Consider the following 55,112-nt stretch of genomic DNA (forward strand, 5'->3'; position numbering starts at 1 on the left):
TCGAAGCCAAGGTCGTAATCGAGCAATGGCGGCGCCACTACAATGCCATTCGACCGCATTCGAGCTTAGCCTATCTAACACCCAACGAGTTCAAGCAGCGGTATTGTTCAATTGAAGCAGCCAAGGCCGTTCTTCAAGATTGAAACGGTCCGGAGAAATCAGGCAGGTCACTCCAAGATGAAGCTTACGACTGTGGGAATTGACATTGCAAAGAACGTGATGCAACTCCATTACATCGACGCAGACACGGCCGAAGTTGTGAACAAGCCAGTGAAACGAGCGGCGTTTCTGGAGCACTTCGCGAATCTGGCCCCGTGTCTGATTGGGATGGAAGCCTGTGGAGGCTCCCAGCACTGGGCACGCAGGCTTATGGCAATGGATCATCAGGTCAAACTGATGCCTGGGCAGTTCGTCAAGGCGTTCGTAATAGGTAACAAAAATGATGCAGCTGATGCAAAAGCCATTTGGTTAGCGGTGCAGCATGCGAGTAAGTCAGTCGTGGTAAAGACTGAAGCCCAACAGGCCGTGCTTGGGCTACACCGGATGCGCGAGCAGTTGGTGAAGTTTCGCACGATGCAGACCAACAGCCTGCGCGGCTTGCTAACCGAATACGGTGAAGTGATGGCCACGGGCCGAGCAGCGCTGGATAAAACGATTCCAGCCGTACTCGGACGGTTGTGTGACCGTCTGCCGTCTATCCTGATCGATTCGCTGCGGGAGCAATGGATCGGTCTGGCGGAATTGGATAAACAGATTGCCCAGATCGAACGGCGTCTACAGACATGGATGAAAGAGGACAAGGCATGCAAGGCTATCGCTTCAATACCGGGTGTCGGCCTGCTGACAGCAACAGCGACTGTCGCGACCATGGGTGACGCGAAGTCGTTCAAATCCGGCCGGGAGTTCGCTGCCTGGATTGGGCTAGTACCAAGGCAGAAAGGCACGGGCGGCAAGATCCAGTTAATGGGAATCAGCAAGCGAGGCGATATGTATCTACGCAAGCTTCTAATTCACGGTGCCCGAAGCGTGCTGTGTCGCTCGAAGGACCCAGGTGCATGGGTGCGGGAAATCAAAAAACGGCGACCGATGAATGTGGTAGTCGTGGCACAGGCAAACAGGATGGCTCGGATAATCTGGGCCATCCTCGCTCACGACAGGCAGTACGAAAGGGACTACGTAAGCGTAAAACCGGTTTAACAACTCGGCTCTGAGTAGAGGAAACATCAACTTTTACAGGATGACACGTCAACAGGTTGCGCTGGCAATCGTATGTAATGACAAAACAGGTCGGACCGGGACTCGCCAAACCTGATTCGTTTTCGGAGCTTCGAGCTCGCGGGAGAAATAAGGTACGAGTCAGCGGATTTCATTGTGGGCCGCAGCGAATTCGGCTGCAAAAAGCCCGGATATAAAGCTGTAACCCATCCTGTCGAAGTCAAAACACACGAAAAACCGTCGCAAACGGGAGGCGTTCATATAAAGACGACGCTGGTTGATGCCCTGAGGGCGGAGGCGCGCGTGAAGTCAATTTCAATCTAACGGCCGCTTCAGATTGACCTGAATAATGTCGATCCGACAAAACTGATTTGGTCGTATCAGGGTTAGTACTGAGCTGCGACTGGCCTACACTGTTCTCCACGAGGAACCAGTGGAGAGACATCCTCCCGCCTGCAACGTTCCAGCGAATCGGAATACGGAGAGTCATCATGTCAAGTCGATTGTTCCCGCCCGAGCGCGGCTACAACCCGGCAAGCGACCGCGCGACCTACCCCGCCAACATCCAGGCTGCCCAGGCTCGCGCGAACGCGCAGCAAGGCGTCGCGGAATCGTCTTTCGGCGGTGCGGGGGAAGGCGCGTCGGCATCGGGTCGCGCGGCTGGCATCGTCAATACAGGCATCTACGATCGCCCGTAAGTCGACAGGCGGTTGCCGCCAGCGAAGCCCGGCTCGCGCGCCGGGCTTTTTCGCTCTCCGCAACGTCGCCCTAACGCCCTTCCAGTACGGTCGCGCCAGTGACCTCGCTGTAAGCCACGGATTTCACGACGATTTCGGATTCCGCTTTTTCATCGGACGGTCCGACGCACTACAATTTGTGTCTGCGTTGCCACACATTTCGTTTTTGCCGCCGCCCATGCCTATCTCGTCGTTGCGCCTCGCCGTTGTCTCCCTCGCTCTTCTCGCCCTCGCTGCCTGCGGCGGTCGCGCCGCCACCGCCCCGAGCTATCAGCAGGAGTTGTTCAGTTCTGGCGTGAGTCCCTACGCGCATAACTTCGACGCCACTGTGAAGGAAACCTGCGAAGCCGCCCGCCGCGCGCTGCTGTCGCAAGGCTTCCTCACGACGATGGCTCAGCCCGATACCGTCGACGCCACCAAGAATTTTCAGCCGAACGCCGACACGCACGCCGTGGTGTCTTTTCACGTGGTCTGCACGCCCGGCGAGAACACCGCGAACCAGAGCATTGCCTACGTCAACGCCGTGCAGGACGGCTACGCGCTCAAGAAAAGCGACACGTCGGCGAGTGTCGGCCTGAGCGTACTCGGCTCGCTTTCGCTGCCGATCCGCTCCAATAGCGACGCAATGGTCAAGATTTCGAGTGAAACGGTGCCGGCGGGGAAGTTCTACGACCGTTTCTTCAACCTGATGGGCCACTATCTGAAGACGGTGCCGCGCAGTTCGCCCGTCGCGGCCGACCAAGTCGAGAGCAAGCCGCTCGCACCCTCGCTGGTGCTGACTTCGCCCGAGCTCACGCCGACGCCAATCGTCGTGCAGGCGCCCGCCGCGGCCGCCACGGCGATTCAGGCATCGGATGCCGCAGCCGAAACCAAGCGCCAGGCGCAGGCAGCGGCGACCGCCACCCCCGTCGCGGCATCGGCGGCCGAGGCGGCATCCGCGGTCGCGCGTTGAGCGGCGGCATCCATCGAACGATAACGAAACCCGCAAGCACAAACGAAAACGGGCCCCGGCGACAAACCGGAGCCCGCTCGACATTTCCCGGCGGCTGCCCGCCGGAATACGCCGCTTATTTCCCGCCGTTCTGCGCGCTCAGCGAGAGCTTGTTCGACACCGACGTTACGCCCGACACGCCCTTCGCGACTTCTTCCGCCTGCGCGATCTGCGCGCCTTCCGGCACCGTGCCCGTCAGCGTGACCGCACCGCTGCGCGCACGGACGTACACATTCGACACGTCGAAGCCTTGCGCTTTCGACAACGCGCGGCGCACGGCATAGCCGAGCGAGCGGTCGGTCTTCTTGGTCGCGGATTTTTGCGCCTTGGTCGGTGCGCTGGCTTCGGTGCTCGTGGTGGCCGCCGCATCGCTCGACTGGGCATAGGCGCTCGACGCCACCGCCACACAGACCACGACGCCCAGAGCCTTCAACAGATCGACAACTTTCATGGTTTCTCCTTTTGTTTCGCTTGTTGACTTCGCACAGTTGCTACTTCGCTCGTTTGCACATCAAACCGGATCGCATCGCCCGGGAAGAGGCGACGGCATCGGGCGATCGTGGCCGCGCGAATCGTCGATGCCGATCGGCTGACGGTTGCACGGCGAAGAAGCCGCGATGCTGTGATGCCGTGCTGCGAGAGGCTGGCGAAGAAACGAATTCGGCCGATCGGTCGGGCTCGATGGCCCTCGGCTCGTCTATGAATGTCCAGCCGCACGGCGCATGCTCGATGCGCATCTGCGCCAGCGATGCGGCGCATGTCCTGACAGCCCAACTATCGGGTTTCGGACGGGTGATTCTCATCGTACGGCGGCGAACGTCAATTTAGCCCAGCGCGGCCGTTAGCGCAAAGCTTTTAACGACGCGGCGCGCGCCGGCAGCGGCCGCACGCAACAAGGTGGACAAAGCGCCGGGCGCGTCCACACGCGTGACACATTCGGCTGACCCGCGATGCACGAAACGCCCGTGTCGCTCCTTCGGGTAAGCTCTCGGCACAAATCGACTCGAAGCACTGATATGACCCAGCCCGACGCGCACAAGGAACCCGCAGCGTCCGACGCCACTTCCAGCTCCCGCCGCAAACCGCAACCGAAGATCGTTGCGCGCTTCGTCGCGATCTCCTGGCGCGACCTGGCGATGACTTTCGGCCCGATCGTCCTCGTGAGCATCGTCGCGCTGTACTTCGCCGTGCGCCTGATTCAGCCCGCGCCGCCGAGCGCGCTGACCATCGCCGCCGGTCCCAAGGGCAGTTCGTTCTGGAACAGTGCGCAGAAGTACAAGGCGATCCTCGCGCGCAACCGCGTCACGCTCAACGTGATCGAAACCCAAGGCTCGTTCGACAACCTCACGCGGCTCTCCGATCCGAAATCCGGCATCGATGTGGCTTTCGTGCAGGGCGGCATGACGAAGCCGGGCGCCACGCACGACGATCTCGAGTCGCTCGGCAGCGTGTCGTATGTGCCGCTTGCGGTGTTTTATCGCGGTGCGCCGGTATCGCGATTATCGGAACTGAAAGGCAAGCGCCTCGCGATCGGCGCGGAGGGCAGCGGCACGCGGCTGCTCGCGCTGACGCTGCTGAAGGCGAACGGCATTCAGCCGGGCGGCGATACGCCGCTGCTGCCGCTCGCCGGCGACACGGCCGCCAAGGCGCTGGAAGACGGCCAGATCGACGCCGTCTTCCTCACCGGCGATTCCGCCCAGCCGCCGACGATGGCCAAGCTCCTGCGCACGTCCGGCATCCGCTTCATGGATTTCTCCCAGGCCGATGCCTACGCGCGCCGCTTCCCGTACCTGACCGAAATCGAACTGCCGATGGGCGCGTTCGATCTCGCAGCCAACCTGCCGCCGCATCCGGTTCACATGGTCGCACCGACCGCCGAACTGGTTGCGCGCGACAGTCTGCATCCCGCGCTGTCGGACCTGCTGATCGAGGCCGCACGCGAGGTCCACAGCCGCGCGGGCTTGCTGCAACGGGCGAACGAGTTTCCCGCGCCGCTCGTCCACGAATTCCGCATCAGCGACAACGCCGAGCGTTATTACAAGTCGGGCAAGAGTTTCCTGTATCGCACGCTGCCGTTCTGGGTCGCGAGCCTCGCGGACCGCGTGCTGGTCGTGCTGGTGCCGCTGATCGTCGTGCTGATTCCGGCGCTGCGGCTCGTGCCGGGTCTCTACCGGTGGCGCGTCAAATCGCGCATCTATCGCTGGTATGGCGCGCTGATTGCAATCGAACGGGAAGCGATCAGCGGCCCCGACACCGCGCAGCGCGACGCCCTGCTCGACCGCATCGACGCGATCGAATCGGCGGTCAACCGGATGAAGATGCCGCTCGCGTTCGCCGATCAGTTCTATGTGCTGCGGGAACACATCGGCTTCGTGCGGGCACGGCTCGCGCACGCAGCCATCGCCGCGAGCGATGCGGATGCGGATGCCGATGCGGACCCGCCGCGCGAGCGCCTCGCCGCGTCGAGGGCTGCGTCGCGTGCAGACACGGAGCAAGGCAGCACGTAATATCGAATCATTCGGCCGTGGAAAGTGCACGCGGCCGGAAGGACACGCGGCGCTTTTTTGGCCACGAAGAATGCAGGACACGACGCCCGCGCCTGACGAAGCTGGCCGAAGCTCGCGACACCCGCACGATCGGACGATGAGCGGCGATGAGCGGCAACAGGCGACGAGGCCAGCGCCAGGCGCGCAAAAAGCAAGGAGAAACGACATGAGTGCCCCGCATTCGACCGCTGACGGTCGGCCGTACTTTTTCTTCGATTTCATCTCGCCGTTCTCTTACCTGCTTCTCGAGCAACACGAGAAGTGGCCCGACATGCCGTTTGAGTTCGTGCCCGTGCAGTTGCTCACGCTGCTCGACCGCTGGAAGCAGCCGCACGCCGCGACCATTCCGTCGAAGCGCGTCTTCACGTACCGGCACGCGCTCTTTCGCGCCGAACAATTGGGCATTCCGTTCCGGATGCCGCCCGCGCATCCGTTCGATCCGGCCAAGGCGCTGCGGCTCGCGGTGCTCGCGGACGGCGATATCACCGTCGTGCGCAACATCTTCCGCTTCATCTGGCGCGAAGGCCGCGATCCGTCGACGCCGGAAGGCTTTCACGCGCTGTGCGCGCACGTCGGCATGCCGGAGGCGGAATCGTGCATCGACGATGAAGACCTCAAGGCGAAGCTGCGCGACAACAACGACCGCGCCGTCGCGATGGGCGTGTTCGGCGTGCCGACGTTCATCGTCAACGACCAGATTTTCTGGGGCGAAGACACGTTGCCGATGGTGCTGTACGTCGCACGTTCGCCGAACTGGCTCGACGCCGCCGAAGTGAAGCGCATCAGCAATCTGCCGATGGCGCCGAAGGAAGCGGACTTCGGCAACGCGGCCGAAATCGGGGCATAGGGCGCGCCGAGCGACGCAATCGGCCGATGCCGCGCATAGGGCGTGCGCTATGGCGTCAAAAATCGGAACGCGGTTAACTTCGGTTGCGGCGTGGCGCGCGTGATGACGATGCGCGCGCCGCGCTTTCCGGTCTCTTGCCCTAAGTCATGAACGATCCCGCCGATTCCCTCGACATCTGGCTCATCCGCGTGTTGCGCACGCTGCTGCTGGAGCGCAGCGTCACGCAAACCGCGCAGCGGCTGAATCAGACGCAGCCGGCGATCAGCACCGCGCTGCGCCGTCTGCGCGAGATTCTGGGCGATCCGATCCTCGTGCGCGGCAAGCAGGGCATGGTGCCGACCGAATACGGCGAGGCGCTGCTCGCTCCGGCGCAGCGCGCGTTGCGCGAGGTCGAGTTCGTCGCGACGCCACACGGCGATTTCGATGCCGCCAGTTCCCGCCGCACCTTTCGCATCGCCGCGCCGGATTATCTGAACGATTTCTTCATGCCGACGCTCGTCGCCGCGTTCCGCGAGGCCGCGCCGAATGCGCGGCTGGAGATCGAATCGCTGAACCCGATGCGCGATCACGAGCGCGCGCTCGACGAAGGCGAGATCGATCTGATGGTCGCGAACTGGACGAAGCCCGAACCGCGTTTCGAACGCCACGACCTTTTCGCCGATGTCTTCGTCTGCCTGATGCGCGCGAATCATCCGCTTGCGCGCGAGCCGCTGACTGTCGAACGTTATGCGCTCGCGGCGCATCTCGCGCCGACGCCGTATAGCGGCGCGAAGCGTCATCCGATCGATATCGGCCTGGCGCGGGCGGGCATCCGGCGTCGCATCGTCACGACCATTCCGTACTTCGGGCTCGTGCCGCAAGTGCTGCTCCAGTCGGACCTGATCTTCACCGCGCCGCGCCGGTTCGCGCAGCATTATGCGGCGATGCTGCCGCTCGCCGTGCTCGATTCGCCGGTGCCGTTCCCGCGCATCAAGTGTTATCAGCTCTCGCAGCCGCAGCCGGATGAATCGACGGATATCGCGTGGCTGCGCGCGTTGATGTCGCGCGTGTCGGATTCGCTGACGAACAGGAAGGCCGTTGTCGCCGAGGATTGGGCGAGCGCGGGTTCAAAATGACATCGCGGTGACGATATGGACGCTCTCGACCGTTTGATTCAACTGGCGCATCTTTCGGGCGCGCTCGATTTGCGCTGTCTGCTGAGCGGCCCGCTGGAGCTCGACCATGCGTCCGCGCCCCCTGGCGAAGCGGTTTATCACGTGGTGTTGAGCGGCGCATGCCGGGTGTTGCGCGAGGGTCATGCGCCGGTCGCGCTGGAGGCGGGCGATATCCTGTTTCTGCCTCGCGGCGATGCGCACGTGCTTTCCATCGATGCAAACGCGCACGCCGGTTCCGGCCCGATGCAGGCGCGCGACAACGGCGCGGTCACCGTGCGAAGCAATTGCGGCGAGCAGGCGGCTTCGCTGGATCTGCTATGCGGACGCTTTCTGTATGCGCCGCGCGCGCTGTTGATCGATGTATTGCCCGATGTCGTGCACGTATCGTTCACGAGCGATTCGGCGCCTTATCTTGCGCCGCTCGTCGGCGCGATGCGGCGCGAAGCGGAGGAAGCCGGACTTGGCGCACCGTCGATCGTGGCGGCGCTTTCCACTGCGCTTTTCACGATGCTGCTTCGCGCGTGGCTCGCTGGGCAGCCGACGCTCGCGGGCGTGCTCGGGCTGCTGGCGAACCGGCGATTGGGCGCATCGGTGATTGCGATGCTCGAACGCCCCGCCGAACCGTGGACCGTCGAGATGCTGGCGAAGGAAGCGGCGATGTCGCGCGCCACGTTCATGCGCGCGTTCTCGGCGCATTCGGATACATCGCCGCTCGCGCTGCTGAGTCATGTGCGGATGCAGCTTGCAAGCACGATGCTCGCGCGCACGACGAAGAGCATCGCGGATGTTGCGGCTGAGGTGGGGTATCAGTCGGAAGCGGCTTTTTCGAAGCGGTTCAAGGAGGTGTATGGGGTCGCGCCGGGGAGGTATCGGGTGGGGGATGTGGCGGGTTGAGGCCACATCGCTCGACGAAAGCGCAAATTCCTACGCGACCGCGCGCATCGTCACTGATGCGCGCACAGCCTCCCGCACCCGCAACACCTCCGCCGCCACCGCCAGCGCGATCGACGGCGGCGCTTTATCGGCGATTCCTTCGACTCCGATCGGACACGTCATCTCCTGCAACCGCTCCGGCGCCAATCCACGTTCGACCAGTCTCCGCTCGAACTTCACGCGCTTCGTCTTCGACCCGATCAGCCCAAAGTAAGCGAAGTCCCGACGCCGCATGATCCGCTGCGTCAGCGCGAAGTCGAGCGAATGATCGTGCGTCATCACGATGAAATACGCCCCGGCAGGCGCTTCGTCGACGATAGCCTCTGGCGCATCCGTCGCTTCGATCTGCACGTTTGCAGGAACCTCGTCGGGGAACAGCTCGTCGCGCGCATCGACCCATTGGACGACGCACGGCAGCATCCCGAGCACGTTGGCAAGCGCATGGCCGACGTGGCCCGCGCCGAACAAGACGACGTGCATCATGACCGCGCGCTCCTCACCGCATTCACCGCGCGAAGAATCTCCTCCGCGGTGGCCGGCGCGTTCAACGGCGGATTCACCTTGTGATCGCCTACAGCCGAGACCGCATCGCGAATCGCGAAGAACACCGAAAACGGCAGAAGAAGCGGCGGCTCGCCAACCGCCTTCGAGCGATGAATGCTGTCCTCCGCATTCCGGTTGTTGAACAGCGACACGCGGAAGTCGGCGGGCATGTCGTTCACCGTCGGAATCTTGTACGTGGACGGCGCGTGCGTCATCAGCTTGCCGTTATCGTTCCACCAGAGTTCCTCCGTCGTGAGCCAGCCCATGCCCTGCACGAACGCGCCCTCCACTTGCCCGATGTCCAGCGCCGGATTCAGCGATGCCCCCACGTCGTGCAACGCATCCGCGCGCAGCACGCGCATCTCGCCAGTCAGCGTGTCGATTACCACTTCCGACACCGCCGCGCCATACGAGTAGTAGAAGAACGGGCGGCCCTGCATCGTCGCCTGATCCCAGTGCAGCTTGGGCGTCGCGTAGAAGCCATCGGACCACAACTGCACGCGCGCCAGATACGCCTTGGCGACGACTTCGCCGAACGGAATTGCGTCATCGCCGACGATCACGCGATCGTTCGCGAAGCGCACCTCCGCCGCCGATACCGCGCCGCCGCCGAACTTCTCCGCCGCGAACGACGCGAGCCGCTCGCGCAACTGACGCGCCGCATCCTGCGCGGCCTTGCCGTTGAGGTCCGTTCCCGTCGATGCCGCCGTCGCCGAAGTATTTGCCACCTTGCTCGTATCGGTCGCCGTCACGCGCACGCGGCCGAAGTCGATGCCCAACTCATGCGCCACCACTTGCGCGACCTTCGTGTTGAGGCCCTGCCCCATCTCCGTGCCGCCGTGATTCACGAGGATCGAGCCATCGGTATAGATATGCACCAGCGCGCCGGCCTGATTGAAGTGCGTCACGTTGAACGCGATGCCGAACTTCACCGGCGTGAGCGCGAGGCCCTTCTTGAGAATCTCGTTGTTCGCGTTGAACTCGCGCACGGCTTCGCGCCGGCGTCGATACTCGCTCGTCGCCGCAAGCTCGCCGATGAGATCCTGCAGCACGTTGTCTTCGACCGTCTGTCCATACGGCGTGCGATTGTTCTCCGTCTTGCCATAGAGATTGGCGAGGCGCACATCGAGCGAATCGCGGCCAACCGAACGCGCGATGTTGTCGATGATGTACTCGATCCCGAACGCGCCCTGCGGGCCGCCGAAGCCGCGAAACGCGGTATTCGACTGCGTGTTCGTCTTGCCGCAATATCCTTCGATCGCCACGTGAGGCAGCCAGTACGCGTTGTCGAAGTGACAGACGGCGCGCGTCATCACCGGGCCCGACAGATCGGCGGAGAAGCCGCAGCGCGAAGTCATGTCGACAGCGACGCCCTCGATCACGCCGTCATCGTCATAGCCGACCTCGAAGTCGTACACGAAGTCGTGGCGCTTGCCGGTGATCATCATGTCGTCGTCGCGATCGGGGCGCAGTTTGACCGGGCACGACAGCTTCCACGCCGCCAGCGACGCGCAGCACGCGAACAACCCCGACTGCGATTCCTTGCCGCCGAAGCCGCCGCCCATTCGCCGGCACTCGACGAGCACGTTATGCGACTGCACGCCGAGCACGTGCGCGACGAGATGCTGCATCTCCGTCGGATGCTGCGTCGAGCAATAGACGTGCATGCCGTCGTCGTCCTTCGGCACCGCGTATGCAATCTGCCCTTCGAGATAGAACTGCTCCTGTCCGCCGAGCTTCATCGCGCCGCGTTCGTGATGCATGGCTTTCGACATCGTGCCGCGCGCATCGCCGCGCGAGAGCTTCAGCGGATTGAGCACATACGATTGCGCGCGCCGCGCGTCCTCGGCGGTGAGCACCGCGGGCAAGTCCTCGAACGCGATATCCGCGCGACGCGCCGCGAGGCGCGCCGTATCGTGCGAATTCGCGACGACGATGAACATCGGCTGGCCGACGTATTGCACGACGCCCGGCGCGAGAACCGGATCGTCATGGATGATCGGGCCGCAATCGTTGACGCCGGGGATATCGTCGGCGGTGAAGGCGGCGACGACGCCAGGCGTCGCCCGCACGGCGTCGAGGTTCATCGAAACGATCTTCGCGTGCGGCTTCGGGCTCAGGCCAAGCGCGGCGTGCAGCGTGCCCGCGACGAGCGGGATGTCGTCGGTATAACTCGCGCGACCGCTGACATGCAGATGCGCCGACTCGTGCGGACGCGATACGTGGACCTGCTTGAAATCGTCGGCGGCATCGGCGGCGGATTGCGCTTCGGCGAGAAAGGCTTCGGCTTGCTGATTCATTTCGATATCCTCACTTCACTTCGACGAGTTCGATCGCGCGCACATCCAGCTTCGATTTCGCGAGGGGATCGTGCGGGCGCGTCTCCAGCCAGAAGCGGTACAGCAGGCTCTTCGCCGTATCCAGCCGATAGCCGCTCGACGCGCGCATGTCGGTGAGCGGCGCGTAGTCGTCGGCGAGCGCGCGCATCGCGGCTTGCGCGGTCGCTTCGTGCCATTGGACGTCGGCGAGCGCGGCTTCGGTGCGCGCGGCGCGCTTCGGCGTCGCCGCCATGCCGCCGAACGCGATGCGCGGCTCGCGGATCACATCGCCATCGGCGATATAGGCGAACGCGGCGCAGACGGCGGAGATGTCGGAATCGAAGCGCTTCGAGAGCTTGTAGGTCCGAAAGCGCAGGTTCGCACGCTTGCCTGTGCGCGTCGGCACCCGGATCGCGGCGATGAATTCGTGCTCCGCCATGTCCTTCTTCTGATAGGCAATGTAGAGGTCTTCGAGCGGCATCTCGCGCGTCCCGTCGATGCTCGCCAACACGACGCGCGCGTTCAGCGCGATGAGTCCGGGCATCGAATCGCCGATGGGCGAGCCGTTCGCCACGTTGCCGCCGAGCGTGCCCGCGTTGCGAATCGGCAGCGACGCGAAGCGCAGCCACATTTCCTCGAGTTCCGGATACGTCTTCACGAGTTCGGCATACGCGCGCTCGACCGTCACGCCCGCGCCGATTTCAATCCACTCATCCGTCGTCTCGACGCGCTTCATCGCCTCGATCTGGCCGATGTAGATGACATCGCCGAGATCGCGCAATTGCTTCGTCACCCACAGGCCGACGTCCGTGCTGCCCGCGAGCAGGTGCGCGTTCGGCTTCCCGGCCTTGAGCTTCGCGAGGGCTTCGAGGGTGCGCGGGGCGTCGAACTCGCGGCCGGCGTGCTCGTAGTGGAACGTGTCGTCGCGCTGAAGCGTAGCGAGCGTCTTTGCCAGCGATTCCTTGTTGAGCGGCGCGAGCGGCGCGTGATCGAACATGCGCTCGGCGGCATCGATGATCGGGCGATACCCGGTGCAGCGGCACAGATTGCCGGTCAGCGCGTCGCTGATTTCCTGACGCGACGGCGGCGGCTTGTGCGCGCAACTCGCGCTCGCGTGGCCGTGCTTCTCGTAGAGCGCGAACATCGACATGGCGAAGCCCGGCGTGCAGAAGCCGCATTGCGAGCCGTGGCAATCGACGAGCGCCTGCTGCACCGGATGCAGCGAGCCGTCCGGCTGGCGCAGGTCTTCGACGGTGAAGAGCGCGCGGCCATCGAGCGTCGGCAGGAACTGCACGCACGCGTTCACCGCCTTCAATGCGACGCCGCCCGCGCCGTCCGGCTCGCCGACGACGACCGTACACGCGCCGCAATCGCCTTCGGCGCAGCCTTCCTTCGTGCCGGTGCAGCGCGCGTCTTCGCGCAGGTATTGCAGGACGGTGCGCGTCGTCGACGCGCCGCTGATTTCGCGGATGGCGTTGCGATGATAGAAACGGATGGGCTCGCTCATGGAATCGTGTCTCGCGGGGCTTCATGCGGCTTGCTGGTTGCGCGGGGTGCGCAGCCGGTGGCGGTGAGGTCGGTGGACACATTTTCAGACGTGTCGTACCGCCTCGATGGTTTGAAACCTATCACTGCCAAAATCCGCGACCCATAGCCGACATTGCATGAACGACATATTGGCGTCGCGATAAGTCCCGAAAGCCTTGTCCGGCAACGAAGAGGCGGAAAGCGAACGATCGACCGCATCGCCAGTTTGGACTATCCGGTTACAAAACGGCCGCGACGCTGCACCGCAACATATGGGAGAATCATGCCTTCCCGCCGAATTCAACCCCGCACTTTCCCTATGTCCTCCGACTCCCGCACTGCGGCCGCCCCGCAAAGCGATCTGGCTGTGACGCTTCGCATCGTCTCGGTCGTGCTGTACACGTTCCTCTGCTACCTGACGATCGGCATCCCGCTCGCCGTGTTGCCCGGCTTCGTGCATACCGACCTCGGCTATGGATCGGTGATGGCCGGCGCGGCGATCAGCGTCCAGTACTTCGCGACGCTCGTCTCGCGGCCGCTGGCAGGCCGCACCGCCGACACGCTCGGGCCGAAGAAGACCGTGCTTTACGGGCTGGCGGCGTGCGCGGCAAGCGGCGTGCTGCTGCTCGGCTCCGCGCTCGCGGCGCAATGGCATGCGGTGAGCCTCGTGCTGCTGGTCATCGCGCGGCTCGTGCTCGGCTTCGGGGAAAGCTGGGTCGGAACGGGATCGATCACGTGGGGCATTGGGCGCGTGGGCGTCGCGAACAACGCGAAGGTGATCTCGTGGAACGGGATCGCCACGTACGGCGCGCTGGCGATCGGTGCGCCGCTCGGCGTCGCTATCGATCATTCGCTGGGCTTCGGTGCGCTCGCGCTGATCGTGATCGCGCTCGGCGCGCTCGGTTACTGGCTCGCGACGCGTATGGCGAGCGTTCCGGTCGTGCATGGCGAACGGATGTCGTATCGCAGCGTGTTCTTCCGCGTGCTGCCGTATGGATTCGGCCTTGCGCTGGGATCGGCGGGCTTCGGATCGATCGCCACCTTCATCACGCTGTTCTATGCGGCGCATCACTGGCCGAACGCGGCGCTGTCGCTGACGGTGTTCGGCACGACGTTCGTCGGCGCGCGGCTTTTGTTCGCCAACACGATCAAGGCTTACGGGGGATTCCGCGTGGCGATCGTCTCCTTCGCGCTCGAATGCGCAGGGCTGTTGATGCTCTGGCTTTCGGCGGACCCGACGTTTGCGCTCGCAGGGGCGGCGTTGACGGGATGCGGCTTCGCGCTCGTATTCCCGGCGCTGGGCGTGGAAGCGGTTGGCCTCGTGCCGCCCGCGAGCCGGGGCGCGGCGCTGTCGGCGTATTCCGTGTTCCTCGATTTGTCGCTCGGCTTGACCGGGCCGCTCGCGGGGTATGTGGCGGGCGAGTTCGGGTATGGATCGGTGTTTCTGTTCGCGGCGGTCGCTGCTGCGGCGGCGGTGGCGTTGTCGGTTGCGCTTTATGTGCGGGGTGGCCGGGGCGTGGGTGGGGCGGCGACGGCTTGACGGCATCTTCGTCGCTCTAGCCGACACCTCCCGCTGATGCCGCTGTCGCGCGCTGGCGAAATCACGCCGGGCGCATGCGCAATGAGAGCGGCATCGTCAAGGTACTTCTTGCAGGCAGGCATCGAAACAACCGGCGATGTCTTCCTCGGTTGACGAACATTCGGTCGGCTTCCGCAGAGCGTCTCGATTCTCCAGTCGCGTCACTATTTGCTGAAGCATCACAAGATGCGCCAGCCTCTTGTCCCATGCGTCTCCCCCACGCATTCATCGACAAACGACGCAATCGCCCGCCCCTTTGCCTCCACCGTTTGTCTTAAAATCCCCGCTTAGCCCACAGCGTCCGATTTATGAACTCGACCTCGGAAGACCGCTGGCGCGACTTGCGCCCGGACCCGGACAGCGACACGCCGCTTTATCTTCAACTCGCCCGCAAGCTCGCCAACGCCATTCACGACAACCGCTGGCACGCCGGCGAAGCGTTGCCGTCCGAACGCGTGCTGTCCGAGGCGCTCGGGGTATCGCGGATCACGTCGAGAAAGGCCATCGCGCTGCTCGTCGAACAAGGGCTCATTCGCCGCGAACAGGGTGCAGGCAGCTTCATCCGGCCACGCTACGAGGACCCGCTCTCGCGCCTGTCGAGCTTCTCGGAGATGCTCCGGCGGCGCGGTTTCCAGCCAAGTTCGAAGTGGCTCTCGCGCACCATCGAACCGGCCAATCGCGAAGAGGTCATTCAGCTTGGACTGTCGCCCGCCGCCGCCGTCGCGCGCCTCAAGCGCCTGCGTCTCGCCGACGACACCGTCATGGCCGTCGAGAACTCCACCTTCCCCGCCTCGCTCGTTCCCGATCCGCTTTCCATCGGCGACTCGCTCTACAGTTATCTCGATGCACACGGCCTGTCGATCGTCCGCGCGCTCCAGCATTTCCGCGCCGTGAACGCGAGCCCGGAGATTGCTGAGCAAATGGGCATCGCGCCGCACGACGCGCTGTTGCTGATTACGCGCGTCGGCTATACCGCCGACCAGCGCGCCATCGAGCTCACCGATACCTACTGTCGCAACGAGTATTACGACTTCGTGGCCGAACTGCGCAAATAACGCCGCCCCGCTCATGACCGATACCGCCACAGCGCAGCCCGACGACCGATCGCTCTCCATCATGCTGTGGCTCGTCGCGACGGGCTTCTTCATGCAGACGCTCGATTCGACCATCGTCAATACCGCGCTGCCCGCGATGGCCAGAAGTCTCGGTGAAGCGCCGCTGCGCATGCAGGGCGTCGTGATCGCCTACTCGCTCACCATGGCGATGATGATTCCCGTATCCGGCTGGCTCGCGGACAAGCTCGGCACGAAGCGCGTGTTCTTCAGCGCGATTCTCGTGTTCACCATCGGCTCGCTGTTGTGCGCGAAGGCGCAATCGCTGCAGGCGCTGGTCGCGTATCGCGTCGTGCAGGGCATCGGCGGTGCGATGCTGCTGCCGGTCGGACGGCTCGCCGTGCTGCGCGTGTTTCCGGCGGAACGGTATCTGTCCGCGCTCGCGTTCGTCGCGATTCCTGGGCTGATCGGGCCGCTCATCGGACCGACGCTCGGCGGCTGGCTCGTGCAGATCGCGTCGTGGCACTGGATCTTTCTGATCAACGTGCCGGTGGGTGTGATCGGCTGCATCGCGACGAATCTGTATATGCCCGACAGCCGCAATCCCGCGACGCCGCGCTTCGATCTCGCGGGCTATCTGCTGCTCGCGGTCGGCATGGTCGCGCTGACGATCTCGCTCGATGGCCTCGCCGATCTCGGCCTGCAACACGCGATCGTGCTCGTGCTGCTGATTCTGAGCTTCGGCTGCTTCATCGCCTATGGACTGCACGCGACGCGCGCCGCGCAGCCCATTTTCTCGCTCGATCTCTTCAAGATTCACACGTTCAGCGTCGGCTTGCTGGGCAATCTCTTCGCGCGCATCGGCAGCGGCGCGATGCCTTATCTGATTCCGCTGCTGCTGCAAGTCAGCCTTGGCTATTCGGCATTCGAAGCCGGCATGATGATGCTGCCCGTCGCTGCCGCCGGCATGCTGAGCAAGCGACTCGTGACGCGGCTGATCGAACGGTACGGTTATCGGCCGGTGCTGGTGGTGAACACGGTGCTCGTCGGCCTGATGATGGCGAGCTTCGCGCTGACGAGCGCGCATCAGCCGCTTTGGCTGCGCCTCGTGCGACTGGCCGTGTTCGGCGCCGTGAATTCGATGCAGTTCACCGCGATGAACACGCTGACGCTCAAAGACCTCGGCACCGGGGGCGCGAGCAGCGGCAACAGCCTGTTTTCGCTCGTGCAGATGCTGTCGATGAGCCTTGGCGTGACGGTCGCCGGCGCGATCCTGTCGACGTTTACCGGGCTTCTGCCCCGCGTCACGGAGACGAACTCGCTGCCCGCGTTTCACGCGACCTTCCTTTGCGTCGGCGTGATCACGGCGGCGACCGCCTGGATCTTCGGCCAACTCGCGCCGGAAGTGCGCGGGACATCGAGGAAGCCGGACCCGTCGGAGTCGAATTGAATGCGTGCCGTACCGGAGCCTCGCGTGCATCCGCCATTCCGATGTGCGCGCCGCACCGCGCCGGTGCCATTCGCACCGCGACGCGACGCTCGCATGATGCTTGATTCATCGCTTATCCACCCCACGCACCGCTTCGTGCATTCGCATGATTTTTGCTCGAACGGTCGGACGCCCGATCTTGTAAACTCCCTCTATCCCAATAAGCCGGTTCCCGCGCGCCCAGACCATGAGCATGGTTGATATCGACCCTCCCCGCTTCCAGCCGCCGCGCCCTGTCGCCGGCGACGACGGCTCGCGTCGCACCGTGCTGTACGGCGAATACACGGTCTTCAGCGTGTTTCAGCCGGTGTTCTCCGTGTCGCACAGGCGGGCGATCGGCTATCACGCGTCGCTGCGCGCGCGCGACGATACGCATCGCCATGTGCCGTCGCACGAGGTTTTCACGCAGGCGGCGCGGCGCGGCGATCTGCTCGAACTCGGGCGGCTCGCCGAGTCGCTCCATCTGGGCAACTTCAACGCGTTCGACAGCCACGACGAATGGCTTTTTCTGAGCCTTCATCCCGCCGCGCTGATGGACACGAGCTACGGCGATGCGCTGCTCGCCGCGCTGAAGGACATCGGCTTGCCGCCGCAGCGCGTCGTGCTCGAAGTGCCCGAACAGGCCGGCGGCGAGACGGCGCGGTTCACGGCGATCGTCGATTCGCTGCGCAAGTCCGGCTTCCTGATCGCGCTCGATGGCTTCGGCGTCAAGCATTCGAACATCGATCGCGTATGGCATTTGCGGCCCGACATCGTGACGCTCGACCGCTGCATCCTTCAGCAAGCGACCGAGCATTCGCATATCGAGCGCGTGCTGCCGCGGCTCGTGTCGCTGCTGCATGAATCGGGGCAACTCGTGCTGATGGGCGGCCTCACGACCGAGCGCGACGCGTTGATCGCGCTCGAATGCAACGTCGATTTCGTGCAGGGCGCGTACTTTGCGCAGCCGAGCGTCGACGCGGTGCATCCGCAAGTCGCGGCGAGCACGATGGATGCGCTGTCGGCGGCGTCGCGCGAACGCGTCGTGGCCCGCGAGCGCGCACAAGCGACGCGTCTCGAGCCGTACGTGAGCGGGCTCGAGCGTGCGTCGGTCAGGCTGATGGAAGGCGAAACGCTGACTTCCGCGACGAGCGAACTGCTGCAACTCGCCGATACGGCGCGCTGCTTCCTGCTCGATCACGCGGGCCGGCAGATCGGCGATAACGTCGTGCCGGTCGTGCGGACGTCGCAGCGCGCGAAGCGCTTTAGTCCACTGCTGCATTCGGAAGGCGCGAGCTGGGAACGCCGGCCATACTTCATTGAGGCGCTGCGTTCGCCGGGGCGCGTGCATCTGACCGCGCCGTATCTGTCGATCAATGAAGCGCACTTGTGCGTGACGGCGTCGATCGCGGCGCAGACGCCGTTTGGCTTGCAGGTGTTGTGCGTCGATATCAACTGGGAATCGGCGCCGAGGCGGCGTTGATCTTCAACGCAAGCTGTCCGAAGCAAGTTTGCGTGGTTGCCGTGCTTAGAAGCTAGCGGGGCCTACGCGCTCTCTTCGAATCGGGCCGCAGCAGATCGAAGCCCGCCAGCACGAGCACGCCCGACAGCACGATGAAGGCAGCCGAATGCCGCCCGAAGTACAGCAGCGCGGCGGCCGACCAGGCCGTGAGGCATAAGGCTGCGAAGCGTTTCATGATGCGATGGTGTTGCGATGAAACCGGTATTTTAATGCCCCGGTCGAAGCGCGCCGTTCCTCGTGCTCGCCACACGGCACCACTGATACGGATACGTACCCGCACCGATGTGCGCCTTATATAAAACGCACGAGGCGGCATCGAGCGAGAAGGCATAGTCCGCGAGCACGGTTCCAGCGGCAGAAAGTTCCCGCGCGTTACGCGCTGCATCGTACTTGTCCTTGTCCCAATAACCAGGGATCAGCGCATAGACCGGCCCGCCACGCGAGCGTGCCATTTCATGCACTTTGTCATCGAACGCCGGCCGCGCCTGCGGAAAAGCGGATTGGATGGTCGCAAAAGCAAGAGACTGCGGAAACAAAGGCACCATCCAGCCAAGCGGCGGATCGCCCGCGGTCAGCAGGACCGTCGTCGTGTCGGGCGTCTCGAGGGGCGGTAGATCGATCGCAAACATCTTCCTGGCCCATGCGTCGTGCCCCCAGGAATGTGCGCCGCCAGCCACTACGAGTATCGAGCACGCGACGAGTATTCGCTTGCTGATCCGCACCGCGCGTTCATACGCGAGCCTTTGCGTCAGCAAGAGATAAATCACAAGTGGCAGGCAGACTTCGACCGCGACCAGATATCGCTGGATGCTGAAAATCTTCATCCATGTAACGAATCCAATGGCAACGTAAGCGATGACGTAACGACCACGCGCAGGCAACGGCGCACGCTCGGCGCGGCGAGACGCCTTTAGCGCGCAGAACACGACCCAGGACCAGAAGCACACGTACGCGACGGCCCAGATGACCTGGTGGAGGCGGGCTTGGCCGACCCTGCGCGGGTTGATCGAGAAGACGAACGGATAGACCAGCGCTTCCCATACGCTTTTTGGTAGCCACTGCGTATCGACGATCGAAACAGGCGACGTCAGCGGACTCGGAAAAACGGAACTGAATTGCGGATAGAGCGGATTGCCATACCGATGCCAGAGTTCAACGAACCAGAAGCCGCCAGTAGCCGCGAGGCCGGCGAGCACGCCGAGTCCGAACACGAAGGCGCAGCGCAGGCGCGCGGCGACCGTCAGCGGCGCGAACAAGAGACCGCCGCACAGCGCCACGGAATAAACGACCGTCGTCAGTTTTAGCCCGGCTCCCGCGCCGGACATCAGACCTGCGAGAAACAGAGCGGTATGCACTCTTACGTCGGCCTGCGCGAGGCGCGGCCAGCTTTTGAGCACGATCAGCACCGCGCCGAGGGTGATGAGCGACGTCGTGTTGTCGCCCATGCTGTTACCGATTGCAGAGAGGAAATTCGCCGTCAAACAACCAGCGAGAGCAAGCCAGAATGGCGTGCGATAACGAGCCGATTCCGGAAGGCCGGTAAGCGTAAGCCGGCAGATGCCGAGAAGCAGAACGAAGTTCAGGCCGTGAAGCACGCCCATGATGAAACCGACCAGCAACGCCGGCAGATGCATCGCCATTGCATAGTAGGGTACGTCCAGCAGCGGATTGAAATAGCTCTGCATGCCAGCGGGAGCCAGATCGATCGATAGTCTGCCGTGGAGAAACGCGTAGGCGTTGTAAAGGTGATAGTTGCGAAGGTCCCAGTTCGAATCTGCACCCTGAGCGATCGAATAAATGCCAAAGATCACCGGAACGATCCAGCAAGCGCGCATCAGCGCTCGCGGGCTGTTCATGTCGATGTTTGGAAACTTGAGCCAGGGCGATCGTTTCCCTGCAGTCGCGATGTTCATTCGGACACTTGAAGAATTCGGGCTACGGCCGGAAAGCCCAGAACTTGGCCGCAAAGAAGTTGACGAACATCCCTGCCACCGACCCGCACGCGACGCCGACGACAGGCGTCCACGCATGATGAGGCGCTGTCACAATGACGAGCGCGTAGACCGCGTAATTGACGCTCGCTCCGGTCAGCATCGACAGCAGATAGCGGCACCACTCGGCCCACGGCGACCGTTGAATGCGCTCGCGGAAGGTATAACGCCGATTGATTTGCCACGTGGTCCAAACGGCTGCGAGGAACGATACGGCGCGCCCCGTGAACGGCCCTAGACCGGCGGCCAGTGCAAGGTACAAGACGCCGGCATCGACCACGAAGCCGATGGCGCCCGCAACGGCGAACCGGATGAACTGCGAATGCATCATGCCCGTCGCGGACCCGGAATCGCCATATAGGCGAGGCGTTTCAGTTCAGTGCGTCCGTGAGTGACCGTGTCGAGGACGATTCCGCATACCAGCAGGATGGAGCCGAAGAGCATGAGTGCAACGCATAGCAGAGCGGTCGGCAAGCGTGGGACAAGTCCGGTACTGAGGTATGTCTCAAATAAGGGTATTGCCAGCACTATCGATAAGAGCGCGCAGAGCCCGAAGCCGAGTGAGAAGAAAGCAAAAGGCTTCTCCGACTTGAACAGTTTGGCAATGGTGACGAGAATGCGGAACCCGTCTCGATAGGTGTTCAGCTTGCTCGCCGAACCTTCGGGGCGGGACTTATACGGCGTCGGTATTTCAGCGACCGGCATACGCAACTCCAGCGCATGCACGGTCAGTTCGGTCTCCGTCTCGAAGCCGGAGGCATGAGCGGGGAAAGATTTCACATAGCGGCGCGAGAACACTCGGAAGCCGGAGAGCATATCGGAGAACGTGCGCCCGAAAATCAAGGACACGCACCGGGTAAGCAGTACATTGCCGAAACGATGCCCGAAGCGATACGCAGCTTGCTCTTCGGAGACACGGCTGCCCACCACCATGTCCAGGCCCTCGTCGACGAGCATCGCGACCATGCGCGGTGTTGCCTTCGCGTCGTAGGTGTCGTCGCCGTCCACAAGAATGTAGATGTCGGCTTCGACGTCCGCGAACATTCTCCGGATCACGTTCCCCTTGCCGCGAAGCGCGACGGTGCGGACCTGAGCACCTGCAAGCCGGGCAACGTCCCTTGTGGCATCGGTCGAGTTGTTGTCGAAAACGAAAATCTCGCAACCGGGCAGCGCTACACGGAAATCCTCCACCACGCGACCGATGGTCGAGGCTTCATTCAGGCAGGGAACGAGAACAGCGATACGAGGTTCGGTCTGTGCGGACATGCGGTGGCGGGAAATTCACGGATGAAGCCGGCAAGCGCGGCTTCGATGAGATCGGGCTTCGCCGCCATCAAGCGGCTCGACGGCGCGGTTAGCGGAGGACTATACGCATCGTTCTTGCGTAGTGCAACGGAAGCGGTGCCGCGCGCCCGAGCACAGCCTTGTGGCGTCCGTCACGGATTCTTCACCTCGACAAAAACGAAAGCCCTCGCGCGGAGGGCTTCTTCGCTTCAACCGGCATCATCGCGAAGCCGGTTTCGAAGCAACGCTACAGCGAACTCAGGCGCCGAAATTTTTGGCGGCGAAGTCCCAGTTCACGATGTTCCAGAAAGCCTCGATGAACTTCGGACGCGCATTGCGATAGTCGATGTAGTACGCATGTTCCCACACGTCCAGCGTCATCAGCGGCTTGCTGTCGGTGGTCAGCGGCGTGGCGGCGTTGCTCGTCGAGACGATGTCGAGCGTACCGTCGGTCTTCTTCACGAGCCAGGTCCAGCCCGAGCCGAACGTGCCCACGGCGACCTTTGCAAACTCTTCCTTGAACATGTCGAACGAGCCGTATTTTGCGTTGATGGCGTCAGCCAGCGCACCGCTCGGCGCGCCACCGCCGTTTGGCGACAGGCTGTTCCAGAAGAACGTGTGGTTCCACGTTTGAGCCGAGTTGTTGAACACACCGCCCGACGACTTTTTCACGATCTCTTCGAGCGACAGGTTCTCGAATTCCGTGCCCTTGATCAGCTCGTTGAGCTTGGTCACATAGGTCTGGTGGTGCTTGCCATAGTGATACTCGAGCGTTTCTTCCGACATGTGCGGAGCGAGCGCGTTCTTGTCGAACGGCAGCGGCGGGAGCGTATGTTCCATGATTGCGAGCTTCCTTTCTATGTGAATTGTGGGACTGTGAGGAGTGAAGCAGTGGAGCAATGGATTGTAGGCGAGTTGGGATAACCCCGCAAACCGCCAGCCTTTATGAGGAAGATCGCTTTCATACCGCTAAAAGCGGCGTAAAAAGTGCTCGCGACGACGTGCCGGCGCATCGCTCGACACGTCAAAAATGCGCCGCGTCCGCTTCAGAATTCGTCCGGCAGGCGCGGCTGGACATCGGCCAGCAACACATCCGCCGATCCTTCCGCGAGATGCACCGTAAGCGGCCGCTTCGGCTTCAGCGCATTCGGCGCACGCAGCGCGCGGCCCGTTTGCGCGTCGATCAATGCCGCATAGCCGCGCTCGAGCGTGCGCTGCGGACTGAGCACCTGCAAGCGCGCCGACAGTTCCGACAAACACGCTTTCTCGCGCTCACGGCGACGCTCGCTCGCGTTCTTGAGACGCCCCGCCAGCCGCAGCACGTGCTCGCTTTGCGCCGCGACATCCGGACGTCTGCGCGCCCATCGATACTGCATGAGCGCGAACCGCGCACGCGCATCGCGCACCGGCCGCCCGCCCGCCGCCGCGAGCCTGCTCGCCAGTTGCCGCAGATGCACGCGCTGCCGCGCGAGCCGCTCCGCCGGACTCACGAGCCGGCGCGCGAGCCAGTCGAGTTGCTGCGCGCGGCGCTCCATCGACCGGCCGAAGCCGCGTGCCAGCGCCGCGTGCCGATGATCCAGCTCGCGCAACAGCAGCACGCGCTGCGGACTGACGAGTTCGGCCGCGCCGGTCGGCGTGGGCGCGCGGACATCGGCGGCGAAATCGGCAATCGTGAAATCCGTCTCGTGGCCGACGCCGCTCACCACCGGCAGCTCGCTCGCGGCAATCGCCCGTGCGAGCACTTCCTCGTTGAACGCCCACAGGTCTTCGATGGCCCCCCCGCCACGACACACGATCAGCACGTCGAGCGCATCCGCTTCGCGCCGCGCGTTGGCGGCTTCGACCATCGCGGCGAGCTTCGCGCCGGCGCCCGCGCCCTGCACCGGCGCCGGATAGACGATCACCGGCACATGCGGCGCGCGGCGTGCGAGCGTGGTGAGCACATCGCGCAAAGCGGCCGCCTGCAGCGACGTGACGATGCCGATGCCGCGCGGATGCGTCGGCAAGCTGCGCTTGCGCTCGGCGGCGAAGAGTCCTTCGCTTTCAAGCTGGGCCTTGAGCCGCAGGAACGCTTCGTACAGACGGCCTTGGCCCGTGCGGCGCACCGCTTCGACGCCCAGTTGCAACTCGCCGCGCGGCTCGTACATCGTCACGAGGGCGCGGACTTCGATCTTGTCGCCTTCGCGCGGCGTGAATTCGGCGTACTGCGCGCGGCTGCGGAACATCACGCAGCGCATCTGCGCGTTGGCGTCCTTGATCGAGAAATACCAGTGGCCGCTCGCCGCGCGCGTGAAATTCGATACTTCGCCCGATACCCACACGAGCGGAAACGACCGTTCGAGCATCGTGCCGATCGCGCGATTGAGGACGGAAACGGGAATGACGGCGTCGCCGCCTGGCGTCGGCAAGGAGTCGGGAGTCATGGCTGAGAGTCGATGAAAGCGGGCCGAGGCAGTGTCTTCGCGCGGCCGGATGCGTGCCAGTGTAACAAGTGTCCACACAGAAAGACTTACCGAAGCGCGATCGACGCCGCCCTCGAAAGCCGATGAGTCCGTTGCAACCCATTGATTTTACTGAATTAAATATCGCTGACCACGCTCTGCGCCGAAGCAACTCTTGCTTGAAGCCGTTTAGCGGCTTTTCCGGCGCAAGTTCTTCACAGAGTTATCCACAGACCGCTTGCGTCGCGCGGCGACTGGCGCGCAGACCGCTCGCGCGCTAGAGTGCCGGGTTCGTGCACCGGCGCGCCGTCCCTGGCTGGACCTTTGGGCGGGCAGCGCCGGTCGAACCGTTCAACGAGAGACCGACATCGAAGGAGTTGCCGTTGCGCGCCCTGCCGTATCCGAAGTCTTTGCCGCATGCTCATGCAAGGGCGGTTCATGTCTGACTTCAAGCCGCCGATCGAAAACTTTCTCGCCCGCGAGTGGCGCCGGCGCGGTCCCGTCGCGTGGGGGCTGACGCCCTTTGCCTGCATCTTCGGTGCAATCGCCGCGACGCGCCGCGCGTTCTACGAACTCGGCTGGATGAAACGCGTCGATGTGGGCGTGCCGGTGGTCGTCGTCGGCAACGTGACCGTCGGCGGGACCGGCAAGACGCCGACCGTCATCGCGCTCGTCGAGGCGCTGCGGGCGGCGGGCTTCCAGCCGGGCGTCGTCTCGCGCGGATACGGCGCGAAGATCAAGGAGGCGACGAGCGTCACGCCGTCGAGCGCCGCCGCGCAGGTCGGCGACGAACCGCTTCTGATCGCGCGGCGCACGCACGCGCCGGTGTTCGTCTGTCCGGACCGCGTCGCGGCGGCGCGTGCGCTGTTGCAGGCGCATCCGAACGTCGATGTCCTCGTCAGCGACGACGGCCTGCAGCACTATCGCCTCGCCCGCGCGTTCGAGCTCGTCGTGTTCGACGACCGGCTCGGCGGCAACGGCTTCCTGCTGCCCGCCGGGCCGTTGCGCGAGCCGATGTCGCGCCATCGCGACGCCACGCTCATCAACAGCCCCTACGACCGCACGCTGCCGCCGTGGCCGAACACCTTCGCGCTCGAACTCGAATCGGGCGACGCCTGGCTGCTCGACGATCCCGCCATGCGCCGCCCGCTCGCCGCGTTCGCGGGCGAGAAGGTGGTCGCCGCGGCCGGCATCGGCTCACCCGAGCGATTCTTCGCGACGCTGCGCGCGGCGGGCATCACGCCGGCGACGCGCGCCTTTCCGGATCACTACTCGTATCGCGAGAATCCGTTCGCCGCCGTGGAGGCCGACGCCATCCTGATCACCGAGAAGGATGCAGTAAAATTCGGGGCCTGGCGCGATGCGCGCATCTGGGTCGTTCCCGTGCAGGCCGTGCTCAGGCCTCGCCTCATCGCTCTCGTTGTGGAGAAACTCCGTGGACGCACGTCTGCTTGAAATCCTCGTCTGCCCGATCTGCAAAGGTCCGCTCAATTACGACCGCGCGGCGCAGGAACTCGTCTGCAACGCGGACAAGCTCGCCTATCCGATCCGCGACGGCATTCCCGTGATGCTCGTCGACGAAGCGCGTCAGACGGTCGAAGGCACGCCCGTCGAGCCGCTAAAGCCGGTCAGCGACGCGTAAGCGCAATCGGGTCAATCGCCATGTCCGTGCCGTTCATCGCTGTCATTCCCGCGCGCCTCGCATCGACGCGGCTGCCGAACAAGCCGCTCGCCGATCTCGGCGGCAAGCCGATGGTCGTGCGCGTCGCCGAGCGGGCGCGCGAAGCGGGCGCGAGCCAGGTGCTCGTCGCGACCGATTCCGACCGCGTGGTCGAAGCGGCGCGCGAGCACGGTATCGAAGTGATGCTGACGCGCTCCGATCATCCGACCGGCACCGACCGCCTGGCCGAAGTCGCGACGCGCCTGAACTGGGACGACGACGCGATCGTCGTCAACGTGCAGGGCGATGAACCGCTCATCGACCCGCAACTCGTGCGCGATGTCGCCGCGCATCTGGCGGCGCACCGCGAGTGCGCGATCGCCACGGCGGCGCATCGTATCCACGATCCCGCCGACGTGTTCAATCCGAACGTCGTCAAGGTCGTGCTCGATGCGAAAAGCGTCGCGCTCTACTTCTCGCGCGCACCGATTCCCTGGTCCCGCGACGCGTGGCAATCGCAGTGGCCCGACGTCGCCGCACTCTCCGCGCTACCGGCCGTTTCCGAAAACGTGCTGCGACATATTGGCCTATACGCGTATCGCGCCAAGTTTCTGCGCGGCTTCCCGAATCTCGCGCAAGCGCCCATCGAAGCAGCCGAAGCGCTCGAACAATTGCGCGCGCTGTGGCACGGCGAACGCATCGCGGTCCGCGTCACGCATGACGCACCGCCGCCCGGCGTCGATACGCCCGCCGATCTCGCGCGCGTGCAGGCGCTCTTCGCCGGGGCGGACTGAAAGCGTCGCGCAACCGGTGTAAACCCCGCCAAACGCCCGCGCGACGGGCGTCATAGCTGTTTCCATACTCGCTATTAGGGCCGCGATCGTAATGAGCCGTGGCATAATCAAGCGATTGCGCGAGCCTCCCGGTCAGCGCCACGCTCAACGTTGCGCCGCTGTCCGCGGGTGCCGCGCCGCCTGTCGAATCGGCCGCGCCGCCCTGTCGTCGACGCCGCACGAGCGTCGCTACCCGATGTCATCCCCTCGCGCCGAGCGGTTTCTAGACGATTCGGAGATATCACCATGCGTTTGATCCTGTTGGGCGCGCCCGGCGCGGGCAAGGGCACCCAGGCAAACTTCATCAAGGAAAAGTTCGGCATCCCGCAGATCTCGACCGGCGACATGCTGCGTGCAGCCGTCAAGGCCGGCTCGCCGCTCGGCATCGAGGCCAAGCGCTTCATGGACGCGGGCGAACTGGTGCCGGACGAACTCATCATCAATCTCGTGAAGGAGCGTCTGCTCGAAAGCGACTGCACGAACGGCTATCTGTTCGACGGCTTTCCGCGCACCATTCCGCAGGCGGAAGCGATGAAAAGCGCGGGCGTCGTCATCGACTACGTGCTTGAAATCGACGTCCCGTTCGACGAGATCATCACTCGCATGAGCGGGCGCCGCGTGCATGCGGCATCGGGCCGCACGTATCACGTCAAGTTCAATCCGCCGAAGAACGACATGGTGGATGACATCACCGGCGAGCCGCTGATTCAGCGCGAGGACGACAAGGAAGAGACGGTGAAGAAGCGTCTCGACGTGTATGAAGCGCAGACGAAGCCGTTGATCGCCTATTACAACGACTGGGCGAAGAGTGGTCCGTCGAATGGGCTGAAGGCGCCGGAATATCGCCGCATTTCGGGCCTCGGTTCCGTCGATGAAATCCGCGCGCGCGTATTCGATGCGTTGAAGTAAAGCGTCGCACGCAGGACAAGAAACCCGCTCCAAACGAGCGGGTTTTTTTACGCCCGGATTCGCTACACTCGATGCGAATGCCTCACAAATCCGATTAGAAAGGAGACAAAAGATGGAGATGAAGGACAACGTCGTTCTGATCACCGGCGGCGCGTCGGGCCTTGGCGCGGCAACCGCGCGGCTCGTTGTCGCGAACGGCGGCAAGGTCGTGCTCGCCGACATGAACGAGGACGCGGGCGTCGCCCTCGCCCGCGAACTGTCCGGCGAATTCGTGAAGTGCGACGTGAGCCAGGAGAACGATGCGCAGAAAGCCGTCGATGCCGCGACGAAGCTCGGCACGCTGCGCGGACTCGTGAACTGCGCGGGCATCGCGCCGGCATCGAAGACGGTCGGACGCGACGGGCCGCATCCGCTGGACCTTTTCAGCAAGGTCGTCGCGGTGAATCTGATCGGCACCTTCAACATGATCCGGCTCGCGGCCAGCGTCATGTCGAAGAACGAGCCGAACGGCGCGGGCGAGCGCGGCGTGATCGTGAACACGGCGTCGGTGGCGGCGTACGACGGACAGATCGGTCAGGCGGCCTATGCGGCATCGAAGAGCGGCGTCGTCGGCATGACGCTGCCGGTCGCGCGTGACCTGTCGAGGGATGGCATCCGCGTGATGACCATTGCGCCGGGCATCTTCGAGACGCCGATGCTGCTCGGCATGCCGCAGGACCGGCAGGATGCGCTCGGCGCGATGGTCCCGTTCCCGCCGCGTCTCGGCAAGCCGGACGAATACGCGATGCTCGTGAAGCAGATCTTCGATAACCCGATGCTCAACGGCGAAGTCATCCGCCTGGACGGGGCAATCCGGATGCAGCCGAAGTAACGCGATGTGATGTGATGTGACGCGGCTTCAGTCGTCGTCGTGCTGCGCGCGCTGGCGAAGCTCGTGCAACTCCGATTCGACGACGGTCGCGTCTTGCGCATCCGGGCGCTCTTCGAGATAGCGCTCGAGGTCTTCCAGCGCCGGCCGCAGGTAGTCGAGCCGCGCGTACGCGAAACCACGGTCGCGCACTTCCTCGATGCTCCCCGGCAGCACGATCACGAGTCGCTGCTGCACGGCGAGAAGCCGTTGCCAACGCTCCGTCTGCAAGTAGATGCTCTTGAGATTGCGCAGCATCCGCGCAACGATCTCGCGGCGCGTCGCAGGCTGCAGCAGCACGCGCAACGCGCTGCCGATGGATTCGCCCGCGCGCTGCACGTACGGCTCCAGCATCTCGACCATCTGCGCTTCGGAAAGCGTCTGCCCGGTCGTCGGATCGAGCATCAGGTCGCCTTCCGGCGTGGTGACGCGCAACAGAAAATGGCCCGGAAACGACACGCCGCGTACCGGCAGGCCGAGTTGTTCGGCCATTTCCAGATAGATCACCGCGAGGGAAATCGGAATGCCCCGGCGACGGCGCAGCACCGCGTTCAGGTGGCTGTTGTCCGGATCGTAGTAATCGTTGAGATTGCTGGAGAAGCCCAGCTCGCGGAAGAAATAACGGTTGAGGGCATCGACTCTTCGACGAACATCGGCGTCCTCGGGCATGCGGCGGCGGGCGCGCAGAACAAGCTCGTCCATCTCCGCGAGCACCGCCTGCATGTCGAGGTCCGGATACGCATCCTGCGCCAGCGACAAAGCGGCCTCCGTGAGCGGCAGAGTTTCATCGTCTGCCATCAGCGAGGAGAAATAGTCGAGGATGCGCGTCGTCGTCATCAAAGCGTGCGTCTCTTGAAGTAGGCGTACTTGAAGCCCATCGCCGTCAGAATACCGAAATATAGCGCCGCGAACAGAACCAGGCTTGCTCCGAGCAGCACGATTCGTGCAAAGGGCGTCGCGCGCATGCCGATCCAGTCGAAGTTGAGCGACACCCAATGCATCGCCCCCGCGAGCACCAGGCACGCGCCGGTCAACTGCACGAAAAAGCGCAGCCAGCCCGGCGACGGCTGGTAGATGTCGCGGCGGCGCAGGCCGACGAACAAGAGGAACGCATTGGCGAGCGCGCCGAGACCGATCGACAGCGTAAGTCCCGCGTGCGAGAAGATCGGCACGAAGACGTAATTGCTCACCTGCGTCATGATCAGCACGCCGATCGCGATCTTCACCGGCGTCTTGATGTCCTGCTTCGCATAGAAACCGGGCGCGAGGATTTTGATCAGGATCAGGCCGATCAGCCCGATGCCGTACGCCGACAGCGCACGCCCGACCATCACGACCGAATGACCGTCGAACTTGCCGTAATGGAACAGCGTCGCCGTGAGCGGCTGCGCGAAGAAAAACAGCGCGACTGCGCTCGGCGCGGCGAGCAGGAACGTGATGCGCAAGCCCCAGTCGAGCAGTGCGGAATATTCGACGGGGTCGGCATCGACGTGCGCTTTCGAGAGACTCGGCAACAGGATGGTGCCGAGCGCCGCGCCGAGCAGCGCAGTCGGGAATTCCATCAGCCGGTCGGCATAGTTGATCCACGACACCGCGCCCTGCCCGATATTCGACGCGATATTCGTGTTGATGATGAGACTCAACTGACCAACGGATACCGCGAACGTCGCGGGCACCATCTTCGCGAGCACGCGCTTCACGCCCGGATGCGCCAGCGCGCGGCGGAAGTTGAGGCCGACGTGCGGCGTCATGTCGATCTTCCTGAGCCCCGGCACTTGCACGAGCAGTTGCAGCACGCCGCCCGCGATCACCGCATAGGCGAGCGCGTAGACCGGAATTTTCAGATGCGGCGCGACGAACACGGCCGCGACGATGAACGCCACGTTGAGCAGCACTGGCGCGAACGCCGGCAGTGAGAACTGCTTGTACGTGTTGAGCACGCCGGAGGCAAGCGTCGTCATCGAGATGAAGACGATGTACGGGAACATGATGCGCGTCATCTCGACGGCGAGCGGATAGGCGCCGCCATCGTGTTTCAGCCCCGACGCGACCGCGAACACGACCCAGCTCGCCCCCGCCATGCCGGCGAGCGACAGCACGACGAGGCCCCACGTCAGTACGGTCGACATCGCGTCGACGAGCGCCTTGGTCGGGTCGTGGCCCTTGCTGTTCTTGAACTCGGCGAGGATGGGCACGAACGCCTGCGCGAATGCGCCTTCCGCGGACAGACGCCGCAGCAAGTTCGGAATACGGAAAGCGACGTAGAACGCGTCGGTGTAGAGACTGGCGCCGAAGGCACGGGCGATCAGCGTTTCGCGGATCAGGCCGGTCACGCGCGACAGCAGCGTGAAGCCGCTGACCGTCAGGAGGGCTCGGAATAGATTCATGGGGCGCTTATTATACGGGCCATGCATGACCCTCCCCCGCACCGCTGGCGTGCAAGTCCGCGAGTTTGACGGATTGCACCAAATCCGTCGCCGGCCATAGACGCTAGCTGGAAGACAGCCCGCGCTTGTCATGTGTCGTATTCGCTTGCTATAATCGCGGGTTTCGAAGCTCCGTTTCGGCATTTTTGTGCCGAACGCGTATACCGTATCGGTCTCAAGCCGGTCTCAAGCGCGGTCTCGAACGCGATTTCGCACGAGCCGTACAGGTATCATGGCAGTAACGCTTTAACGTTTCGGGGCAATCGTTCCCCGGATTTCAGATCAAGGCAGCGCGCATCGTTCACCGCTTCCGGCCACCGCCGGCTTCGTGTGAAGCCGCTCCGACAAGTAACAGCAGAAACAGGACAAGGAACCGTCATGGCAAATACCGCACAAGCTCGCAAGCGCGCCCGTCAGGCCGCCAAAGCCAACTCGCACAACTCGGCGCTGCGCTCGAAGTTCCGCACGGCCATCAAGGCAGTTCGCAAGGCAATCGATGCCGGCGATCAGGCCAAGGCCGCCGAAGTGTTCAAGTCGTCGGTCAAGACGATGGACACCATCGCGGACAAGAAGATTGTCCACAAGAACAAGGCCGCTCGTCACAAGAGCCGCCTGGCTGCAGCCATCAAGGGTCTGCAGGCTTCCGCAGCCCAGTAATTCCGGCTCGCGTCCGGCGCATGCCTTCATCGCGAGGCGTTCGCCGGAACAGCTTCCTGTTTCCGCTGCGCAGTAACGAAAAAGCCCGCTTTCGCGGGCTTTTTTGCGTCTGTCGGCTTGCGTTTGTTTCTTCTCGCCGATCAGCCTTTCGGCGGCGTCGCTGTCTGCGTGCCGTGATGCGGTGGCAGTTCGCACGCTTCCGTCACCTGCAGATCGTTGTCCTTCGCGAAGTTCAACACGAAGTCGAAGGCCATCGGCTCGATCTCGCGCAGACGCGCATCGAGAATGACGACCTTGATGTCGCCGATCATCGTCGGACGGACGTAGATGGAATACTGCAGCCGCGCATTCGGCCCCTTCGCTTTCGGACCGTACGCCGACATGACTCCGCAGAGGCGCTCCGACCAGTCGCTCGGGCGAAACTTTCTCCCGTTCTTGGTAATGCCTTGAATGAAATACTGGGTCGGGGATGATTCAGCCATGTAGCGATACCTTTTGTCGGCCGGTGGCAGGCACCGGCGAATGCACACGCTCGACGCGGGATGCGCGCCGCCGGCACGCAACGGCGCCGGGCGATGCTTGCGAACCTGCCCGATGAGGACCGTTCACGCCCGCGACACGATGGCGGACTCGGCAGCACGGCGGATTCGCATACGCCAAGGCAAATGCAGCGGTCTCTTGCGAGCTTCGCCGGCTGAGCGCGTGAAACGGTGCTGGGCGTTACTGAGTGTTGCAGAGTTGCTGAGACAAGCGCCGGCGATTATACCGCAGCGCCCTCTTTTCCGCAGCGCACACGGACGCCCAACGGGCTGCTCAAGGGCCGGAGAGCGCCGTACGCCGGGCCTGTCGAAGGCGCACTCGCGTTTCGGCCAGCCTCGTAAAAGTTCGCAAAATCCTTTATGCTCGAACGCGATATCCACTCCGACGGCGGCGGCGCCCGGTCTGGCGACGCTCGCAGTTCGAGTCGCGCGGCCGGTTCGAAGCCGCCGCTTGCGTTTTCATGACCGCCAAGAAAATTCGCCACTATCTTCAGTTCAAGGATTTTTCGCTCGACGACTACGAGTACGTGCTCGAACGCGCCCGCATCCTGAAGCGCAAGTTCAAGAACTACGAGACGTACCACCCGCTGCACGATCGCACGCTCGCGATGATCTTCGAGAAGAGCTCGACGCGCACGCGCCTGTCGTTCGAAGCCGGCATCTTCCAGCTCGGCGGCCACGCGGTCTTCATGAACACGCGTGACACGCAGCTTGGCCGCGGCGAACCGATCGAAGATTCGGCGCAGGTCATTTCGCGCATGGTGGACATCATCATGATCCGCACGTTCGGGCAGGACATCATCCGGCGCTTCGCCGAAAGCTCGCGCGTGCCGGTCATCAACGGGTTGACCAACGAATATCACCCGTGTCAGGTGCTCGCCGATATCTTCACGTTCTACGAGCATCGCGGGCCGATTCACGGCAAAACCGTCGCGTGGATCGGCGACGCCAACAACATGCTGTACACGTGGATGGAAGCCGCGCAAATCCTGGGCTTCAAGCTGCGGCTGTCGACGCCGCACGGCTACAAGCTGGATCACGCGCTGGTGTCGGCGGATAGCGCGCCGTTCTATCAGGAATTCGCCGATCCGAACGAAGCCTGCCAGGGCGCGGACCTTGTGACGACGGATGTCTGGACCAGCATGGGCTTCGAAGCGGAAAACGAGGCCCGCATGAAGGCGTTCGCGGACTATTGCGTCGACGCCGAGATGATGGCGCGCGCCCATCCCGACGCGCTTTTCATGCACTGCCTGCCCGCGCATCGCGGTGAGGAAGTGAGCGCGGAAGTCATCGACGGGCCGCAGAGCGTGGTCTGGGACGAGGCGGAGAATCGCCTGCACGTGCAGAAGGCGCTGATGGAGTATCTGCTGCTCGGCAAGTTGAACCACTGACCCGCGTCTGCGGATTCAGAGGCAGACCGGCTCCATTTCCAGTTCGACGCCGAAGCGCGCGAGCACATCGCGTTTGATTGCTTCGGCGAGTTCGATCACTTCCGCCCCGGACGCATTCCCGCGATTCACGAGCACGAGCGCCTGCCGCTCGTGCACCGCCGCCCCGCCGATGCCGCGCCCTTTCCAGCCGCAGCGGTCGATCAGCCATCCGGCTGCGAGCTTCACCTGACCATCGGCCTGACGGTACGACACGACTCCCGGCTCACGCGCTTGCAGCGATTCGAACGAATCCGCGCTGACGACCGGATTCTTGAAGAAGCTCCCCGCGTTGCCCAGCACGGTCCAGTCGGGCAGCTTGGCGCGGCGCACGGCGATGACGGCATCGAAGATGGCCTGCGCGTCATGAGCCGATGCGCCTTCCAGCGCGCGAGCGACATCGGCGTAATCGGCACGTGGCGTCCACGCTTTCGGCAGCCGGAAGACGACCGACGTGATCATGTATCGCCCGCGTCCTTCCCGCTTGAAGAAGCTGTCGCGATAGCCGAACGCGCACGCGTCGCGATCGAATTCGGCGTGCGCGCCCGTCGCGAGTTCCACCGCATGCAGCCGCTCGAAGCGCTCGCCCATTTCGAGGCCATACGCGCCGATGTTCTGAATCGGCGCCGCGCCGACCGTGCCCGGGATCAGCGCGAGGTTTTCGAGGCCCGGCATGCCGTGTGCGAGCGTCCACGCGACGAAGTCGTGCCAGTTCTCGCCCGCGCCGGCTTCGACGAGCCACGCGTCGTCATCCTCGCCGACCACGCGTTTTCCCATGATGCCGACGATGAGCGCGACGCCATCGAAATCGCGCGTCAGCACGACGTTGCTGCCGCCGCCCAGCACGAGCTTCGGCATGTCGATGATGCGCGCATCGTTCGCGAGCGCGGCGGCGGCATCGACGCTGTCGATTCGCATTGCGTGACGCGCGCGCACGTCGAAGCCGAATGTGTTGTGCGGCCGCAGGGAGTAATCCGCGAGTAGTTGAGCGTGGGACATGGGAAACCGCGTGGAGAAGCCGGGAAACGCGCGCAGTCTTGGGGAAATCCAGGGCGCGTCGGTAGAATGACGTCAGGTCCGTGATTATAGCGATTGCGCGAGCCGCTCCCGGGCGCTCGCCTCAAGAAGGGGAAAACAGATGCCATCGTTTGACGTCGTCAGCGAAGCAAACATGATCGAAGTGAAGAACGCCATCGAGCAATCCAACAAGGAAATCTCGACGCGCTTCGACTTCAAGGGTTCCGATTCACGCGTCGAGCAGAAGGAGCGCGAACTGACGCTCTACGCGGACGACGACTTCAAGCTCGGTCAGGTCAAGGACGTGCTGCTCTCGAAGCTGGCGAAGCGCGGCGTCGACGTGCGGTTCCTCGACTACGGCAAGCAGGAGAAGATCGGCGGCGACAGGCTCAAGCAGGTCGTGACGATCAAGAAAGGCGTCTCGGGCGATCTGGCGAAGAAGATCGTCAAGATGGTCAAGGACAGCAAGATCAAGGTGCAGGCGAGCATTCAGGGCGACGCCGTGCGCGTGACCGGCACGAAGCGCGACGATCTGCAGAGCACCATCGCGCTTTTGAAGAAGGACGTGACCGACACGCCGCTCGACTTCAACAATTTCCGCGACTAAGCGCTTTTTCTGCGCATCAAGGAAGAAAAGCCGTTCCGCTCCTCGCGGAACGGCTTTTTTATTCGGCCGCCGCCGGCTTCTTCTTGTCGCCGATCCGGCTTTCCTTCCCCGCGATCAGCTTCGAAATATTCGCGCGATGCCGCCAGACGAGCAGCGCGCTCATCGCCAGCACGGCGAGCGAGACGCGGCTCGGCCCGAACAGGAACACCTGAAACAGCGGCGCGAATGCGGCCGCGACGAGCGCCGCAAGCGACGAATAGCGGAAAAAGAACGCGATGATCAGCCACGTCAGCAGCGTGGCCAGCCCGAGCACCGGATGAATGGCGAGCAGCACGCCCGCCGCCGTCGCCACGCCCTTGCCGCCCTGGAACTTGAAGAACACCGGGTACAGATGCCCGAGGAACACGGCGATGGCCGACAGCGCGACGACCGTGGCAAGCCCTGTCGCATCGAGGCCGTAACCCGCGCCGAAATGCCCGACGAGCCACACGGGCAGCCAGCCCTTGAAGGCATCGCCGACGAGGGTGAGGATTGCCGCGCGCTTGTTGCCGGTGCGCAGCACGTTGGTCGCGCCGGGATTGCCGGAGCCGTACGAACGCGGATCGGCGAGGCCCATCGCCTTGCTCACGACGACGGCGAATGAAATCGAGCCGATCAGATAGGACGCGACGGCGACGATCAGATAAATCATGTTGTCTCTTGTGTCTTAAAAAGCGCGGTCAGCATTCTAATCCACGCTCGCACACTGGACGGGTTTCGCGTCGAGCAGCCTGGTCAACACCGCCGGATCGAGGCTCACGAGATAACCACGCCGCCCGCCGTTGAGATAGATGGCGTCGAGCTCGAGAATGCTCGATTCGACGTACACGGGCATCGCTTTCTTCGTGCCGAACGGCGACGTTCCGCCGACGAGATAGCCCGAATGCCGGTTCGCCACTTCGGGCTTGCACGGCTCGATGCGCTTTGCGCCCGTCTGCCGGGCGAGATTCTTCGTGGACACGGTCCGGTCGCCGTGCATGAGGACGATGAGCGGCTTCGCGTGCTCGTCCTCCATCACGAGCGTCTTCACGACGCAATGCTCGTCCACGCCGAGCTGCCGCGCGGACTCTTCGGTGCCGCCGTGTTCGACGTAATCGTAAGGATGCTCCCCGAACGCCACCTTGTGACGGCGCAGGAATTGCGTCGCGGGCGTTTCGGATACGTGTTTGGATTTCGGCATGGACGCATTGTAGCGGCGCGCCCCGCGGCTCACCATCGGCCGTTGGCCGGGTAGTCGAGTGCCCGCGCGTGCCGTACGATCGTTCGCCAGGGAGGAAACCATCATGATCCGCGACACCGAAACGCAAACGCTGCTTGAAGACACCATCCGCCGATTCGTTCGCGAGAAGCTCGTGCCGCGCGAAAGCGAAGTCGACGAAACCGACGCCATTCCCGCCGATGTCATCGACGCAATGCGCGAAATCGGCCTGTTCGGTCTCACGATCCCCGAAGCGTACGGCGGGCTCGGCCTCACGATGGAAGAGGAAGTGCGGATCGCGTTCGAGCTCGGGCAGACATCGCCGGCGTTTCGCTCGATGATCGGCACGAACAACGGCATCGGCTCGATCGGAATCTTGCTCGACGGCACGGACGAACAAAAGGCGCACTATCTGCCGAAACTCGCGGCGGGCGAACTGATCGGCTCGTTCTGCCTGACCGAGCCGGACTCGGGCTCGGATGCCGCGTCGCTCAGAACGACAGCGAAAAAGGACGGCGACGCCTACGTGCTCAACGGCACGAAGCGCTACATCACGAACGCGCCGGAAGCGGGTCTCTATACCGTGATGGCCCGCACGAGCGATGCGAAAGGCGCGAGCGGCATCTCGGCGTTCATCGTCGAACGCGACACGCCGGGGCTCTCGCTCGGCAAGCCAGACCGCAAGATGGGCCAGCGCGGCGCGCATACCAGCGACGTCGTCTTCGAGAACTGCCGCGTGCCGGCGCGGCAATTGATCGGCGCCGTGGAAGGCGTCGGCTTCAGAACGGCGATGAAAACGCTCGACAAGGGGCGCATCCACATTGCGGCCATCGCGGTGGGCGCGGCCAAACGCATGTTGCGCGACGCCCTCGCCTACGCGATGGAGCGCCGCCAGTTCGGCCAGCCGATCGCGGAATTTCAGCTCGTGCAGGGCATGCTCGCCGACAGCAAGGCCGAACTGTACGCCGCCGAATGCATGGTGCTCGATGCCGCGCGCCGCCGCGACGAGGGCCGCGACGTATCGATCGAGGCGTCGTGCGCGAAGTACTTCGCCACCGAGATGTGCGGGCGCGTCGCGGACCGCGCGGTTCAGGTGCATGGCGGCGCGGGATATATCGCGGAGTACGGCATCGAGCGGTTTTATCGCGACGTGCGGCTCTTCCGGCTTTACGAAGGCACGTCGCAGATCCAGCAGGTGATCATCGCGCGGGGGTTGATGCGGGGCGTGGAAATCTAAAGCGCCGCCACGTCAACCGCGCGGATGATGCTCGCGATGCAGCTTCTGCAGCCGCTCGCGGGCGACGTGCGTGTAGATCTGCGTGGTCGAAATATCGGAGTGGCCGAGCAGCAGTTGCACCACGCGCAGGTCCGCGCCGTGATTGAGCAGATGCGTCGCGAATGCGTGACGCAGCGTGTGCGGCGAAAGCGGCGCATGCACGCCGCCGTTCAGCGCATGGCGCTTGATGATGTTCCAGAACTGCTGACGCGTCATGCCCTCGCCGCGTGCGGTGACGAAGAGCGCATCGGCGGCGCGCGGGCCGAGCAGCGCCGGACGCGATTCGCGCAGATATCGCGCGATCCAGCCGTGCGCCTCTTCGCCGAACGGCACGAGACGCTCTTTCGAGCCTTTGCCCATCACGCGGACGACGCCCTCGTTGAGACCAAGCTCGACGGTCTTCAGCGTCACGAGTTCAGTCACGCGCAGGCCGCTCGCGTACATCAGTTCCAGCATCGTGCGGTCGCGCAGGCCGAGCGGCGTTTCAATATCGGGCGCGCCGAGCAGCGCTTCCACTTGCGCTTCGTTGAGCGTGGACGGAAAACGCGGCGGCTGCTTGGCCGAGCGCAGCTTGAGCGTCGGGTCGGCAATGGCCCGATGTTCGCGCATCGCCCACGCGTAGTAGCGGCGAAACACCGAAAGACGCCGGTTCGCGGAAGTCGCCTTGTCGCTGCGGCGCGCGGCCATGTAGCCGTTCATGTCGGCTTCGCTGGCGGCGTCGATGGACGCGCCGCGCGTCTTCGCGAGCCACTCGGCGAAGAGCCGCAAGTCGCGCCGGTACGCGTCGAGTGAATTTTTCGCGAGCCCGTGTTCGAGCCACAATGCATCGCAGAAGAGATCGATCGCATCGCTGCTCGCGATCAGCTCAGGCGTTTGCGGTTCTTCAATGATTGCGCTCGTCATCCGATCGATACACCTTCATGCGCCAGCAGCCAGCGCTTCACGTCACGAAAAAAGCCGTCGCCGGGATGACGCGCAAATCCGCCGATCCCGCCCGACGCCACGACCCGGTGGCACGGTATCACGATCGGCAGCGGATTGGAGCCGCACGCCTGCCCGACTGCGCGCGGCACGCTGCCGATTTCACGCGCAAGCTGTCCGTAGGTCCAGACTTGTCCCGCCGCGATTGCGCCGATGCCGCGCCACACGCGCTGTTGAAACGCGGTGCCGCCGATGGCGAGCGGAAGATCGAAGCGCATCGTCGATGCATCGAAGTAACGGCGAACCTGCATCGCGGCTTCCTGCGCGAGCGGTCTGACCGGATCGACGTTCGACGTCTCGTGCGGCAAATAGACGATCTCGCGCACGAAGCGATCGTCGGCGCGGATGCCGACTTTGCCGAACGGCGCGTCGATGACCGCATCGAACGACACGTTACTCATGCCTGTCTCCCTGCTCCAGCGCCCACGTCACATGCTCGCGCACGAGCGCCGACGCATCGTCCGCGCGCGCGTGCAGCGCGCCAATGATCGCGCCGCGTTCACGCGCATCGAGCGACGCATCGCGCAACGCGTTGCCCATCGCCACCGCGATATTGCGCAGCCATCTGTCATGTCCGATGCGCCGGATCGCGCTGCCCTGCATCCGCGTATCGAAGTCATCGGCGCTCCATGCGAACAGTTCGACGAGCGTCGCGCGATCCAGCCCGTGGCGCACGTCGAAGTCCGCAACCGGCGCGGCCTGCGCGAACTTGTTCCACGGGCATACGAGCTGGCAATCGTCGCAGCCGTACACGCGATTGCCGATCAGCGGCCGCAGGTCTTCCGGAATGCTGCCGTGCAGCTCGATCGTCAGATACGAGATGCAGCGCCGCGCATCCACGCGATACGGCCCGACGATAGCCCCCGTCGGACACGCGCCGATGCAGCGCGTGCATTGCCCGCAGTGCGCGCCGTCGTGCTCTTGTTCGGGATCGACGGGCAGCGGCAGATCGACGTAAATCTCGCCGAGAAAGAACAGCGAACCGGCATCGCGATCCAGCAATAGCGTGTGCTTGCCGCGCCAGCCGTTGCCCGCCTTCTGCGCGAGCGCCACTTCGAGGACCGGCGCGGAATCCGTGAACACGCGATGCCCGAACGCGCCGATCTCCTTCTCGATACGCTCTGCCAGTTGCTGCAACCGGTTGCGCATGACTTTGTGGTAATCGCGGCCGCGCGCATAGATCGACACCTGCGCCTGCGCGGGCTGCGCGAGCCGCTTCCATTCGATCGCGCGCCAGTCGTTCTTCTGACCGTCCGCTGTCGCGACACTTTCATCGCCTGTCGACGCGAGCGTCGCGGCCGGCAGATAGGCCATGCGCGCGGTGATGACTCGTCGCGTGCCGGCCACAAGCTCGGCCGGCCTCGCGCGTTTCATCCCATGTTTGGCCATATAATCCATTTCGCCGTGATAGCCTGCTTCGAGCCAGCTGGCGAGGCCTTCCTCGGCGTCCGTCAGGTCGGTATCGCTGATTCCGACCGCACCGAATCCCAGCTCGCGCCCCCACGCCTTGATGCGCTGCGCGAGCTCCGCCAGCGCGGCATCGTCCCTTTCGAGGCGATGCAAGGCACGCGCCTCGACGGCGGCGTCGCTCGCCGCGGTCGTGACTTCATCGGAGTGTTCCGGCAATCGGTTCATCACGACATTTTACGAGCAATGCCCGAAAGCCCCGCACCATCGACATCCGATTCACCCGCCGCGCTCATCGAACGCCGCTTCGAACTGCGCGACGAAGCCGCGACGCTCGCGTTCGGTGAGCGCTTCGCACGCGCCATCGGCGAGACGCGAACATTAGCCTCGGCTGAACCATTCGACGGCTTGCAAGTCCAGTTGATCGGCGACCTCGGCGCGGGCAAGACCACGCTCGTGCGCGCGACGCTGCGTGCGCTCGGTCACGCGGGCCGCGTGAAAAGCCCCACTTACACGCTCGTCGAGCCATATTCGCTGGATGCGCCAGGCGGTCCGCTCGACGTGTATCACTTCGATCTCTATCGCTTCGCCGATCCCGCCGAATGGGCCGACGCCGGGTTTCGCGAGTATTTCGACCGGGGCGCGTTGTGCCTCGTCGAATGGCCGCAGCAAGCGGGCGGCTTGCTCGGCGTGCCGGACCTCGTTTTCGCGCTGACGCTGCCGGACAGCGGCATCGCACCCATGGAAACGACGCAGTCGAACGAAGAAGAAGGCCGCGTGCTGACCGCGCGGGCGTTTAGCGAAACAGGAAAGACATGTCTCGAAAGATGCTGATCAAGCCGTTCCACTCGATCGAATCGAGCGCGAGCGCGCCGCACAACTGGCGCCGACGCAAGGTGCTGCGCGCGGGCGCATCGACGCTCGTGCTCGCGCTCGTCGGACCGAAGCTCGCGCACGCCAGCTCCGTGCTCGGCGTGCGCGTGTGGCCGGCGCGCGACTACACGCGCGTGACCATCGAATCCGACCAGCCACTCACGAACAGCAACCAGTTGCTTCAGGGACCGGACAGGCTGGTCGTCGATCTGAACGGAATCGATCTGGATCAGGCGTTGCGCGAGCTCGTATCGAAGATCACGCCGAACGATCCGCAGATTCAGGCGGTGCGCGTCGGGCAGTATCAGCCGCATGTGGTGCGGATGGTGTTCGATCTGAAAGGCTCCGTGAAGCCGCAGGTGTTCACGCTCGGGCCGATCGGCAGCTACAAGTATCGCCTCGTGTTCGACCTGTACCCGGCCGTCGCGCCCGATCCGCTGATGGAACTGCTCGCCCAGACCGAGCGCAAGCAGGAAGCATTCGACCGCGCCAATCCGAATCCGTCGACGCCGCCGCCCGCGACGCTCTCCGGCCCCGCGACCACGCAGAAGCCGCTCGCGCAGGATTCGACCGACGAGTTCTTCCAGAAGTACGCGCAAGGCGATGTTTCGAACGACACACCCGCGCCGGCCGTGCCGAAGCCTGCGCCCCCGACGCCGAAGCCGCGCGTCGCGCCGCCCGTCATCGCGAAGAAGGACGACGACGACAACGACCAGTACGCGTTCTCCGCACCGAAGCAGGACCGCTCGGGCACCACGCGCCTTCTGACCGTCGCCATCGATCCGGGACACGGCGGCGAAGACCCCGGCGCGATCGGCGGCAACGGCACGTATGAGAAGCACATCGCGCTCGATATCGCGAAGAAGCTGCGCGCGAAGATCGACGCCCAGCCGAACATGCGCGCGATGATGACCCGCGACGCCGACTTCTTCGTGCCGCTCAATGTGCGCGTGCAGAAGGCGCAGCGCGTGGGCGCGGACCTGTTCGTATCGATTCACGCGGACGCGTTCACGACGCCGTCGGCGCGCGGCTCGTCGGTGTTCGCGTTGTCGGAACATGGCGCATCGAGCGCGGCGGCGCGCTGGATGGCGACCAAGGAGAATGCATCGGACCAGATCGGCGGCATCAACGTGAAGACGAACGACGCGAGCGTGAGCCGCGCCCTCTTCGACATGTCCACGACCGCGCAGATCCGCGACTCGATGCGTTACGGCAACTTCGTGCTGAACGAGATCGGCGGCATCAACAAGCTGCACAAGGGATCGGTCGAGCAGGCGGGCTTCGCCGTGCTGAAAGCGCCGGATATTCCGTCGATCCTCGTCGAAACGGCGTTCATCAGCAATCCCGAAGAGGAAGCGCACCTGAACGACGACGCCTATCGCGACAAGATGGCCAACGCGATCATGAAGGGCATCAAGCGGTATTTCGCGGCAAATCCGCCGCTCGCGAAGAGCCGGATGACCTGATGCTTGCGATGGCGGGCGCATTGCGCGCCCGCCCGACGATTACCGCGCCGCCGACGCGAACCGCTGCACGATCCGCCCGCCGAACACGTTCACGGCGAGCCCCGCCATCACGAGCGCGGCGCCGGCGACTTCCATCGAACTCATTCCTTCATCGAGAAACAGCGCCGCCGACGCCAGGCCGATCACCGGCACGAGCAGCGAGAACGGCGCGACTTGCCCCGCCGCATAGCGCGCGAGCAGTTTCCCCCACAAGCTATAACCGAGCAGCGTCGCGATGAACGCGAGGTAACACACCGCGAGCACGGACACGAGCGGGATCGACGCGAGGCTCGACTTGATACGCGCCGGGCCTTCGAAGATCAGCGACAGCACGAGGAACGGCAGCGGCGGAATCAGGCTCGCCCACACGACGAGCGACAGCAGATCGACCTTGCCCATGCGCTTCGTCGCGATGTTGCCGAGCGCCCACATCGACGCGGCCCCGAGCGTGAAAAGAAAGCCGGTGAGGGTCATCGCCTGGCCGCCGTGCATGCCGATCAGCGCGAGACCCGCCGCCGCGATCAGCAGACCGATCACGTTGGCCGCGCGAATGCGCTCGCCGAGGAACATCGCGGCGAAGATCAGCGTGAAGAACGCCTGAGCCTGCAGCACGAGCGACGCGAGGCCCGCCGGCATCCCGACGGACATGCCATAGAAGAGCAGCGCGAACTGCCCGAGCGAGATGGTGAGACCGTAGGCGAAGAGCCAACGCAGCGGAATCTGCGGACGCTTCACGAAGAATGCGGGCAGCGCCGCGAGCGCGAACCGCAGCGCGCCGAGCAGCATCGGCGGGACGCCATGCAGCCCCAGCTTGATGACGACGAAGTTCACGCCCCACGCAAAAATAACCACCGTTGCAATCAGCAAATCCCTGGGCGACATCGCCGTTCCCCTCTTGTCGTGCGCCGCATGCGCAATCCGACGAGTGTAGCGAAGGGCGCGCGCGAAGGATTGTCAAAACCTGCGGCCCGCGTGGGATTGAAAAGGAACGTAAAAAGCGCCCGCGCCGTTTGACGGCGCGGGCGCTCGCAGCCTTCGCGAACGAAGACGCTTTACTTGCTTTGGCCGGACTCGGTGCCCGCATTGTTGCCGGTTTCGGCTTCCGGCGTCTTCTTGGTCGCTGCCGACGACTGCGTGCCGTGCTTGCGCGCCTTGTGGTGCTTCTTGGTCGTGGAGCCGGAACCCGTTCCCGCCGATGCGTCGCCCTGAGTGGCCGTCGAGGTGTCGCCGCCCATTGCAGCCGACGAGTTGCCCGACGAGGTCTGCGCAAACGCGCCAGTTGCGGCAGTTGCCGTGAAAAGGCCCGCGGTGATGGCGATCAAAAGCTTGTTCTTGCTCATTGTTTCCCTCTCCTATCAAGATTGCGCGACCTGCACGCAGCTTCAAAAAGCGCGGCCGGTCACGACCGCACGGAACTTCGAAAGGATGAGCGCACGCCCGGAGCCCGGGCAATGCACCGCCTGGCGGCCACCGGTAGAATCGGCAGTTCTGGTGCGCCATTCCGGCGCCCGCCTTTCTTCGGTGAACCGCCATGTCCTCGACGATTCGCGCGCAGTTGAAACCTCATCAACACGACGTCGGCGGCCTCATGGTGAGGCGCGTGCTTCCCGCGCTTGCGGCGCGCACCGTCGGACCTTTCATCTTCTTCGACCACATCGGACCCGCAACCCTCGTGCCCGACAAGGGCCTCGACGTGCGGCCGCATCCGCATATCGGGCTTGCCACCGTCACTTATCTGTTCGACGGCGCGATCATGCATCGCGACAGCGTCGGTTCCGTGCAGAAGATCGTTCCGGGCGATGTCAACTGGATGACCGCCGGGCGCGGCATCGTCCATTCGGAGCGCACGCCCGACGAAGAGCGCGCGAGCGGCCAGACGATGCACGGCATCCAGACATGGGTAGCGCTGCCGGTCGCGAGCGAGGACGTGGAGCCCTCGTTCGAGCATCACGCAGCCGCGACGCTCCCGCAAATCGAGCGCGGCGGCGTCACCTTGCGCGTGATCGCGGGCACCGCGTTCGGCGCGACAGCCCCGACGCGCACGTTCTCGCCGACGCTCTACGTCGCCGCCCACTTCGCGCCGGGCAGCGAACTCACGCTCGACGCCGAGCACGAGGAACGCGGCGTCTATCTCGTCGATGGCGATCTGTCGGTCGACGGCGTTGCCGTCCCGCCGCAGCAGATGTCCGTGCTGACGCCAGGCGCGGCCGTGCAACTCGCGAGCACGAGCGGCGCGGTCGTGATGCTGCTCGGCGGCGCGCCGCTCGACGGCACGCGCTTCATCGAATGGAACTTTGTATCGAGTTCGCGGGACAAGATAGAAGCTGCCAAGCTCGCATGGAGCGAGCAGCGCATGGGCGAGGTTCCGGGCGAGACCGAGTTCATTCCGTTGCCGCCGCCGCGCCGCGAACAGCGCGCGCCGGAAGCGTGAACCATTGATACATGCGTCGGGCGTCCCCAACTAGGATGTCGACACAAATCACAAGCATGAGGAGAGAACGCATGGATACCACCCTTGCCACATTCGAGAACGACGTCATCAACGCGTCGATGCTCGCGCCCGTCCTCGTGGATTTCTGGGCGCCCTGGTGCGGCCCCTGCAAGACGCTTGGCCCGATGCTGGAAAGGCTGGAAGCCGAAGCCGGCGGCACATGGAAGCTCGTCAAGGTGAACGTCGACGAGAATCAGGAGCTTGCGCAGCACTTCCAGGTACGCAGCATTCCGCACGTGATCGCATTCGCGGAAGGCCGGCCAATCGATCAGTTCATCGGCGTGCTGCCCGAAGGCCAGTTGCGCGCGTTCCTCGACAAGCTCGTGCCCGACGGCGCCGATGCCGAGCGCAACGCCGCGCATAACGCGTGGGCCACAGGCAACCGCAAGGAGGCGATCGACCGCATCAAGGCCGCGCTCGCGCTCGATCCGGGCTATGACGACGCCCGCCTCGACCTGATCGAATGGCTGCTCGCGGAGCGGCGCATCGACGAGGCGAAGGACGAGGACAAGCTGCTGTCGCCGAAGACCACGCAAGGCATCGATGCCCGCTACAACGCGCTGAAAACCGAGCTGGACGCCGCCGAAGCCGCCGCCCAACTGCCGCCCGCCGACGCGCTGATCGGCGCGGTGAATGCGAATCCCGACGATCTCGAAGCGCGCTTCGCGCTGGCCAACCGGCTGATCGCCGGCCGCGACTATGAAGGCGCGCTGGAGCATCTGCTGGCGATCGTGCAACGCGACCGCGCCTTCATGGACGACGTTGGCCGCAAGACGATGCTCTCGGTCTTCGAACTGGCGTCGAATCAGCCCGATCTCGTGTCGCGCTGGCGGCGCAGGCTGAGTGCGGCGATGAATTGATCGTCGCTGTTCAAACGCAAACGGCCAGCTAAAAAGCTGGCCGTTTTTTCATCCGGGCTGATCCGGCGATCAAGCCGCCCGTTTGGCCAGTTCCCGAAGCACGAACGCCGCCGCCGCAAAACCGAAGCTCGCCGTCACGCAGACACTCGAACCGAAGCCCGCGCAATTCAGCCCCACCGGCCCCGCGTAGTTCGCGCCCGTCTCCAGATGCTCTGCGCCTTCGCTGATATCGCACGCGGGGGCATCGGGGTAAATGAGCGGCTCGTCCGAATACACCGCACTGACCTTGAAGCGCGACTTCGGCCCGCGCGGAAAGCCGTGCTGCTTGCGCAACTGGCCGCGCACTTTCGAGAGCAACGGGTCCTGAATGGTGAGCGCGAGATCGTCGATGCGAATGCGCGTCGGATCGAGTTGCCCGCCCGCGCCGCCCACGGTGATGAGCGCCTGCTTGCGCGCCACGCACCAAGCGATCAACGCCGTCTTGGTACGCACGCTGTCGATCGCATCGACGATGAAGTCGAAGCCGCCGCCGAGCGTCGCATCGAAGTTGCCGGGCTCGACGAAATCTTCGACCTGCCGCACATCGCACGCAGGATCGATCAACGCGATGCGCTCGGCCATCGCGCTCACCTTCGCCTTGCCGTAGTTGCCGTCGTGCGCGTGAATCTGCCGATTCGTATTGCTCTCGGCGACGTTATCGAGGTCGATCAGTGTCAGCGTGCCGACCGCACTGCGCGCCAGCGCCTCCGCCACCCACGACCCCACCCCGCCGATGCCGATGACCGCGACATGCGCGCGCTCGAACGCGGCGAGCGCCCCCGCGCCATACAAACGTGCGATGCCGCCGAAGCGCCGCTCGCGGTCGGCGGCGTCTTCGACGGAAAGCCTGACGGCGGAATCATGTGGAGTCATGGCGTTGGTGCAAAATGGGTGACGGACGGAAACGCCCGCTCATCAAGGCTTACAGGCGGCTGTCGATGCATGGTAGAGCGCAGTCCATTCATGCAAAGTGCCGCTGAATTGCGTATTCTGCCTTATCGATAACGAAGCCGTGATAGCCGCAACCGATGCGAACGAAGAATTATGTCCTCCCTCTTCGATGCCTTGACGCTGGTCATCGCAAGCCCTGGTAAACGGGGCAAGAACGTATCACCTTGGCTATACTGACGCGATTGTAGCGTTTGCATAAAAATGACGACCTTAGCAGACCTTCGAAAGAATTATTCGCGCGGCGCGCTGGACGCCGCTGACGTCGATCCCAACCCGGTGCGCCAGTTCCAAACCTGGTTCGCCCAGGCGCTCGATGCCAAGCTGCCCGAGCCCAACGCGATGACGCTCGCCACCGTCGACGCACGAGGCCGCCCGTCCGCGCGCATCGTGCTGATCAAGGGCGTCGACGAGCGTGGCTTTGTTTTTTTCACCAATTACGATAGCCGCAAGGGCCGCGAACTTGCGGAGAATCCGGCGGCGAGCCTGCTGTTTCACTGGATCGAACTCGAGCGACAGGTACGCATCGAGGGCACGGTCGTGAAAACGAGCAACGAAGAAAGCGATGCGTACTACGCGTCGCGTCCGCTCGGATCGCGCATCGGGGCGTGGGCATCCGACCAGAGCCAGCCGCTCGACAGTCGCGAGACGCTCGAAGCGCGCGAGCGCGACATGATCGCGCGATACGGCGACGCGCCGCCGCGCCCGCCGCACTGGGGCGGCTACCGGCTCGTGCCCGAGACGATCGAATTCTGGCAGGGACGGCCCTCGCGGCTGCATGACCGCATCGTCTATACGCGCGACGGCGCCGACGGCCCGTGGCGCATCACGCGGCTCGCACCGTAAGGCAGGCACGCCAGAAAGCATCGCAAGAAGCACGGCCGGCGCAAAAGGGGCAACGAACATGAGGGCGCGAGCCTTCACCTTGGATTTTCTTAGCGCGGAGAAACAAGCATGTTCTGGGAGAAGAAGCTGACGCAATGGGTTGACGAGGTGCGGGAAAGGGCCAATCTCCCCGCGCGCCTCGTGCTGTGGGACGGACAGCAGCATGACTTCGGCAGCTTTGCCGCGCCTCAGGTGACGCTGCACGTGAAGAGCGCGACCGCACTGCCCTACTTGCTGGAGCCGAGCCTCGACAATCTCGGCGAGGCGTATGTGAAGGGCAAGATCGATATCGAGGGCAAGCTCTCGGACATCATCGATATTGGCTACTCGCTTGCGAAGAGCACGGTCACGAGCGCCGGCAAGCTCGCCCGCGTGCGACGCTACTTCACTCATTCCAAGGCGTCCGACAGGAAAGCCATCCAGTACCACTACGATGTGTCGAACGAGTTCTATCAGCTCTGGCTCGACAAGAACATGGTGTACTCCTGCGCGTATTTCGAAAATGGCGACGAAGACCTCGCCACCGCGCAGATCAAGAAAATCGACCACATTCTCACCAAGATTCAGGTGCAGCCGGGCCATCGCCTGCTCGATATCGGCTGCGGCTGGGGCGCGCTCGTCATTCGCGCGGCGCAGAAGTTCGGCGCGAAATGCGTGGGCGTCACGCTTTCCGAGAATCAGTTCAAGCTCGCGACGCAGCGCGTGAAGGACGCCGGCCTCGAAGACCAGATTGAAATCCGCTTGCAGGATTATCGCGATGTGCCGGGACAGTTCGACCGCATCACGAGCGTCGGCATGTTCGAGCACGTCGGGCGCAAAAATCTGCCCGGCTACTTCGCGCGGATTCACGATCTGCTCGTCGATGACGGCGTGGCGATGAATCACGGCATTACGTCGTCGGATGCGGATAGCGGCGAGACGTCGCTCGGCGGCGGCGAGTTCATCGACAAGTACGTGTTTCCGGACGGCGAGCTGCCGCATATCAGCCTCGCGCTCGAAAGCATGCAGCGCGGCGGGCTGGAGGCTGTCGATATTGAAAGCCTGCGGCGTCACTACGCGCATACGCTCGATCTGTGGGCCCACAACTTCGAGACGCATGCGGAAGAAGCGAGAAAGCTCGTCGACGACGAGAAATTCCGCATCTGGCGCGTGTATCTGGCGGGCTGCGCCTATGCGTTCGAGAACGACGACGTCTCGATCTATCAGGTCGTCTGCCGCAAGGCCGGACGCAGCGCCCGGACACTGCCGTGGTCCCGGCGGTATATCTACGAGAAGCCGCTCTGAGTCACGGTGAAACGCTGAGCGACGCAAGCGCGGACGATCGCGACGACGAACAGTCCGATCTGTTCGGTTCAGCCGCGCCCGTACCTGCTGCCGCTTCGAAGAGCCGCGGCGTGCAGCCCGCCGTTTCGCAGCCGGAACTCGAAGCGCTGGCACGACGGCTACCGCCGGGCGTTCATCTCGGCACATCGACGTGGTCGTTTCCGGGCTGGCGTGGCATCGTCTACGGCGACGATTATTCGAACACCAAACTGTCCCGCGACGGCCTTTCCGCTTACTCCGCGCATCCGCTCTTGAGAAGCGTGTCGATCGACCGCTCGTTCTACGCGCCACTGTCGCTTGCGGAGTATGCGCGCTACGCATCGCAGGTGCCGGAGCATTTCCGCTTCATCGTGAAGGCGCCCGCCTCCGTCACCGACGCCTTCATTCGCGGCGAGCGCGGCGCGCCCGGTTCCGGGAACCCCGCGTTTCTCGACGCGCGCATCGCCATCGACGAGTTCGTGACGCCGTGCATCATCGGCCTGGGCGCCAAGGCCGGCGCACTCGTGTTTCAGATTCCGCCGCTGCCCGACGCGATGATCGTCGAGCCATCGCGCTTTACCGATCGTCTCGCGACGTTTCTCGGCGCGCTGCCGCCGCTCGAAGGCGATGCGTGCTACGCGGTGGAGCTTCGCGACGCGGTGATGCTCACGCCGCGCTTCACCCGCGCGCTGCGAGACGCGAACGTGCGGTATTGCATCGGCGTGCACGCCCGGATGCCGGACGTGCGCCGCCAGGCGAAGGCGCTTGCGCTGCTGGACGAACAAAAGAAGGGGCAGCTCATCGTGCGATGGAGCCTGCACAGCGGCTTCAAATACGAACAGGCGAAGGCGAAGTACGAGCCGTTCGACAGAATCGTCGATGAAGACATCTACACGCGCGCCGCGCTCGCCGAACTGGCGGCGCAGTACGCGATTGCCGGCCAGCCGGTGGTGATTGCGGCGAACAATAAGGCGGAGGGTTCCGCGCCGCTGACGTGCTTCGAACTGGCGCGCAGTATCGCAGAAGCGTGCGAGCGCGCGCAGTCGAACTAGCGATGCATCACGCCTTCAGCCGATGCGCGAACTTCTTGCGGAACTTCGCCACTTTCGGCCCGACGATCGCCGCGCAATATCCCTGATTCGGATGCTGCGCGAAGAAGTTCTGGTGATACGCCTCGGCGGGATAATAGTCGTCGGCGAGCGGCGTGACTTCGGTGACGATCTTGCCGCTGAAGACATCCTCCCGCTGCAGTTCGTCGATCACTTCGAGCGCGGTCTTGCGTTGCTCGTCCGAATGCGTGAACACAGCCGAGCGATACTGCGTGCCGACATCGTTGCCCTGGCGATTGAGCTGCGTCGGATCATGCGTCGCGAAGAAAATCTCCAGAACTTCGCGATAGCCGATGACGTCCGGATCGAACACGACTTTCACGACTTCCGCGTGGCCAGTGTCGCCGTCGCAGACCTGCTCGTACGACGGATTCACCACCTGCCCGCCCGCATACCCCGATTCCACCGACTGCACGCCTTCGACCGCCAGAAACACCGCTTCGGTGCACCAGAAACAACCGCCGCCGAGCGTCGCGGTTTCGAATCTCGCCTGCGCGTTTTGCTGGGTCATGCCTGCTCCTCATCAAGTGCATGCGGCGATGCCGCGGACCTTCCATATGGATGCGCCGACGCGCTTCTTCAATGACGACGAGCTTAACCGCGATTACAAAGCGGCGTCGCCCACACACTCCGTACTGGCTTATGGCGGCTTGCTGCGGCCGATTCCGCTAGAATCGACACAAATCTACAGCTTTTTCATGCTTTCAAGGAAAGTCGTTCCGACAAAGGCGCGACGCGCGGCCGGCTCGGTTGCACACAACAAACTCGACCGTATACTCGCCCGCCCAGTTGCCACATGACACGCGCCAAAACCCCGAATTTCGACCCGACCACTTTCCGCGCCGCACTTGGCCAGTTCGCGACCGGCGTGACGGTCATCACCACGCGCACGGACTCCGGCCAGCTGATCGGCATCACGGCAAGCTCATTCAATTCGGTTTCGCTCGATCCGCCGCTCGTGCTGTGGAGTCTGGCGACGCGCTCGGCTTCGATGCCGGTCTTTCGCGCCAATAGCCATTACGTCGTGAACGTGCTGGCGGCCTCACAGCTCGACCTTTGCCGGCGTTTCGCGACGGTCAAGGGCGACCGCTTCGCAGGCGTGTCGCACGCCGCCGGCGATACCGGCATGCCCGTGCTCGATGGCGCGCTTGCCTGGTTCGAATGCCACAACCGCAGCCGCTACGACGAGGGCGATCACGTGATCTTCGTCGGCGAAGTGGAACGCTGCGGGGTGCACGAGAACGCGTCGGAGATCGCGCCGCTCGTCTTTCAGGCGGGCGGATTCCATACAGTCGGACCGCTCGAATAAGGCTGCGAGGCGCGGATCAGCCGTTCGACACGCCACGCGCCGGCTGGTCGATCAACGCGACAGGCACGCCCGCGTCGTCCTTCATGGTTTGCAGCACGATGTTCGAGCGTATGTCGATGACGCCCGGCGCCTTGTACAGCTTCGTCAGAATGAAATCGGAGTAGTGCTTGAGGTTGTGCGCGAGCACGCGCAGCACATAGTGCGTGTCTCCGGTGACGACGAACGCCCCGACCACTTCCGGCCATTCGCGCACCGCCGCCGCGAACTTCTCATGCCAGTTTTCCTGGTCGTTGCGCATGGAGACGTGGACGAACGCCTCGAGTTCGATGCCTAGCCGCTCTCGGTCGAGGCACGCGCGATAACTCGCAATCACCCCTTCTTCTTCGAGCAGCCGCATCCGGCGCAGGCACGCCGACGGTGAGAGCGAGATGCGCTCCGCCAGGTCCAGGTTGCTAATCCGTCCATCTTCCTGCAAAACCGCCAGAATTCGGCAATCCGTTGCATCGAGCGTGAATCCGGTCACTTTTTAGCCTCCGAGCCCGTTTCATCGAATTATGTTCTAGCCGGAACGTTTTTGGGTGGTTATTTCGCAATCACCTTTCCGATCTGGACGGCTATGATTTGACGCATATCCACACTCTCTGCTAGGCCGCGCCATGACGCTTTTCGATATCTCCGCGCCCATCGCCAACGGCGCCCCGGTCTGGCCGGGCGATACGCCGGTCGGCATCGAGCGCGTCTGGCGGATGGAAGCGGGGTCGCCCGTCAACGTCGCCCGCCTCACGCTTTCGCCGCACACCGCCACGCACGCCGACGCCCCGCTTCACTACGATGCCGACGGCGCACCGATCGGGGCCGTCGCGCTGGACGCGTATATCGGTGCGTGCCGCGTCGTGCACTGCGTCGGCGCGAAACCGCTCGTCACGCCGGAGATGATCGCCGCTCATCTCGACGACGCCCCGCCGCGCATGCTGCTGCGCACCTATGACCGCGCGCCGCTCGACGCGTGGGATAGCGCGTTCTGCGCGGTCGCGCCCGAAACCATCGACTTGCTGGCCGCGAAAGGCGTGAAGCTCATCGGCATCGATACGCCTTCGCTCGATCCGCAGGAGTCGAAAACGATGGACGCGCATCGCCGCATCCGCGCCCATCGCATGGCGATTCTCGAAGGCCTCGTGCTCGATGCCGTCGCGCCCGGCGATTACGAACTCATCGCGCTACCGCTGAAATTCACGACGCTCGATGCAAGCCCCGTGCGCGCCGTGCTCCGTCCTCTTCGCTAAATAATCCGCCAACTCATGGACTTTTCGATGAAACATCGTGACGATGCCGCCGCGCTCGACCGCGACGATCCGGTCGCCCCGCTGCGCCAGCAGTTCTCGCTCGCCGACGGCGTGATTTATCTCGACGGCAATTCGCTCGGCGTGCCGCCCAGGGCCGCAGCCGCGCGCGCCGCCAGCGTGATCGGCGCGGAATGGGGCGAAGGGCTGATCCGAAGCTGGAATACCGCCGGCTGGTTCGCCCTCCCCAAGCGCCTCGGCAACAAGCTCGCGCCGCTGATCGGCGCGGGCGAAGACGAAGTCGTCGTCACGGACACAATTTCCTCGAACCTGTTCAAGGTGCTGTCGGCCGCGTTGAAAGCCGCGAACGAGCGCGATCCCAAACGTCGCGTGATCGTCTCCGAACGTTCGAACTTCCCGAGCGACCTCTACATCGCGCAGGGCCTCATCGAGCAACTGGATCGCGGCTATGAACTGCGTCTCGTCGATGACGCCGCCGAGTTGCCCGCCGCCATCGACGAGCACACCGCCATCGCGATGATCACGCACGTCAACTACCGCACCGGCTACATGCACGACATGGCCGCACTCACCGAGACGATTCATCGCGCGGGCGCGCTCGCCGTATGGGATCTCGCCCATTCGGCAGGTGCAGTGCCGGTGGATCTGAACGGCGTCGGCGCGGATTATGCGGTCGGCTGCACGTACAAGTATCTGAACGGCGGACCCGGATCGCCGGGGTTCGTGTGGGTCCCGAAGCGGCATCAGAATACGTTCTCGCAACCGCTCTCCGGATGGTGGGGCCACAAGAAGCCGTTCGAGATGGACCCGGTCTACCGGCCGGACGACGGCATCGGGCGCTTTCTCTGCGGCACGCAGCCGATCGTCTCGATGGCGCTCGTCGAATGCGGACTCGATGTCTTCCTGCAAACGGATATGCAAACGCTGCGGCGCAAGTCGCTCTCGCTCGCCGATGCGTTCATCGCGCTCGTCGAAGCACGCTGCGCCGGCTTCCCGCTGACGCTCGCGACGCCCCGCGATCATGCGCAGCGTGGCTCGCAAGTCAGCTTCGAACATCCGCACGGCTATGAAGTGATGCAGGCGCTGATTGCGCGCGGCGTGATCGGCGATTATCGCGAGCCGCACATTCTGCGCTTCGGCTTCACGCCGCTCTACACGCGCTTCGTCGATGTGTGGGACGCCGTCGAAGTGCTGCGCGACGTGCTCGCGACCGAAAGCTGGCGCGCGGCGGAATTTGCCGAACGCGCGTCGGTGACCTGAGGACAGAGAACATGAGCGAAGTCAAAGGTTGTCCGTTCGGACATGGCGCGGCGGCATCGCCGGAAGGGGAAAAGGAAGGCTGGCACGACGCCCAGCTCGATTTCTCCGATTCAATGAGCTACGGCGATTATCTCGGCCTCGATTCGATCCTCACGGCGCAGCATCCGCTGTCGCCGGATCACAACGAGATGCTGTTCATCGTGCAGCATCAGACGAGCGAGCTCTGGATGAAGCTCGCACTCTACGAGCTGCGCGCGGCGCTGGACTCGGTGCATCGCGATGAATTGCCGCCCGCGTTCAAGATGCTCGCGCGCGTGTCACGGATTTTCGAGCAACTGGTGCAAGCGTGGAACGTGCTCGCGACGATGACGCCGTCCGAATACACCGCGATGCGGCCTTATCTCGGCGCGTCGTCGGGATTTCAGTCGCATCAGTATCGGCAAATCGAGTTTCTGCTGGGCAACAAGAACGTGCAGATGTTGAAGCCGCACGCGCATCGGCCGGACATTCTCGGACAGGTGCGCGAGACGCTGGAAATGCCTTCCTTCTACGACGAAGTCATCCGCCTGCTCGCACGACGCGGTTTCGACATTGCGCCGGAGCGGCTGGAGCGCGACTGGACGCAGCCGACGACGCACGATGCCTCCGTCGAGGCGGCGTGGCTCGCGGTGTACCGCAATCCGTCCGAGCACTGGGAACTGTATGAGATGGCCGAAGAACTCGTCGATCTCGAAGACGCGTTCCGGCAATGGCGCTTTCGCCACGTGACGACCGTCGAGCGGATCATCGGTTTCAAGCAGGGCACGGGCGGCACGGCGGGCGCGCCGTATCTGCGAAGGATGCTCGATGTCGTGCTGTTTCCGGAGCTTTGGCACGTCCGGACCGTGCTTTGATCGCCTCGCGGGCCTAGCCGAGGCGCGCGGCCAGCGCCTTCAGTTTCGGGCCGATGATGTCGCGGAAATACGCTTCATCCATCGACGACGCCGGCCCGCTGCTGCTCAACACGAGCCATCGGCCATTGCGCACGTCGCGAAACGGCGCGGCGATCGCGTTCACGTCGTCGTGCCACTCGCGGAACGAATAGCAGCAGCCGTCACGCGCGTAATCGTCGATGGCGCGCGCCGCCGCTTTTACGCGTTCCGCGCCCTCCTCCCTTGCCAGTTCCTCCAGTAACGCCGCACGCGCCGCCGGTTCCTGCA

Annotated in this window: 58 protein-coding genes (1 of these 58 running past the window's edge); 33 read left to right on the forward strand and 25 right to left on the reverse strand. The window is 64.0% G+C overall.

Annotated features, from left to right (window positions below; translation table 11 throughout):
* The 4 genes from AB6804_RS19370 to AB6804_RS19385 form a co-directional block, all read left to right on the forward strand.
* Window positions 1-143 (forward strand): integrase core domain-containing protein (locus AB6804_RS19370; RefSeq protein WP_370887970.1); only part of this gene is annotated, 143 nt, incomplete at its 5' end.
* Between the two features lie 34 nt (window positions 144-177).
* Entirely contained in the window at window positions 178-1,197 is a 1,020-nt protein-coding gene (locus AB6804_RS19375; protein ID WP_370887824.1) for an IS110 family transposase, read from the forward strand.
* Between the two features lie 509 nt (window positions 1,198-1,706).
* Window positions 1,707-1,913: a hypothetical protein gene (locus AB6804_RS19380; RefSeq protein WP_370887825.1), complete on the forward strand. Its 207-nt coding sequence runs from the start codon at window positions 1,707-1,709 to the stop codon at window positions 1,911-1,913.
* Between the two features lie 217 nt (window positions 1,914-2,130).
* On the forward strand, window positions 2,131-2,904 hold the full coding sequence (locus AB6804_RS19385) for a DUF2242 domain-containing protein (protein ID WP_370887826.1): 774 nt from the start codon (window positions 2,131-2,133) through the stop codon (window positions 2,902-2,904).
* 115 nt (window positions 2,905-3,019) lie between these two features.
* Here the strand turns inward: AB6804_RS19385 and AB6804_RS19390 are convergent, their stop codons facing one another.
* The gene (locus AB6804_RS19390; RefSeq protein WP_370887827.1) at window positions 3,020-3,394 is read right to left on the reverse strand and encodes a BON domain-containing protein; all 375 of its coding nucleotides are present in this window, start codon (window positions 3,392-3,394) and stop codon (window positions 3,020-3,022) included.
* Between the two features lie 565 nt (window positions 3,395-3,959).
* On the opposite strand from AB6804_RS19390, the gene AB6804_RS19395 reads away from it, so the two are divergent.
* The 4 genes from AB6804_RS19395 (at window position 3,960) to AB6804_RS19410 (ending at window position 8,384) form a co-directional block, all read left to right on the forward strand.
* Window positions 3,960-5,450, forward strand: coding sequence for a TAXI family TRAP transporter solute-binding subunit (locus AB6804_RS19395; protein WP_370887828.1), 1,491 nt, complete (start codon window positions 3,960-3,962; stop codon window positions 5,448-5,450).
* A gap of 205 nt (window positions 5,451-5,655) precedes the next feature.
* Entirely contained in the window at window positions 5,656-6,336 is a 681-nt protein-coding gene (locus AB6804_RS19400; RefSeq protein ID WP_370887829.1) for a 2-hydroxychromene-2-carboxylate isomerase, read from the forward strand.
* A 146-nt stretch (window positions 6,337-6,482) separates the two neighbouring features.
* Window positions 6,483-7,451 (forward strand): LysR family transcriptional regulator, encoded by a 969-nt coding sequence (locus AB6804_RS19405; RefSeq protein WP_370887830.1) that lies wholly within the window; start codon window positions 6,483-6,485, stop codon window positions 7,449-7,451.
* Window positions 7,452-7,466: 15 nt separating this feature from the next.
* Window positions 7,467-8,384: an AraC family transcriptional regulator gene (locus tag AB6804_RS19410; RefSeq protein WP_370887831.1), complete on the forward strand. Its 918-nt coding sequence runs from the start codon at window positions 7,467-7,469 to the stop codon at window positions 8,382-8,384.
* Between the two features lie 30 nt (window positions 8,385-8,414).
* On the opposite strand, the gene xdhC is transcribed toward AB6804_RS19410, so the two are convergent.
* Genes xdhC through xdhA form a run of 3 tightly spaced genes read right to left on the reverse strand, consistent with a single transcriptional unit; the run spans window position 8,415 to window position 12,791 of the window.
* Window positions 8,415-8,906, reverse strand: coding sequence for a xanthine dehydrogenase accessory protein XdhC (gene xdhC / locus AB6804_RS19415; RefSeq protein ID WP_035967919.1), 492 nt, complete (start codon window positions 8,904-8,906; stop codon window positions 8,415-8,417).
* Entirely contained in the window at window positions 8,903-11,266 is a 2,364-nt protein-coding gene (gene xdhB / locus AB6804_RS19420) for a xanthine dehydrogenase molybdopterin binding subunit (protein WP_370887832.1), read from the reverse strand. The genes xdhC and xdhB overlap by 4 nt, the downstream gene beginning before the upstream one ends.
* A 10-nt stretch (window positions 11,267-11,276) precedes the next feature.
* Complete coding sequence (gene xdhA / locus AB6804_RS19425) at window positions 11,277-12,791, reverse strand: xanthine dehydrogenase small subunit (RefSeq protein WP_370887833.1); 1,515 nt, start codon at window positions 12,789-12,791, stop codon at window positions 11,277-11,279.
* Window positions 12,792-13,130: 339 nt separating this feature from the next.
* Here xdhA and AB6804_RS19430 point away from each other — a divergent pair, with 339 nt between their 5' ends.
* The 4 genes from AB6804_RS19430 to AB6804_RS19445 all read left to right on the forward strand — a co-directional run bounded on the left by AB6804_RS19430 (window position 13,131) and on the right by AB6804_RS19445 (window position 18,393).
* On the forward strand, window positions 13,131-14,351 hold the full coding sequence (locus tag AB6804_RS19430) for an MFS transporter (protein WP_035967916.1): 1,221 nt from the start codon (window positions 13,131-13,133) through the stop codon (window positions 14,349-14,351).
* Between the two features lie 347 nt (window positions 14,352-14,698).
* Window positions 14,699-15,445 (forward strand): GntR family transcriptional regulator, encoded by a 747-nt coding sequence (locus AB6804_RS19435; RefSeq protein WP_370887834.1) that lies wholly within the window; start codon window positions 14,699-14,701, stop codon window positions 15,443-15,445.
* Window positions 15,446-15,458: 13 nt separating this feature from the next.
* Entirely contained in the window at window positions 15,459-16,892 is a 1,434-nt protein-coding gene (gene mdtD, locus AB6804_RS19440; protein ID WP_370887835.1) for a multidrug transporter subunit MdtD, read from the forward strand.
* Between the two features lie 226 nt (window positions 16,893-17,118).
* On the forward strand, window positions 17,119-18,393 hold the full coding sequence (locus tag AB6804_RS19445; protein WP_370887836.1) for an EAL domain-containing protein: 1,275 nt from the start codon (window positions 17,119-17,121) through the stop codon (window positions 18,391-18,393).
* 52 nt (window positions 18,394-18,445) lie between these two features.
* On the opposite strand, the gene AB6804_RS19450 is transcribed toward AB6804_RS19445, so the two are convergent.
* From AB6804_RS19450 to xseA, 6 genes are all read right to left on the reverse strand, one after another.
* Window positions 18,446-18,607, reverse strand: a complete 162-nt coding sequence (locus AB6804_RS19450) for a hypothetical protein (RefSeq protein WP_370887837.1) — start codon at window positions 18,605-18,607, stop codon at window positions 18,446-18,448.
* Window positions 18,608-18,638: 31 nt separating this feature from the next.
* Complete coding sequence (locus AB6804_RS19455) at window positions 18,639-20,288, reverse strand: hypothetical protein (RefSeq protein ID WP_370887838.1); 1,650 nt, start codon at window positions 20,286-20,288, stop codon at window positions 18,639-18,641.
* Between the two features lie 79 nt (window positions 20,289-20,367).
* Window positions 20,368-20,754 (reverse strand): GtrA family protein, encoded by a 387-nt coding sequence (locus tag AB6804_RS19460; protein WP_370887839.1) that lies wholly within the window; start codon window positions 20,752-20,754, stop codon window positions 20,368-20,370.
* On the reverse strand, window positions 20,751-21,689 hold the full coding sequence (locus tag AB6804_RS19465) for a glycosyltransferase family 2 protein (protein WP_370887840.1): 939 nt from the start codon (window positions 21,687-21,689) through the stop codon (window positions 20,751-20,753). Before AB6804_RS19465 ends, AB6804_RS19460 begins: the two co-directional genes overlap by 4 nt.
* Window positions 21,690-21,965: 276 nt before the next feature.
* On the reverse strand, window positions 21,966-22,547 hold the full coding sequence (gene sodB, locus AB6804_RS19470; protein ID WP_370887841.1) for a superoxide dismutase [Fe]: 582 nt from the start codon (window positions 22,545-22,547) through the stop codon (window positions 21,966-21,968).
* Between the two features lie 206 nt (window positions 22,548-22,753).
* On the reverse strand, window positions 22,754-24,130 hold the full coding sequence (gene xseA / locus AB6804_RS19475; RefSeq protein ID WP_370887842.1) for an exodeoxyribonuclease VII large subunit: 1,377 nt from the start codon (window positions 24,128-24,130) through the stop codon (window positions 22,754-22,756).
* A 456-nt stretch (window positions 24,131-24,586) separates the two neighbouring features.
* On the opposite strand from xseA, the gene lpxK reads away from it, so the two are divergent.
* The 5 genes from lpxK (at window position 24,587) to AB6804_RS19500 (ending at window position 28,421) form a co-directional block, all read left to right on the forward strand.
* A complete protein-coding gene (lpxK, locus tag AB6804_RS19480; protein WP_370887843.1) occupies window positions 24,587-25,603 on the forward strand; it encodes a tetraacyldisaccharide 4'-kinase in 1,017 nt (338 codons plus the stop codon).
* Window positions 25,584-25,790, forward strand: a complete 207-nt coding sequence (locus AB6804_RS19485; protein WP_370887844.1) for a Trm112 family protein — start codon at window positions 25,584-25,586, stop codon at window positions 25,788-25,790. Before lpxK ends, AB6804_RS19485 begins: the two co-directional genes overlap by 20 nt.
* A 20-nt stretch (window positions 25,791-25,810) precedes the next feature.
* On the forward strand, window positions 25,811-26,602 hold the full coding sequence (gene kdsB, locus AB6804_RS19490) for a 3-deoxy-manno-octulosonate cytidylyltransferase (RefSeq protein ID WP_370887845.1): 792 nt from the start codon (window positions 25,811-25,813) through the stop codon (window positions 26,600-26,602).
* Between the two features lie 285 nt (window positions 26,603-26,887).
* Window positions 26,888-27,550, forward strand: coding sequence for an adenylate kinase (gene adk / locus AB6804_RS19495; RefSeq protein WP_370887846.1), 663 nt, complete (start codon window positions 26,888-26,890; stop codon window positions 27,548-27,550).
* 112 nt (window positions 27,551-27,662) lie between these two features.
* The gene (locus AB6804_RS19500; RefSeq protein ID WP_035967904.1) at window positions 27,663-28,421 is read left to right on the forward strand and encodes a 3-hydroxyacyl-CoA dehydrogenase; all 759 of its coding nucleotides are present in this window, start codon (window positions 27,663-27,665) and stop codon (window positions 28,419-28,421) included.
* A gap of 27 nt (window positions 28,422-28,448) precedes the next feature.
* On the opposite strand, the gene AB6804_RS19505 is transcribed toward AB6804_RS19500, so the two are convergent.
* Both AB6804_RS19505 and murJ read right to left on the reverse strand, forming a co-directional pair.
* The gene (locus tag AB6804_RS19505; RefSeq protein WP_370887847.1) at window positions 28,449-29,294 is read right to left on the reverse strand and encodes a SirB1 family protein; all 846 of its coding nucleotides are present in this window, start codon (window positions 29,292-29,294) and stop codon (window positions 28,449-28,451) included.
* On the reverse strand, window positions 29,294-30,844 hold the full coding sequence (murJ, locus tag AB6804_RS19510; RefSeq protein ID WP_370887848.1) for a murein biosynthesis integral membrane protein MurJ: 1,551 nt from the start codon (window positions 30,842-30,844) through the stop codon (window positions 29,294-29,296). Before murJ ends, AB6804_RS19505 begins: the two co-directional genes overlap by 1 nt.
* 417 nt (window positions 30,845-31,261) lie before the next feature.
* On the opposite strand from murJ, the gene rpsT reads away from it, so the two are divergent.
* The gene (rpsT, locus tag AB6804_RS19515) at window positions 31,262-31,540 is read left to right on the forward strand and encodes a 30S ribosomal protein S20 (RefSeq protein ID WP_035967901.1); all 279 of its coding nucleotides are present in this window, start codon (window positions 31,262-31,264) and stop codon (window positions 31,538-31,540) included.
* 140 nt (window positions 31,541-31,680) lie between these two features.
* Here rpsT and AB6804_RS19520 read toward each other — a convergent pair whose 3' ends face one another.
* A complete protein-coding gene (locus AB6804_RS19520; RefSeq protein ID WP_035967900.1) occupies window positions 31,681-32,022 on the reverse strand; it encodes a DUF3579 domain-containing protein in 342 nt (113 codons plus the stop codon).
* Between the two features lie 518 nt (window positions 32,023-32,540).
* On the opposite strand from AB6804_RS19520, the gene argF reads away from it, so the two are divergent.
* Window positions 32,541-33,470, forward strand: coding sequence for an ornithine carbamoyltransferase (argF, locus tag AB6804_RS19525; protein WP_370887849.1), 930 nt, complete (start codon window positions 32,541-32,543; stop codon window positions 33,468-33,470).
* Window positions 33,471-33,485: 15 nt separating this feature from the next.
* Here argF and murB read toward each other — a convergent pair whose 3' ends face one another.
* A complete protein-coding gene (gene murB, locus AB6804_RS19530) occupies window positions 33,486-34,505 on the reverse strand; it encodes a UDP-N-acetylmuramate dehydrogenase (RefSeq protein WP_370887850.1) in 1,020 nt (339 codons plus the stop codon).
* Between the two features lie 139 nt (window positions 34,506-34,644).
* Between murB and AB6804_RS19535 the strand changes: the two genes are divergently transcribed.
* The gene (locus AB6804_RS19535; RefSeq protein ID WP_370887851.1) at window positions 34,645-35,130 is read left to right on the forward strand and encodes a YajQ family cyclic di-GMP-binding protein; all 486 of its coding nucleotides are present in this window, start codon (window positions 34,645-34,647) and stop codon (window positions 35,128-35,130) included.
* Window positions 35,131-35,188: 58 nt separating this feature from the next.
* On the opposite strand, the gene plsY is transcribed toward AB6804_RS19535, so the two are convergent.
* Both plsY and ybaK read right to left on the reverse strand, forming a co-directional pair.
* A complete protein-coding gene (plsY, locus tag AB6804_RS19540) occupies window positions 35,189-35,821 on the reverse strand; it encodes a glycerol-3-phosphate 1-O-acyltransferase PlsY (protein WP_370887852.1) in 633 nt (210 codons plus the stop codon).
* Between the two features lie 36 nt (window positions 35,822-35,857).
* Complete coding sequence (ybaK, locus tag AB6804_RS19545) at window positions 35,858-36,349, reverse strand: Cys-tRNA(Pro) deacylase (protein ID WP_035967940.1); 492 nt, start codon at window positions 36,347-36,349, stop codon at window positions 35,858-35,860.
* A 103-nt stretch (window positions 36,350-36,452) separates the two neighbouring features.
* Here ybaK and AB6804_RS19550 point away from each other — a divergent pair, with 103 nt between their 5' ends.
* Window positions 36,453-37,604: an acyl-CoA dehydrogenase family protein gene (locus tag AB6804_RS19550; RefSeq protein ID WP_370887853.1), complete on the forward strand. Its 1,152-nt coding sequence runs from the start codon at window positions 36,453-36,455 to the stop codon at window positions 37,602-37,604.
* 12 nt (window positions 37,605-37,616) lie between these two features.
* On the opposite strand, the gene xerD is transcribed toward AB6804_RS19550, so the two are convergent.
* Genes xerD through queG form a run of 3 tightly spaced genes read right to left on the reverse strand, consistent with a single transcriptional unit; the run spans window position 37,617 to window position 40,259 of the window.
* Window positions 37,617-38,546 carry a site-specific tyrosine recombinase XerD gene (xerD, locus tag AB6804_RS19555; protein WP_244794152.1) on the reverse strand — a complete coding sequence of 310 codons (930 nt, stop codon included), beginning with the start codon at window positions 38,544-38,546 and terminating at the stop codon, window positions 37,617-37,619.
* Window positions 38,543-39,025 carry a methylated-DNA--[protein]-cysteine S-methyltransferase gene (locus tag AB6804_RS19560; RefSeq protein WP_370887854.1) on the reverse strand — a complete coding sequence of 161 codons (483 nt, stop codon included), beginning with the start codon at window positions 39,023-39,025 and terminating at the stop codon, window positions 38,543-38,545. The genes xerD and AB6804_RS19560 overlap by 4 nt, the downstream gene beginning before the upstream one ends.
* The gene (queG, locus tag AB6804_RS19565) at window positions 39,018-40,259 is read right to left on the reverse strand and encodes a tRNA epoxyqueuosine(34) reductase QueG (RefSeq protein WP_370887855.1); all 1,242 of its coding nucleotides are present in this window, start codon (window positions 40,257-40,259) and stop codon (window positions 39,018-39,020) included. The genes AB6804_RS19560 and queG overlap by 8 nt, the downstream gene beginning before the upstream one ends.
* 18 nt (window positions 40,260-40,277) lie before the next feature.
* On the opposite strand from queG, the gene tsaE reads away from it, so the two are divergent.
* Complete coding sequence (gene tsaE / locus AB6804_RS19570; protein ID WP_370887856.1) at window positions 40,278-40,865, forward strand: tRNA (adenosine(37)-N6)-threonylcarbamoyltransferase complex ATPase subunit type 1 TsaE; 588 nt, start codon at window positions 40,278-40,280, stop codon at window positions 40,863-40,865.
* A complete protein-coding gene (locus AB6804_RS19575; protein ID WP_370887857.1) occupies window positions 40,847-42,370 on the forward strand; it encodes an N-acetylmuramoyl-L-alanine amidase in 1,524 nt (507 codons plus the stop codon). Before tsaE ends, AB6804_RS19575 begins: the two co-directional genes overlap by 19 nt.
* 39 nt (window positions 42,371-42,409) lie before the next feature.
* Here the strand turns inward: AB6804_RS19575 and AB6804_RS19580 are convergent, their stop codons facing one another.
* Both AB6804_RS19580 and AB6804_RS19585 read right to left on the reverse strand, forming a co-directional pair.
* Entirely contained in the window at window positions 42,410-43,291 is an 882-nt protein-coding gene (locus AB6804_RS19580) for an EamA family transporter (RefSeq protein WP_370887858.1), read from the reverse strand.
* Window positions 43,292-43,461: 170 nt separating this feature from the next.
* The gene (locus tag AB6804_RS19585) at window positions 43,462-43,749 is read right to left on the reverse strand and encodes a hypothetical protein (RefSeq protein WP_370887859.1); all 288 of its coding nucleotides are present in this window, start codon (window positions 43,747-43,749) and stop codon (window positions 43,462-43,464) included.
* A gap of 191 nt (window positions 43,750-43,940) precedes the next feature.
* On the opposite strand from AB6804_RS19585, the gene AB6804_RS19590 reads away from it, so the two are divergent.
* Together AB6804_RS19590 and trxA are read left to right on the forward strand one after the other, a co-directional pair.
* Window positions 43,941-44,840 carry a pirin family protein gene (locus tag AB6804_RS19590; protein ID WP_370887860.1) on the forward strand — a complete coding sequence of 300 codons (900 nt, stop codon included), beginning with the start codon at window positions 43,941-43,943 and terminating at the stop codon, window positions 44,838-44,840.
* 71 nt (window positions 44,841-44,911) lie between these two features.
* Window positions 44,912-45,760 (forward strand): thioredoxin, encoded by an 849-nt coding sequence (gene trxA / locus AB6804_RS19595; protein WP_370887861.1) that lies wholly within the window; start codon window positions 44,912-44,914, stop codon window positions 45,758-45,760.
* Window positions 45,761-45,829: 69 nt separating this feature from the next.
* On the opposite strand, the gene AB6804_RS19600 is transcribed toward trxA, so the two are convergent.
* A complete protein-coding gene (locus AB6804_RS19600; RefSeq protein WP_370887862.1) occupies window positions 45,830-46,672 on the reverse strand; it encodes a ThiF family adenylyltransferase in 843 nt (280 codons plus the stop codon).
* Between the two features lie 279 nt (window positions 46,673-46,951).
* On the opposite strand from AB6804_RS19600, the gene pdxH reads away from it, so the two are divergent.
* From pdxH to AB6804_RS19615, 3 genes are all read left to right on the forward strand, one after another.
* The gene (gene pdxH, locus AB6804_RS19605; protein WP_370887863.1) at window positions 46,952-47,593 is read left to right on the forward strand and encodes a pyridoxamine 5'-phosphate oxidase; all 642 of its coding nucleotides are present in this window, start codon (window positions 46,952-46,954) and stop codon (window positions 47,591-47,593) included.
* A 108-nt stretch (window positions 47,594-47,701) separates the two neighbouring features.
* Window positions 47,702-48,916: a class I SAM-dependent methyltransferase gene (locus AB6804_RS19610; RefSeq protein WP_370887864.1), complete on the forward strand. Its 1,215-nt coding sequence runs from the start codon at window positions 47,702-47,704 to the stop codon at window positions 48,914-48,916.
* Window positions 48,917-48,930: 14 nt separating this feature from the next.
* Window positions 48,931-49,986, forward strand: a complete 1,056-nt coding sequence (locus AB6804_RS19615) for a DUF72 domain-containing protein (protein WP_370887971.1) — start codon at window positions 48,931-48,933, stop codon at window positions 49,984-49,986.
* A gap of 7 nt (window positions 49,987-49,993) precedes the next feature.
* Here the strand turns inward: AB6804_RS19615 and msrA are convergent, their stop codons facing one another.
* Window positions 49,994-50,554 carry a peptide-methionine (S)-S-oxide reductase MsrA gene (gene msrA, locus AB6804_RS19620; RefSeq protein ID WP_370887865.1) on the reverse strand — a complete coding sequence of 187 codons (561 nt, stop codon included), beginning with the start codon at window positions 50,552-50,554 and terminating at the stop codon, window positions 49,994-49,996.
* Between the two features lie 46 nt (window positions 50,555-50,600).
* On the opposite strand from msrA, the gene AB6804_RS19625 reads away from it, so the two are divergent.
* On the forward strand, window positions 50,601-50,843 hold the full coding sequence (locus AB6804_RS19625; protein ID WP_370887866.1) for a hypothetical protein: 243 nt from the start codon (window positions 50,601-50,603) through the stop codon (window positions 50,841-50,843).
* Window positions 50,840-51,352 carry a flavin reductase family protein gene (locus tag AB6804_RS19630; protein WP_035967870.1) on the forward strand — a complete coding sequence of 171 codons (513 nt, stop codon included), beginning with the start codon at window positions 50,840-50,842 and terminating at the stop codon, window positions 51,350-51,352. Before AB6804_RS19625 ends, AB6804_RS19630 begins: the two co-directional genes overlap by 4 nt.
* A 16-nt stretch (window positions 51,353-51,368) precedes the next feature.
* Here AB6804_RS19630 and AB6804_RS19635 read toward each other — a convergent pair whose 3' ends face one another.
* Entirely contained in the window at window positions 51,369-51,875 is a 507-nt protein-coding gene (locus tag AB6804_RS19635) for an Lrp/AsnC family transcriptional regulator (protein ID WP_035967869.1), read from the reverse strand.
* Between the two features lie 133 nt (window positions 51,876-52,008).
* On the opposite strand from AB6804_RS19635, the gene kynB reads away from it, so the two are divergent.
* Genes kynB through kynA form a run of 3 tightly spaced genes read left to right on the forward strand, consistent with a single transcriptional unit; the run spans window position 52,009 to window position 54,806 of the window.
* Window positions 52,009-52,635: an arylformamidase gene (gene kynB / locus AB6804_RS19640; protein WP_370887867.1), complete on the forward strand. Its 627-nt coding sequence runs from the start codon at window positions 52,009-52,011 to the stop codon at window positions 52,633-52,635.
* Between the two features lie 27 nt (window positions 52,636-52,662).
* Window positions 52,663-53,913 carry a kynureninase gene (kynU, locus tag AB6804_RS19645; protein WP_370887868.1) on the forward strand — a complete coding sequence of 417 codons (1,251 nt, stop codon included), beginning with the start codon at window positions 52,663-52,665 and terminating at the stop codon, window positions 53,911-53,913.
* An 11-nt stretch (window positions 53,914-53,924) separates the two neighbouring features.
* On the forward strand, window positions 53,925-54,806 hold the full coding sequence (kynA, locus tag AB6804_RS19650; RefSeq protein ID WP_370887869.1) for a tryptophan 2,3-dioxygenase: 882 nt from the start codon (window positions 53,925-53,927) through the stop codon (window positions 54,804-54,806).
* A 13-nt stretch (window positions 54,807-54,819) separates the two neighbouring features.
* Here kynA and AB6804_RS19655 read toward each other — a convergent pair whose 3' ends face one another.
* Window positions 54,820-55,112 carry the end of an IclR family transcriptional regulator gene (locus AB6804_RS19655; RefSeq protein ID WP_370887870.1) on the reverse strand. It continues 508 nt past the right edge of the window, so only the last 293 of its 801 coding nucleotides appear in the window; its start codon lies off the right edge, out of view; its stop codon occupies window positions 54,820-54,822.

The sequence above is a fragment of the Caballeronia sp. RCC_10 genome (assembly GCF_041360715.1).
GTDB lineage: Bacteria > Pseudomonadota > Gammaproteobacteria > Burkholderiales > Burkholderiaceae > Caballeronia > Caballeronia grimmiae.

Coding starts and splice junctions, on each gene's coding strand:
- AB6804_RS19375 (WP_370887824.1), top strand. CDS start 178: ATGAAGCTTACGACTGTGGGAATTGACATTGCAAAGAACGTGATGCAA.
- AB6804_RS19380 (WP_370887825.1), top strand. CDS start 1,707: ATGTCAAGTCGATTGTTCCCGCCCGAGCGCGGCTACAACCCGGCAAGC.
- AB6804_RS19385 (WP_370887826.1), top strand. CDS start 2,131: ATGCCTATCTCGTCGTTGCGCCTCGCCGTTGTCTCCCTCGCTCTTCTC.
- AB6804_RS19390 (WP_370887827.1), bottom strand. CDS start 3,394: ATGAAAGTTGTCGATCTGTTGAAGGCTCTGGGCGTCGTGGTCTGTGTG.
- AB6804_RS19395 (WP_370887828.1), top strand. CDS start 3,960: ATGACCCAGCCCGACGCGCACAAGGAACCCGCAGCGTCCGACGCCACT.
- AB6804_RS19400 (WP_370887829.1), top strand. CDS start 5,656: ATGAGTGCCCCGCATTCGACCGCTGACGGTCGGCCGTACTTTTTCTTC.
- AB6804_RS19405 (WP_370887830.1), top strand. CDS start 6,483: ATGAACGATCCCGCCGATTCCCTCGACATCTGGCTCATCCGCGTGTTG.
- AB6804_RS19410 (WP_370887831.1), top strand. CDS start 7,467: ATGGACGCTCTCGACCGTTTGATTCAACTGGCGCATCTTTCGGGCGCG.
- xdhC (WP_035967919.1), bottom strand. CDS start 8,906: ATGATGCACGTCGTCTTGTTCGGCGCGGGCCACGTCGGCCATGCGCTT.
- xdhB (WP_370887832.1), bottom strand. CDS start 11,266: ATGAATCAGCAAGCCGAAGCCTTTCTCGCCGAAGCGCAATCCGCCGCC.
- xdhA (WP_370887833.1), bottom strand. CDS start 12,791: ATGAGCGAGCCCATCCGTTTCTATCATCGCAACGCCATCCGCGAAATC.
- AB6804_RS19430 (WP_035967916.1), top strand. CDS start 13,131: ATGTCCTCCGACTCCCGCACTGCGGCCGCCCCGCAAAGCGATCTGGCT.
- AB6804_RS19435 (WP_370887834.1), top strand. CDS start 14,699: ATGAACTCGACCTCGGAAGACCGCTGGCGCGACTTGCGCCCGGACCCG.
- mdtD (WP_370887835.1), top strand. CDS start 15,459: ATGACCGATACCGCCACAGCGCAGCCCGACGACCGATCGCTCTCCATC.
- AB6804_RS19445 (WP_370887836.1), top strand. CDS start 17,119: ATGAGCATGGTTGATATCGACCCTCCCCGCTTCCAGCCGCCGCGCCCT.
- AB6804_RS19450 (WP_370887837.1), bottom strand. CDS start 18,607: ATGAAACGCTTCGCAGCCTTATGCCTCACGGCCTGGTCGGCCGCCGCG.
- AB6804_RS19455 (WP_370887838.1), bottom strand. CDS start 20,288: ATGAACAGCCCGCGAGCGCTGATGCGCGCTTGCTGGATCGTTCCGGTG.
- AB6804_RS19460 (WP_370887839.1), bottom strand. CDS start 20,754: ATGATGCATTCGCAGTTCATCCGGTTCGCCGTTGCGGGCGCCATCGGC.
- AB6804_RS19465 (WP_370887840.1), bottom strand. CDS start 21,689: ATGTCCGCACAGACCGAACCTCGTATCGCTGTTCTCGTTCCCTGCCTG.
- sodB (WP_370887841.1), bottom strand. CDS start 22,547: ATGGAACATACGCTCCCGCCGCTGCCGTTCGACAAGAACGCGCTCGCT.
- xseA (WP_370887842.1), bottom strand. CDS start 24,130: ATGACTCCCGACTCCTTGCCGACGCCAGGCGGCGACGCCGTCATTCCC.
- lpxK (WP_370887843.1), top strand. CDS start 24,587: ATGTCTGACTTCAAGCCGCCGATCGAAAACTTTCTCGCCCGCGAGTGG.
- kdsB (WP_370887845.1), top strand. CDS start 25,811: ATGTCCGTGCCGTTCATCGCTGTCATTCCCGCGCGCCTCGCATCGACG.
- adk (WP_370887846.1), top strand. CDS start 26,888: ATGCGTTTGATCCTGTTGGGCGCGCCCGGCGCGGGCAAGGGCACCCAG.
- AB6804_RS19500 (WP_035967904.1), top strand. CDS start 27,663: ATGGAGATGAAGGACAACGTCGTTCTGATCACCGGCGGCGCGTCGGGC.
- AB6804_RS19505 (WP_370887847.1), bottom strand. CDS start 29,294: ATGACGACGACGCGCATCCTCGACTATTTCTCCTCGCTGATGGCAGAC.
- murJ (WP_370887848.1), bottom strand. CDS start 30,844: ATGAATCTATTCCGAGCCCTCCTGACGGTCAGCGGCTTCACGCTGCTG.
- rpsT (WP_035967901.1), top strand. CDS start 31,262: ATGGCAAATACCGCACAAGCTCGCAAGCGCGCCCGTCAGGCCGCCAAA.
- AB6804_RS19520 (WP_035967900.1), bottom strand. CDS start 32,022: ATGGCTGAATCATCCCCGACCCAGTATTTCATTCAAGGCATTACCAAG.
- argF (WP_370887849.1), top strand. CDS start 32,541: ATGACCGCCAAGAAAATTCGCCACTATCTTCAGTTCAAGGATTTTTCG.
- murB (WP_370887850.1), bottom strand. CDS start 34,505: ATGTCCCACGCTCAACTACTCGCGGATTACTCCCTGCGGCCGCACAAC.
- AB6804_RS19535 (WP_370887851.1), top strand. CDS start 34,645: ATGCCATCGTTTGACGTCGTCAGCGAAGCAAACATGATCGAAGTGAAG.
- plsY (WP_370887852.1), bottom strand. CDS start 35,821: ATGATTTATCTGATCGTCGCCGTCGCGTCCTATCTGATCGGCTCGATT.
- ybaK (WP_035967940.1), bottom strand. CDS start 36,349: ATGCCGAAATCCAAACACGTATCCGAAACGCCCGCGACGCAATTCCTG.
- AB6804_RS19550 (WP_370887853.1), top strand. CDS start 36,453: ATGATCCGCGACACCGAAACGCAAACGCTGCTTGAAGACACCATCCGC.
- xerD (WP_244794152.1), bottom strand. CDS start 38,546: ATGACGAGCGCAATCATTGAAGAACCGCAAACGCCTGAGCTGATCGCG.
- AB6804_RS19560 (WP_370887854.1), bottom strand. CDS start 39,025: ATGAGTAACGTGTCGTTCGATGCGGTCATCGACGCGCCGTTCGGCAAA.
- queG (WP_370887855.1), bottom strand. CDS start 40,259: ATGAACCGATTGCCGGAACACTCCGATGAAGTCACGACCGCGGCGAGC.
- tsaE (WP_370887856.1), top strand. CDS start 40,278: ATGCCCGAAAGCCCCGCACCATCGACATCCGATTCACCCGCCGCGCTC.
- AB6804_RS19575 (WP_370887857.1), top strand. CDS start 40,847: ATGTCTCGAAAGATGCTGATCAAGCCGTTCCACTCGATCGAATCGAGC.
- AB6804_RS19580 (WP_370887858.1), bottom strand. CDS start 43,291: ATGTCGCCCAGGGATTTGCTGATTGCAACGGTGGTTATTTTTGCGTGG.
- AB6804_RS19585 (WP_370887859.1), bottom strand. CDS start 43,749: ATGAGCAAGAACAAGCTTTTGATCGCCATCACCGCGGGCCTTTTCACG.
- AB6804_RS19590 (WP_370887860.1), top strand. CDS start 43,941: ATGTCCTCGACGATTCGCGCGCAGTTGAAACCTCATCAACACGACGTC.
- trxA (WP_370887861.1), top strand. CDS start 44,912: ATGGATACCACCCTTGCCACATTCGAGAACGACGTCATCAACGCGTCG.
- AB6804_RS19600 (WP_370887862.1), bottom strand. CDS start 46,672: ATGACTCCACATGATTCCGCCGTCAGGCTTTCCGTCGAAGACGCCGCC.
- pdxH (WP_370887863.1), top strand. CDS start 46,952: ATGACGACCTTAGCAGACCTTCGAAAGAATTATTCGCGCGGCGCGCTG.
- AB6804_RS19610 (WP_370887864.1), top strand. CDS start 47,702: ATGTTCTGGGAGAAGAAGCTGACGCAATGGGTTGACGAGGTGCGGGAA.
- msrA (WP_370887865.1), bottom strand. CDS start 50,554: ATGACCCAGCAAAACGCGCAGGCGAGATTCGAAACCGCGACGCTCGGC.
- AB6804_RS19625 (WP_370887866.1), top strand. CDS start 50,601: ATGGATGCGCCGACGCGCTTCTTCAATGACGACGAGCTTAACCGCGAT.
- AB6804_RS19630 (WP_035967870.1), top strand. CDS start 50,840: ATGACACGCGCCAAAACCCCGAATTTCGACCCGACCACTTTCCGCGCC.
- kynB (WP_370887867.1), top strand. CDS start 52,009: ATGACGCTTTTCGATATCTCCGCGCCCATCGCCAACGGCGCCCCGGTC.
- kynU (WP_370887868.1), top strand. CDS start 52,663: ATGAAACATCGTGACGATGCCGCCGCGCTCGACCGCGACGATCCGGTC.
- kynA (WP_370887869.1), top strand. CDS start 53,925: ATGAGCGAAGTCAAAGGTTGTCCGTTCGGACATGGCGCGGCGGCATCG.